At 59.7% G+C, this 48,142-nt stretch carries 46 protein-coding genes and 3 pseudogenes (1 of these 49 only partly in view); 21 read left to right on the plus strand and 28 right to left on the minus strand.

Annotation, left to right across the window (positions count from 1 at the left end):
* The 4 genes from tssC (PL597_RS14925) to tssA form a co-directional block, all read right to left on the minus strand.
* A protein-coding gene (gene tssC / locus PL597_RS14925) for a type VI secretion system contractile sheath large subunit (RefSeq protein ID WP_137411874.1) crosses the window boundary here: on the minus strand, positions 1-94 show its 5' portion. It extends 1,301 nt beyond the left edge of the window; the window shows 94 of its 1,395 coding nt (coding positions 1-94); it begins with the start codon at positions 92-94; the stop codon falls past the left edge of the window.
* Positions 95-149: 55 nt separating this feature from the next.
* Complete coding sequence (gene tssC, locus PL597_RS14930) at positions 150-1,631, minus strand: type VI secretion system contractile sheath large subunit (RefSeq protein WP_077983124.1); 1,482 nt, start codon at positions 1,629-1,631, stop codon at positions 150-152.
* A 95-nt stretch (positions 1,632-1,726) separates the two neighbouring features.
* Positions 1,727-2,236 carry a type VI secretion system contractile sheath small subunit gene (gene tssB, locus PL597_RS14935; protein ID WP_077983123.1) on the minus strand — a complete coding sequence of 170 codons (510 nt, stop codon included), beginning with the start codon at positions 2,234-2,236 and terminating at the stop codon, positions 1,727-1,729.
* A 67-nt stretch (positions 2,237-2,303) separates the two neighbouring features.
* Positions 2,304-3,365 (minus strand): type VI secretion system protein TssA, encoded by a 1,062-nt coding sequence (tssA, locus tag PL597_RS14940; RefSeq protein WP_137411875.1) that lies wholly within the window; start codon positions 3,363-3,365, stop codon positions 2,304-2,306.
* 220 nt (positions 3,366-3,585) lie between these two features.
* Here tssA and tssH point away from each other — a divergent pair, with 220 nt between their 5' ends.
* From tssH to PL597_RS14980, 8 genes are all read left to right on the plus strand, one after another.
* Positions 3,586-6,240: a type VI secretion system ATPase TssH gene (tssH, locus tag PL597_RS14945; RefSeq protein ID WP_137411876.1), complete on the plus strand. Its 2,655-nt coding sequence runs from the start codon at positions 3,586-3,588 to the stop codon at positions 6,238-6,240.
* Between the two features lie 57 nt (positions 6,241-6,297).
* Entirely contained in the window at positions 6,298-6,774 is a 477-nt protein-coding gene (locus tag PL597_RS14950; protein WP_003504561.1) for an Hcp family type VI secretion system effector, read from the plus strand.
* A gap of 119 nt (positions 6,775-6,893) precedes the next feature.
* A complete protein-coding gene (locus PL597_RS14955; protein ID WP_137411877.1) occupies positions 6,894-7,394 on the plus strand; it encodes a hypothetical protein in 501 nt (166 codons plus the stop codon).
* A 158-nt stretch (positions 7,395-7,552) separates the two neighbouring features.
* On the plus strand, positions 7,553-9,880 hold the full coding sequence (gene tssI / locus PL597_RS14960) for a type VI secretion system tip protein TssI/VgrG (protein WP_137411878.1): 2,328 nt from the start codon (positions 7,553-7,555) through the stop codon (positions 9,878-9,880).
* Between the two features lie 6 nt (positions 9,881-9,886).
* On the plus strand, positions 9,887-10,948 hold the full coding sequence (locus tag PL597_RS14965; protein ID WP_077984129.1) for a DUF2169 family type VI secretion system accessory protein: 1,062 nt from the start codon (positions 9,887-9,889) through the stop codon (positions 10,946-10,948).
* A complete protein-coding gene (locus PL597_RS14970; RefSeq protein WP_191217427.1) occupies positions 10,945-12,516 on the plus strand; it encodes a PAAR-like domain-containing protein in 1,572 nt (523 codons plus the stop codon). Before PL597_RS14965 ends, PL597_RS14970 begins: the two co-directional genes overlap by 4 nt.
* An 8-nt stretch (positions 12,517-12,524) precedes the next feature.
* Positions 12,525-12,974, plus strand: a complete 450-nt coding sequence (locus PL597_RS14975; protein WP_210239019.1) for a hypothetical protein — start codon at positions 12,525-12,527, stop codon at positions 12,972-12,974.
* Positions 12,967-13,404: a tetratricopeptide repeat protein gene (locus PL597_RS14980; RefSeq protein WP_137411880.1), complete on the plus strand. Its 438-nt coding sequence runs from the start codon at positions 12,967-12,969 to the stop codon at positions 13,402-13,404. The genes PL597_RS14975 and PL597_RS14980 overlap by 8 nt, the downstream gene beginning before the upstream one ends.
* A gap of 157 nt (positions 13,405-13,561) precedes the next feature.
* Here the strand turns inward: PL597_RS14980 and PL597_RS14985 are convergent, their stop codons facing one another.
* The gene (locus PL597_RS14985; RefSeq protein ID WP_170985647.1) at positions 13,562-15,535 is read right to left on the minus strand and encodes a putative bifunctional diguanylate cyclase/phosphodiesterase; all 1,974 of its coding nucleotides are present in this window, start codon (positions 15,533-15,535) and stop codon (positions 13,562-13,564) included.
* A gap of 341 nt (positions 15,536-15,876) precedes the next feature.
* On the opposite strand from PL597_RS14985, the gene PL597_RS14990 reads away from it, so the two are divergent.
* Together PL597_RS14990 and PL597_RS14995 are read left to right on the plus strand one after the other, a co-directional pair.
* Complete coding sequence (locus PL597_RS14990) at positions 15,877-16,716, plus strand: inositol monophosphatase family protein (RefSeq protein WP_191217471.1); 840 nt, start codon at positions 15,877-15,879, stop codon at positions 16,714-16,716.
* A gap of 155 nt (positions 16,717-16,871) precedes the next feature.
* A complete protein-coding gene (locus PL597_RS14995) occupies positions 16,872-18,557 on the plus strand; it encodes a metallophosphoesterase family protein (RefSeq protein WP_191217429.1) in 1,686 nt (561 codons plus the stop codon).
* Between the two features lie 32 nt (positions 18,558-18,589).
* Here the strand turns inward: PL597_RS14995 and PL597_RS15000 are convergent, their stop codons facing one another.
* From PL597_RS15000 to PL597_RS15035, 8 genes are all read right to left on the minus strand, one after another.
* Positions 18,590-19,576, minus strand: coding sequence for a LacI family DNA-binding transcriptional regulator (locus PL597_RS15000; protein WP_137411882.1), 987 nt, complete (start codon positions 19,574-19,576; stop codon positions 18,590-18,592).
* A 92-nt stretch (positions 19,577-19,668) separates the two neighbouring features.
* A complete protein-coding gene (locus tag PL597_RS15005; protein WP_137411883.1) occupies positions 19,669-19,890 on the minus strand; it encodes a hypothetical protein in 222 nt (73 codons plus the stop codon).
* Between the two features lie 54 nt (positions 19,891-19,944).
* Positions 19,945-21,030 (minus strand): ABC transporter ATP-binding protein, encoded by a 1,086-nt coding sequence (locus PL597_RS15010; RefSeq protein WP_137411884.1) that lies wholly within the window; start codon positions 21,028-21,030, stop codon positions 19,945-19,947.
* A complete protein-coding gene (locus tag PL597_RS15015) occupies positions 21,027-21,854 on the minus strand; it encodes a carbohydrate ABC transporter permease (protein ID WP_077984122.1) in 828 nt (275 codons plus the stop codon). Before PL597_RS15015 ends, PL597_RS15010 begins: the two co-directional genes overlap by 4 nt.
* A complete protein-coding gene (locus PL597_RS15020) occupies positions 21,851-22,753 on the minus strand; it encodes a carbohydrate ABC transporter permease (protein ID WP_137411885.1) in 903 nt (300 codons plus the stop codon). The genes PL597_RS15015 and PL597_RS15020 overlap by 4 nt, the downstream gene beginning before the upstream one ends.
* Positions 22,754-22,864: 111 nt before the next feature.
* A complete protein-coding gene (locus PL597_RS15025; RefSeq protein WP_077984120.1) occupies positions 22,865-24,097 on the minus strand; it encodes an ABC transporter substrate-binding protein in 1,233 nt (410 codons plus the stop codon).
* A 62-nt stretch (positions 24,098-24,159) separates the two neighbouring features.
* Entirely contained in the window at positions 24,160-25,062 is a 903-nt protein-coding gene (locus PL597_RS15030) for a sugar phosphate isomerase/epimerase family protein (protein ID WP_137411886.1), read from the minus strand.
* Positions 25,063-25,074: 12 nt separating this feature from the next.
* Positions 25,075-26,109: a Gfo/Idh/MocA family protein gene (locus tag PL597_RS15035; RefSeq protein WP_137411887.1), complete on the minus strand. Its 1,035-nt coding sequence runs from the start codon at positions 26,107-26,109 to the stop codon at positions 25,075-25,077.
* 140 nt (positions 26,110-26,249) lie between these two features.
* On the opposite strand from PL597_RS15035, the gene PL597_RS15040 reads away from it, so the two are divergent.
* A complete protein-coding gene (locus PL597_RS15040; RefSeq protein ID WP_077984117.1) occupies positions 26,250-27,278 on the plus strand; it encodes a LacI family DNA-binding transcriptional regulator in 1,029 nt (342 codons plus the stop codon).
* A gap of 15 nt (positions 27,279-27,293) precedes the next feature.
* Here PL597_RS15040 and PL597_RS15045 read toward each other — a convergent pair.
* Positions 27,294-27,803 (minus strand): annotated as a pseudogene (locus tag PL597_RS15045) (hypothetical protein); the annotation flags it as partial.
* A 43-nt stretch (positions 27,804-27,846) separates the two neighbouring features.
* Here PL597_RS15045 and PL597_RS15050 point away from each other — a divergent pair.
* Together PL597_RS15050 and PL597_RS15055 are read left to right on the plus strand one after the other, a co-directional pair.
* Positions 27,847-28,986 (plus strand): annotated as a pseudogene (locus PL597_RS15050) (IS3 family transposase).
* A gap of 37 nt (positions 28,987-29,023) precedes the next feature.
* A pseudogene (locus PL597_RS15055) lies at positions 29,024-29,104 on the plus strand (c-type cytochrome); the annotation flags it as partial.
* 91 nt (positions 29,105-29,195) lie between these two features.
* Here the strand turns inward: PL597_RS15055 and PL597_RS15060 are convergent.
* The 3 genes from PL597_RS15060 to nirK all read right to left on the minus strand — a co-directional run bounded on the left by PL597_RS15060 (position 29,196) and on the right by nirK (position 32,213).
* A complete protein-coding gene (locus PL597_RS15060; RefSeq protein WP_137411888.1) occupies positions 29,196-29,897 on the minus strand; it encodes a Crp/Fnr family transcriptional regulator in 702 nt (233 codons plus the stop codon).
* Between the two features lie 149 nt (positions 29,898-30,046).
* Entirely contained in the window at positions 30,047-30,964 is a 918-nt protein-coding gene (locus tag PL597_RS15065; RefSeq protein ID WP_137411889.1) for an SUMF1/EgtB/PvdO family nonheme iron enzyme, read from the minus strand.
* A 106-nt stretch (positions 30,965-31,070) separates the two neighbouring features.
* The gene (gene nirK, locus PL597_RS15070) at positions 31,071-32,213 is read right to left on the minus strand and encodes a copper-containing nitrite reductase (protein ID WP_137411890.1); all 1,143 of its coding nucleotides are present in this window, start codon (positions 32,211-32,213) and stop codon (positions 31,071-31,073) included.
* Positions 32,214-32,449: 236 nt separating this feature from the next.
* On the opposite strand from nirK, the gene PL597_RS15075 reads away from it, so the two are divergent.
* Positions 32,450-33,682, plus strand: coding sequence for an NnrS family protein (locus PL597_RS15075; RefSeq protein ID WP_149148312.1), 1,233 nt, complete (start codon positions 32,450-32,452; stop codon positions 33,680-33,682).
* 84 nt (positions 33,683-33,766) lie between these two features.
* On the opposite strand, the gene PL597_RS15080 is transcribed toward PL597_RS15075, so the two are convergent.
* The 8 genes from PL597_RS15080 to PL597_RS15115 all read right to left on the minus strand — a co-directional run bounded on the left by PL597_RS15080 (position 33,767) and on the right by PL597_RS15115 (position 40,494).
* Positions 33,767-34,300, minus strand: a complete 534-nt coding sequence (locus tag PL597_RS15080) for a DUF2249 domain-containing protein (protein WP_271365569.1) — start codon at positions 34,298-34,300, stop codon at positions 33,767-33,769.
* A gap of 78 nt (positions 34,301-34,378) precedes the next feature.
* Positions 34,379-34,684: a DUF2249 domain-containing protein gene (locus PL597_RS15085; RefSeq protein ID WP_035257647.1), complete on the minus strand. Its 306-nt coding sequence runs from the start codon at positions 34,682-34,684 to the stop codon at positions 34,379-34,381.
* Positions 34,685-34,827: 143 nt separating this feature from the next.
* Complete coding sequence (locus PL597_RS15090) at positions 34,828-36,726, minus strand: nitric oxide reductase activation protein NorD (protein ID WP_137411894.1); 1,899 nt, start codon at positions 36,724-36,726, stop codon at positions 34,828-34,830.
* 72 nt (positions 36,727-36,798) lie between these two features.
* Entirely contained in the window at positions 36,799-37,611 is an 813-nt protein-coding gene (locus PL597_RS15095) for a CbbQ/NirQ/NorQ/GpvN family protein (protein ID WP_078053324.1), read from the minus strand.
* Between the two features lie 64 nt (positions 37,612-37,675).
* Positions 37,676-39,022: a nitric-oxide reductase large subunit gene (locus PL597_RS15100; protein WP_137411895.1), complete on the minus strand. Its 1,347-nt coding sequence runs from the start codon at positions 39,020-39,022 to the stop codon at positions 37,676-37,678.
* A gap of 24 nt (positions 39,023-39,046) precedes the next feature.
* Positions 39,047-39,499: a c-type cytochrome gene (locus PL597_RS15105; protein ID WP_137411896.1), complete on the minus strand. Its 453-nt coding sequence runs from the start codon at positions 39,497-39,499 to the stop codon at positions 39,047-39,049.
* Positions 39,500-39,665: 166 nt separating this feature from the next.
* A complete protein-coding gene (locus tag PL597_RS15110) occupies positions 39,666-39,956 on the minus strand; it encodes a hypothetical protein (RefSeq protein ID WP_137411897.1) in 291 nt (96 codons plus the stop codon).
* Positions 39,957-39,960: 4 nt separating this feature from the next.
* Positions 39,961-40,494, minus strand: a complete 534-nt coding sequence (locus tag PL597_RS15115) for a cytochrome c oxidase subunit 3 (RefSeq protein WP_137411898.1) — start codon at positions 40,492-40,494, stop codon at positions 39,961-39,963.
* A gap of 137 nt (positions 40,495-40,631) precedes the next feature.
* On the opposite strand from PL597_RS15115, the gene PL597_RS15120 reads away from it, so the two are divergent.
* A complete protein-coding gene (locus PL597_RS15120; protein WP_003520964.1) occupies positions 40,632-40,787 on the plus strand; it encodes a hypothetical protein in 156 nt (51 codons plus the stop codon).
* Positions 40,788-40,799: 12 nt separating this feature from the next.
* On the plus strand, positions 40,800-41,477 hold the full coding sequence (locus PL597_RS15125; protein ID WP_137411899.1) for an NnrU family protein: 678 nt from the start codon (positions 40,800-40,802) through the stop codon (positions 41,475-41,477).
* 4 nt (positions 41,478-41,481) lie between these two features.
* On the opposite strand, the gene PL597_RS15130 is transcribed toward PL597_RS15125, so the two are convergent.
* From PL597_RS15130 to PL597_RS15140, 3 genes are read right to left on the minus strand one after another with little or no spacing between them, the layout of a single operon-like run.
* Complete coding sequence (locus tag PL597_RS15130; RefSeq protein ID WP_137411900.1) at positions 41,482-42,072, minus strand: UbiX family flavin prenyltransferase; 591 nt, start codon at positions 42,070-42,072, stop codon at positions 41,482-41,484.
* Positions 42,069-43,583: a UbiD family decarboxylase gene (locus PL597_RS15135; protein ID WP_170985648.1), complete on the minus strand. Its 1,515-nt coding sequence runs from the start codon at positions 43,581-43,583 to the stop codon at positions 42,069-42,071. Before PL597_RS15135 ends, PL597_RS15130 begins: the two co-directional genes overlap by 4 nt.
* 56 nt (positions 43,584-43,639) lie before the next feature.
* Positions 43,640-43,990, minus strand: a complete 351-nt coding sequence (locus PL597_RS15140; protein ID WP_137411901.1) for a DUF488 domain-containing protein — start codon at positions 43,988-43,990, stop codon at positions 43,640-43,642.
* A gap of 149 nt (positions 43,991-44,139) precedes the next feature.
* Between PL597_RS15140 and ubiT the strand changes: the two genes are divergently transcribed.
* From ubiT to PL597_RS15165, 5 genes are all read left to right on the plus strand, one after another.
* Positions 44,140-44,655, plus strand: coding sequence for a ubiquinone anaerobic biosynthesis accessory factor UbiT (ubiT, locus tag PL597_RS15145; protein WP_137411902.1), 516 nt, complete (start codon positions 44,140-44,142; stop codon positions 44,653-44,655).
* Positions 44,646-45,623, plus strand: coding sequence for a ubiquinone anaerobic biosynthesis protein UbiU (gene ubiU / locus PL597_RS15150; protein ID WP_271365573.1), 978 nt, complete (start codon positions 44,646-44,648; stop codon positions 45,621-45,623). Before ubiT ends, ubiU begins: the two co-directional genes overlap by 10 nt.
* A 5-nt stretch (positions 45,624-45,628) precedes the next feature.
* The gene (gene ubiV, locus PL597_RS15155; RefSeq protein WP_137411904.1) at positions 45,629-46,567 is read left to right on the plus strand and encodes a ubiquinone anaerobic biosynthesis protein UbiV; all 939 of its coding nucleotides are present in this window, start codon (positions 45,629-45,631) and stop codon (positions 46,565-46,567) included.
* Positions 46,564-46,947: a hypothetical protein gene (locus tag PL597_RS15160; protein WP_137411905.1), complete on the plus strand. Its 384-nt coding sequence runs from the start codon at positions 46,564-46,566 to the stop codon at positions 46,945-46,947. Before ubiV ends, PL597_RS15160 begins: the two co-directional genes overlap by 4 nt.
* A 147-nt stretch (positions 46,948-47,094) precedes the next feature.
* Complete coding sequence (locus tag PL597_RS15165; protein ID WP_137411906.1) at positions 47,095-48,078, plus strand: ABC transporter substrate-binding protein; 984 nt, start codon at positions 47,095-47,097, stop codon at positions 48,076-48,078.
* Positions 48,079-48,142 lie beyond the last annotated feature (64 nt).

Below are 48,142 nucleotides of genomic sequence, written 5' to 3' on the forward strand. Positions count from 1 at the left end.
GAATGGCGTTAACCTGACCGGTCAGCGCATCGTCGATGAGGGCGATGAGCTGATCGGCAAAAATGCGGGCGTCCGGAAAGGACTGATGCGCCATGAGCGGGCTCCGGGTGACGAACGGGGCCGGGGTGGCGGACCACCCCGGTCCAGGTTCAGTTCTTGGACGGAATACGCGCGACCATGCGCAGCGAGGTCGTCAGTTCTTCCATCTGCAACCAGGGCCGCATCCATGCGACCGCATTGTAGGCGCCGGGTTTGCCCGGCACTTCCTGCACGGTCACCTTGGCGTCGCGCAGCGGATATTTCGCCCGGCTTTCTTCACCCGCTTCGTCATTGGCGTTGACGTAGTTGGCGATCCAGCGGTTGAGCCAGACTTCGCAATCGGACGCTTCCATGAAGGAGCCGATCTTGTCGCGGCCCATCACTTTGAGATAATGCGCGAAGCGCGACGTGGCCATGATGTAGGGCAGGCGGGCCGAAACGGCGGCGTTGGCCGTGGCTTCCGGCTTGTCGTAAAGCTTGGGCTTGTGCGCGGTCTGGGCACCGAAGAACACTGCATAGTCTGTGTTCTTGTAGTGGCAGAGCGGCAGGAAGCCGAGCTTGCCCAGTTCGGCGTCGCGACGGTCGGTAATGCCCACTTCCGTCGGGCATTTCAGATCAAGATCGCCGTCATCGCTGGAGAAGACGTGCATGGGCAGATTTTCCACCCGGCCGCCATTTTCCGCACCGCGGATCGCCGTGCACCATCCGCTCTTTGCAAAAGCGTCGGTTAACTTCGTTCCCATGACATAGGCGGCGTTCATCCAGCAATATTCGTCATGCTGAAGGTCGCCATTCACCGCACCTTTGGTCTCGTCATAGGCGAAATCGTCGATAGGGTTGGTCTTCGGGCCATAGGGCATGCGCGCCAGCACACGCGGAAGAGCGAGCGTCACGAAGCGGGAATCGTCGCTTTCGCGGAAGCTGCGCCACTTGGCGTATTCCACCGTATCGAAAATCTTCTCCAGATCGCGCGGGCGTGCAAGATCGCGATAATCCTCGAAGCCGAACATGTGCGGGCTGGCCGCCGAGATGAACGGCGCAAAAGCCGCCGCCGCAATCGACGAGACACCCTGCAGCAACTGCACGTCGTCGAAGGAATTGTCGAATTCGTAGTCACCGATGATGGCGCCGAGCGGCTCGCCGCCGGGGGTGCCGAATTCGTCTTCATAGATCGCCTTGAAGAGGCGGGACTGGTCGAATTCAACGGCCTTTTCCAAATCGCGCGCCAGTTCCCGCTTGCCGGCGTTCATGACGCGGATCTTCAGGTTGACGCTCGTCTCGGAATTCTTGACGAGATAGTTGAGCCCGCGCCAGGTGCCTTCCAGCTTGGCGAATTCCGGCGCCTGCATGATCGCGGCGAGCTGTTCGGAAATGGTCCGGTCCAGCTCGGCAATCGCATGGTTGAGGGTGACGGTGAGGTTGCGGTCATATTTGACCGTTCCCTTCAGCGCCTGGTCTGTCAGCGTGCGCAGGAGGTTCTGCGCGCGGTCCGGTTCGGTCTGGCGGGTTGCGGCAACCACCTTGGACAGCAGTCCCTGATCTTCGGCGGTCGTTGCCTGGGCTTCGCTTTTCAGCAGGCTTTCAGCGCTCATGTTTCAGTCCTTCCACATGCGGCTTTTAAATGCCGCTTGAACAGTTGAAGCCCCGGAGCGGGGCCGTTCGGGGAGGTTTTCCTCCGCACAGGCGATTATTCGCTCGCGCCGTTCTTTTCCTTGAGTTCGGAAACCAGCGTTGCGAGGTCGGTCTTGTTCTGCAGAATATCTTCCAGCAGCCGTTCCAGATCTTCCGAGCGGTCGGCCTTGGACAACAGGTCGCGCAGTTCGTTGCGGGCGTCCAGAAGCGCCTTGAGGGCGGGAACTTGCTGCACGACGGCGCCGGGTTCGAAATCGTCCATGCTTTCGAACTTCAGGTTGACCTGCATGTCCGTGCCGTCTTTTTGCAGCGTGTTGGCAACGGCAATGTTGAGGCCAGGCGTCATGCGGCGCATCACCTCGTCGAAATTGTCGCGGTCGATCTGAACAAATTTGCGCTCGCCGAACGGCTTCAGCGGCTGGGTTGGATTGCCCGAGAAATCGCCGAGAACGCCGACAACGAAGGGCAGTTCCTTGACCACCATCGCGCCTTCGGTTTCGACTTCGTATTTGATGTGGACGCGGGGCTTGCGAACCCGTTCCAGCTTTTCGTGTACACTTGCCATTTCAACCTCCTTGATGCCCCTTGGCATGGCTGACTGTTACGGGACGGCGTCTCCGTCCCTTGCCTCGTTATTTTCCGTTGTTGTCTCCGCCGGGCTTGATCCCGGCGGCCGTCAGAACGGCATTGCGGGCCTGTGCCTCGGGCAGAAGCTCCGCCAGCAGTTCGGAAAAATCCATGCGCCCCCTGCGAACCAGCGTTTCGATGGAAAGAGAGATCGGCGAATGCGGTTCGGTCCGGCGAAAGTAACGCGCAACCGAAAGAAGAGTTTCAAACGCTTCATCGCGTGAAGATATGCCTTCCGGAGAAGTTGCGGATGTCCGCACGGCGGGCTGGCCGCTTTCATCCGCACTGGTAGCCGCAGCCGTAGCCGTAGCCCGTTCGAGCGGTGCCGTTTCCTCGTCGCGCCCACCCAGCGTGCGAATTGCCGCAGCCGCTTCGATAAGCGTGTTGCGTATATTGGAGCTCGGCGGGGCGGCCTGGCCGCAACGTTCGGAAAGAACGGCCGTGATGGCATCAAATGAGGAGAGGCAGGCGTTTACCTCGGCCAGATGGGAAGACATGGCGGCAACGCCTGCTTCTGATGCGAGCCGATACAGTTCTTCGCGCCGTTTGCTCTCGTTCGGTCGCTGCGCCAGCTGGAAATCCCAGAGGCTGTGCTCTCCAAATTTCCTACCGGGGATCAGCGGCGCAAGCCGAAGCGGCTGCACAAGCGTCCCCTCGGCGCCGATGCCGTTCAATCCCGCAAAAGGTGCAAATTTTTCCTCATCATTATCATCGCTGATGGAGCGCAATGAGTCCCAATGGTTGTAGAAAAGATCGCCACAAAGCTCATAGATTTCCCGCAGTCCAGGAAAGCCGCGCAGCCTCAGGCTTGCTTCGGCAAGCCACGCCAATATTTCTATGTCCTTGCTTTCGGAATATATAATCTGCAATCCAAGATTGCTGACGCTGTCCCAGCTACTGGAGATCTTTAAGTTATCCTGTGGGGACGTGGCGCGCTCTTCTGTGCGTGCCTGATTTCTTTCATCCTTAATTCTGTAGTATATTTCACGCGTTCTTGAATCGATCCGGATATTTTCTCCGCAATCGCCGAAAAATTCTGTATCTCTTTTAACATGCGGCGCGTTCAAGAGCAGTTTATCCCCAGAAAATAGTAATTGATTTTTTGTAGTTACTTCCCTTACGTAAGGCTATTCCTCAGACAGACTTATTCAAAATGTGTCTAAATTGTGGCGCCTACCACCTAATCTAACCCGATAAAAAATAAACTTCGGGGTGGACAACCCGGTTTCATCATCATAGTTATTCCACGTCACGTTGTGGAATGAACCCGGGCAGGAGGCTCATTGCATGTCGCATATCGATCTCAATCGCCTCGTTGAAGCGCTTGAGCCTGACCTGCGTGTCTCGCTTGAAGCTGCGGCTTCTGTTGCGGTGCGTATGGGGCACAGGTACGTGGATATCCCGCATTGGCTGCTAGCGGTTGTAGATGCCGGCATCTATGCGAAAACATTCGAAGAATTAAAAATTCCACTTCCGGTATTACAGACGGAAATCGACCGCAGCCTGGAAGAGGCTGTTATCGGCGATGGAGAGGCATTGTCGCTCTCCCAGAACATTCTGACGGTGGGCCGTGAGGCATGGGTTCTCGCGTCGCTGGAGGCCGGGCGCGACCGCGTGACGCTTTGCGATCTGCTTCTGGCGATGGACGAGGAAACCTCGCTCCGCTCTTTTGTCCGCTCGGCATTTCCGTCGCTGAAGGCGATGGATCGCGCGGCTCTCGAACGCCTTCGCAGTTCGGTTGAAGACAGCAGCGGAAGAGAGGTTTCTCCCGCGACGGCGGGCGCCGCGCCGGCCGCCGGCCAGAACGATTTTCTGCGTCTTTACACCCAGGACATGACCGCCGACGCCCGGAACGGCAAGGTCGATCCGGTGATCGGGCGCGATGATGAATTGCGCCAACTCGTTGATATCCTTACGCGCCGTCGTCAGAACAATCCCATTCTGGTGGGTGAAGCCGGGGTTGGCAAAACGGCGGTCGCCGAAGCGCTGGCGCTCGAAATCGCTTCCGGAAATGTGCCGGAAAAATTGCGCAACGTTCGCCTGCTGAACCTCGATATTTCCCTGCTGCAGGCCGGTGCCGGCGTGAAGGGTGAGTTCGAGCGCCGTCTTCATGGCGTGATCGATGCGGTAAAACGCTCGGCCGAGCCGGTCATCCTGTTCATCGACGAGGCGCACGGGCTTGTCGGCGCCGGTGGTGCGGCCGGACAGGGCGATGCGGCCAATATTCTCAAGCCTGCTCTCGCGCGCGGCGAAGTCCGCACCGTCGCGGCTACGACCTGGAGCGAATACAAGAAATATTTCGAAAAGGATGCGGCGCTGACGCGTCGTTTCCAGCCCGTGCATGTGCGCGAGCCGGATGAAACGACCGCGATCCGCATGTTGCGCGGTGTCGCCGATAGCTTCATCAGCCATCATAACGTTATCGTTCGTGACGAGGCGATTGTGGCGGCAGTGCAATTGTCGGCGCGTTACATGCCGGCGCGGCAATTGCCGGACAAGGCCGTCAGCCTTCTCGATACGGCAGCGGCGGCCGTTTCGTTGGCGCGGCAGACCCTGCCGGAACGGCTGCGCGCGATGGAAAGCGAGCGGCGTCTTCTGACCGATGAGTTCAACTGGCTCCTGCGTGAACCGCAGGATGACGAGATCCAAGGCCGTATCCAGTCGATACGCGACGAAGTCGAGAAGCTTGAGAGCGGGATCGACGATCTGCGTGGCCGTTACGATGCGGAAATGGCTGAACTCAGCGAAGAGCAGCCCGTTGAAACCGGCGCGTCGAATGTGTCGCGCCTGCGGCCTGCGGCTGAGACCAAACCGGCAAATGCCGAAAGACTAGTGCCGACGATGGTCGATCGTGAAGCGATTGCATCCGTCGTATCGCGCTGGACCGGAATTCCGCTCGGTAAACTTCTGGCCGACCAGATCGAAAGCGCGCGCACATTGGATGCGCGCATGCGCCAGCGAGTCGTGGGGCAGGATGCTGCAATCGGCCGCATCGCCGATGCCATGCGCACCGCCCGTGCCGGATTGTCCGATCCACGCCGCCCGCCTGCCGTGTTCTTCCTCGTCGGCATGTCCGGAACGGGCAAGACCGAGACGGCGCTGTCACTCGCCGATCTGCTCTATGGCGGCAACAGCCATCTGACGACGATCAACATGTCGGAGTTCAAGGAGGAGCACAAGGTTTCGCTGCTTCTCGGTTCGCCGCCCGGTTATGTCGGTTTCGGCGAAGGCGGCGTGTTGACGGAAGCGGTTCGCCGCCGGCCGTTCGGCGTTCTCCTTCTCGATGAGATCGATAAGGCTCATCCCGGCGTCCAGGATATTTTCTATCAGGTGTTCGACAAGGGCGTGCTGCGCGACGGCGAAGGTCGCGACGTCGATTTCAAGAACACCACGATCTTCATGACGGCCAATACCGGTTCGGAACTGCTGGCCGCGCTTTCCGCCGATCCGGATACGATGCCGGAAGGCGAGGCGCTGGAAGCGCTGCTGATGCCGGAGCTGACCAGACAGTTCAAGCCCGCATTCCTCGGGCGCACGATCATCCTGCCTTTCATGCCGCTCGGTGCGGAAGAACTCGCAAGGATTGTGGATATGCAGATCGGCAAGATCAGGGAACGCGTGCTCGCAATATACGGCGCCGACCTGACCCTTTCCGATGCCGCGCGCGACGCGTTGGTGGCGCGTGCCGGTGCAAGTGAAATCGGCGCACGCGCCATCGAAATCATGATCGGCAGGGATCTCCTGCCGCCTCTTTCCAGCTTTTTCCTCGAGAAGGTCATCGCGGGAGAGCGTGTCGGGACGATCATTGTCGATTTTGGTGAAAACGGGTTCGGCATTCGTGCCGAAGAGGCTGGGGAAGCAGATGAATTCGCCGTAACCGAAGAGGTTGGGGTGGATAAAGTTGCCGCGTCGGATGGGGCTACCCGACGCATGCGGCATTAAACGAAGGGTAACTCGGCCTCGGAGCAAGAGGTCATTTCAGCTACAGGAGCTTACAGCATGCCAATTTATCTGCAGATTGACGGTATCCAGGGCGACGCCACGCATGAGGAGCACCGCAAGTGGATGGATATTGAAGCCATTCACTGGAACGTGGCCCGCAACATGAACACCTCTGCTGGTTCTGCTGCAAACCGCGAAGCATCCGAGCCGACGATCTCGGAAGTCATTCTGACCAAGGTTAGCGATTCTTCTTCCACCAAGCTTTTCCAGGAAGCCTGCGCCGGCCGCACTGGCAAGCTCGCAACCATCCATCTGGTGACCACGGGCAATCCCGGCAACACCTATATCGAGTATCTGCTGACGAACACACTCATCGCCAGCTACTCGGTGGATTCCAGCGGTGACCGTCCGGTGGAAACGATCAAGCTCAACTTCACCAAGATGGAAGTGAAGTACACGCCGTTCGACGACAACAACTCGCCGCAGTCTCCGATGATCGCCTCTTACGATCTGGCGACGACGAAGGCCGCCTGATGACAAAGGTCCGGTGCCTTAGCGGGCACCGGACCATATATCCGGGCTTGCGGACCAACAGCTCGTAACGCTGACGGTGCCGCATTTTTCGTTATGTCGTCCAGAGGGAGGCGTGTTGAATGCCTAATTTTTCCGTTTCTACAGACAGTTTCACCGTCCGTCCCGTTCGGCAGGACGAAGTCCTGGCACCTCAGAGGATGGGTCGAGGACCCGATCTTTCGTATATGAGCCTTCCCGACGGCCCGAGGCAATTCAATCAGCGCGCTGCTGTCGGTGGAGCGGCGGCAGCCGTGTTCAGCCAGGCTGCCGCCGCTCTCAACGAGGGCGCAATTTCCGTCTGGTTGCGGAAGTGGCTGCGAGCAAATGAAACCAAGATTGGCCAGGCTTTGCTGCAGCACCGGCACAGTGCGTTCGCTTTGCAGGTGAATTATGCCGTCGCTAATTCGTTCGGCAATCAGATGTTCTTATCGAGAGACATATATCTTCTCGGAACCGCACCCACGGCGAAAGAGATCGGGACCGTTCTTACCCCGGATGTGATGTTTGGCCCAAAGATGGATGTGACGACCAACTATGCAACGAAACTCCAATACGCTTATCTGGTTGGGGAGCGACGCTGACGGAAGTTCGAGCATGGAGGCCCTTGGCTCTCTTTCTGGCACGAACGAATTCAGGTGATGAGTGACGGCGCCGAGCGCCCTCGCTTCACGATCAGCAATAGTTGAAGGCGATAGCCCATGCATGCCGCTTCTCATTCTGTACATTGTGGAGATAGACAATGAGCGACCAGCCCTCGCCGTCTGATTTCATTCAGGCGAGCCGCGTTCTGAAGGTCACGTCCCCGTTGGGTGAAGATCTGCTTTTGCCGGAACGCCTGAAGGTCGAGGAAGGCGTGTCGCAGCTCTTCGACATTCGCCTGACGGTGCGCGCCAAGAAGGAAGCGGTCAAGCCTGAGGAACTGATCGGACGGCTGGTCGATGTTTCAGTCGAGGTGCAACAGGGCGATGGCGAAGAGGGCAGCGGCGTGCGCCGCCCCTTCAACGGCCTGGTTACCGAGTTGCATGAGGGTCCGCCTATCACTCGGGGCCTTCGCTCCTATGCCATGACCATCCGCCCGCAAATGTGGCTTCTGTCACGCCGGTCCGATTGCCGCATCTGGATGGACAAGACGGCGGTCGAGATCGTCGAGACGCTGTTTTCCGAACACGGTATTCCCGCACCCGATACGTCAGGCATCATCTCGCCGCCGCCTGCACAGCACTACAGCGTACAGTTTAACGAGACGGACCTCGACTATCTTTTGCGCCGTTTCGAAGAGGACGGCCTGTTTTACTGGTTCAGCCACGAGGACGGTTCCCACAAGCTGCATGTGGCGGATAGCGCCAGCGGCTGGCTCGGGCCGTCACCGGCCGCGCAGGGGGAGGGGACGGTGCGTCTGGCGCAGGGTTCGTCGGACCGCAACCACATCAACGACTGGGCGCGGCGTTTTTCCTATGTCTCGGGCCAGCGGGCGGGTGCGGACTGGAATTTCGAGACGCCGGGCATGGTGCCGGGCACGATGACGCCGTCTCTGGTGCAGATGCCGGATGCGACGAAGCGCGAGCTCTACGAATACCCGGCCCGCATCAGGACAGTCGAAGAAGCGGAGCGGGCGCAGAAACTGCGTACCCAGGCGATCGAAGCCGATCATGACCGGGTGTTCGGTTCATCGACCACGCGTATTCTGGAAGCGGGCCGCCGCTTCACGCCTTACGAGGTTGCCCATCCAGAGCATGCCTATGAAGAGCATGTCATCATCAGGGCAAGCCACAGCATCGTCGATCTCTCCTATGAGACAAACAGCAACGAGCCGGAATATCGCAACCACTTCGAGGCAATTCCGGCGCGCGTTCCCTTGACGCCGCACCGATCGACAAAACGCCCGCGCATCGAAGGCACGCAGGTGGCGATTGTCGCCGGACCTGAAGGCGAGGAAATCCATCCTGACCAATATGGCCGCATCAAGCTGTGGTTCCCTTGGGATCGCAAGGCGAAGAAGGATGGCACGGATACGTGCTGGGTGCGGGTGAGCCAGGCATGGGGCGGTGGTACATGGGGTGCGCAGGTCATTCCGCGCATCGGCATGGAGGTGATGGTCGCCTTTGTCGATGGCGACCCGGACAAACCGCTGGTCATCGGCGTGGTCAACAATCCGGCCAATTCCGTGCCCTACGATCTGCCCGCCAACAAGACGCGCATGGTGCTTCGCTCCAACAGTCACAAGGGCGACGGTTTCAACGAAATCACCTTCGAGGATGAGGCCGGCAAGGAGAACCAGTTCTTCCACGCACAGAAGGACCAGACGACGCGGGTTCTGAATGACCGGACCAAGCGCATCGACCGGCATGAGGTCGCCTCAGTCGGCGGCAACCGCGCGGTGGAAGTTTCCGGCAACCAGAAACACGAGATCGGCGGCTCGGTAAACACCGTCGTCGGCGGCACGGGGCCGATGGCGATGATGGCCATGGCCGGCGTGCAGGCGCTCTCCGGGCAGACGGCGGGGTTACTTTCGCAGGCCGCCCAGATCGCCGGCGGCGGTGGCCCCGGTGTCGCGGCCTTCGCCACCACGCTCGCCTCATCCGCACTCGGCTTCCTCGGTGCCGGCGGTCTTTCCTCGCGTGAGGGGGTCGTTTCCGGCCCGAGCCCGCGTGCGGATGCGGGTACGGCGCTCGCCGGTTCCGGCTCGGGCGTCGGTTCCGATGCTTCGGGATTGTTTCCGCTGCCGGGCATCATGAACACGATCGTCAGTTCGTTTCAGTCTACATCTGTCGGGGTGGCGAAAACCGAGCAGGTTGGGGTAAGCAAGGTCACGAATGTCGGCCAGACGTCGCTGGAAAATGTTGGGAAATTCAAAAAAACAATCGTCGGCGAGGAGTTTGTCATCGAGTGCGGCGCTTCGAAATTCATCATGAGAAAAGACGGCACCGTCATTATTCTCGGCACGAACTTTAACTTTACCGCATCCGGCCCGACACAGATCAATGGCGTGGTCGTTGACTTGAACAAACCCGGTGGCGGTTTTTCAGACGCCGCGCCGACATCGGCGGACTCATCAGCAAAAGGTTGATCTGAAATGTCCGTCGATAACAGGACGCCATTTCCCGCCCTTGCTTTCCGACAATACAACTTGCTCGGGGAGCTGATGGGAGTCGTGGTTGCAAGGGGTACTTTCAAGCTGACAAATGGAGGGCCTCTCCAACTCTCGGACAAGCAATCGCCCCTCGTCATGTCAGATATCTATGACGGTGACCCGCATCAATCACCTCAGATGGCATGCACCGATCTTGCGCCATTCAAGCCCGGAACCGACGTAACATTTATAGGCGCAACATTTTCACCGGGTGGAGAGCCTTCATCCTCGTGGACTTGCGGTTTACGGGTAGGCTCTATCGAGAAGCGTCTCCGCGTTCACGGTCCACGTTTCTGGCGGGCAAAAACGCGCAAGACTTGGCGTGGTTTGATGGATCGGGCGCATGAGGATGCCCTGGATGGATGGGAACTCACAGAAGGCCAACCGGTACCTCACGTCCCGTTGGACTGGCGGCTGGCATTTGGAGGACGGCTGGGCCATGAGGCTATAGAGGCAAATCCTGTCGGCATAGGCCTCGTAGACGAGTCGCGGTTCAGGGAACGGTCCGAATGGCCCGCTCCGCAGATTGAAGACGAAAACCTGCCAATTCGCGCGGTAAGCGACAGGCCGACGCCTGCAGGTCTTGCTCCGATTTCACCCTTCTGGCTGGATCGCGCCGATCTCGCAGGAACCTATGATGACGAATGGTTGGAGAAGCGGCATCCCCTGCTTCCGACGGATTTCAATTTCTCGTTTTGGCAGGCTGCACCGAAAGACCAGGTTGCCGAGCCTTGGTTGACGGGGAACGAAGCATTTGAACTTCACAGACTCTTGCCGCAGTTTGAAACTCTGGAAGGGTTTTTACCTGACATCTCGCTGCGGGTGGAGCTCGACCAGGGACGGGGCGTTCAGTGGTCCCCTCTTGTTCTCGACGGTGTCCACTTTGACATGAGGCCCGGAATTGGCCGAGTATTTCTCACGTGGCGGATAGGATTTCCTTGGCCCGAACGGCGCGGTGTTCCGATACTGTCAATCGCCGACAGGCACGCGGAGACGATGGCATGAGCGATGATGTCACCGTTCTGGAGCCAATTACTGTTTACGGCTCAGATCCTTCGCCGAACATCGCCTTGGCGAAAGAACTGAACCTGCCGCAGACCACCCTCTTCCACGAACCCGACCGCGCCGCAGGGTACGTAGATTACAAAAGCAGCCTTGATGCGGAGGAGCAGCGCGCATATTTCAATGACCCCGAAGAGGGAGACGAATATCATCCGCCGCCAACGACCGCGAATCCGAGCCCGCCGGAATTTATTCCAGATGATGCTTCAGCGTTGGCTGTATGCCTGTCCCCAGATGTTTGCAAATCGCCGGACAAACCGGTTCCTTACATGTGCTGGGGCAAAGGAGATGACAAGAACAACTATTCGCCCGATGTGCGATCAAACGGCCTCGTCATAAAGCGCCAGAATTCGCAGTTCCGTTGCTCGTATGGCGATGAGCCCGGCGTAGGCCTTGGTGTAAAGTCAGGAACCGTCGGCAATATCGTTGAACCTGTCACTTCGTCCACTATCGTAAGGGCGAACGGAATACCTGTTCAACGGCACACAGATCGCTGCACGCTCAACAACGGAAATTGCCCAGGCGAATACGTCAACGTCAAATCGACCGAGACAAGTGCGCCGCCAGACGCGAATGATGAGCAGGATAAGGCGTGGTATGAACAAGCGTTGGACTGGACCGGCCAAAAGCTTGATGAAGCTGGAAAGGCGATCAGCGAATTCGATGAAAACAATGGGAGGATTGTTACTCGAACGGTAGGTGGTCTGCAGGCGGTTGGCGGTGCTGCGGAGGCAGTTGCCGGCGCTGCCCTTGCCGGGGTTGGAGGCGCGGCAACCGGCACGGGTGTCGGTGCAGCACCGGGTATCCCGGCCATGATCGGCGGTGGCCTTCTTGTTGCTAACGGCTATGACAATTTCCAGGCTGGCCTGCGTCAGGCGTGGACGGGTGAAGCGACTTCAACCGCCATTGCAAGCGCCTCCGGCGATGTCGCTAGGCTTGCCGGTGCATCCGAACAGACTGCACAACAGGTCGAAAACACCGTCGGAATGGTCCAAGGTGTTGCGGGTGGTACCGGAGCTGTTGCTGCAGGCATGAAAGTCGCAGGCAGAACCGCCGCAACGGCTGAGGCTGGTGCTCTGGCGAGAAGTCAGACACAGACAGCTGGCCGAACGGCGGTGGAGACAGGTGAGCAAGGTGCAAGAAGTACTCGGCGCATAAGCCTTCGCAGGCAGTATCTGGGCAATACTCCTTCCAAAACCTCACGTACCGGCAACGAGGTTCGTGAACGGATGCGTGAAGAAGGCCTGTTGCGGACGAACCGTAGGGGGCAGGATGAATTTCTTGACGAAAACAATGTCTGGAGACCGGTCGATTCACCTCAAACGCATATGGGGCACCACCCGGTTGACGCTGTCGACTATTGGAATTCTACGGGACGCTTCCATGGCGCCCGATCACAAGAAGTGCGAGATTGGATGTTGAACTCTGACAATTATCGGTTTGAATGGGGGCCATCAAACTCGAGTCGAGGGGGGCAAACTCGCTCCCGTTACCTGCCGCCTGCCAACTGAGGAAAAAAATGACTAGAAAGCCTGAAATAGAAGCAAGCCTGAAGGCACAGATTGACAAATTGCTGGATTTATCTGGTCAGAAATTTCAGGCCGGAGATTTGGCGGGATCTGTCGAACTGGGGCTCCAGGCTTGGGCGTTGATACCTGAACCTAAAGAAAAATGGGACTATTACCCGCAGAGCCTATCAGCAGGCTTTGTCCAAGACTATGTCGATCTGGGAGATAAGGACAACGCCTCCAAATGGATCGAAGTCATGGCGAAAATGTATGACGATCCAAATCATGAGGACCACCTTGTTCTTATGACGGAAGGGGAAGCAATGTACAAACTCGGCGATAGAGAGCGAGCGTACTACGTATTTGGTAGACTATTCGAAATATATGGGCAGAAAGGATTCGCAGGGGATCAAAAACAGTACCTGGATTTCTACCTCAAACGGAAAGAAGGCCGTGAATAATAACGAGCAGGAACTCCCCGACGATATCTACCGTGAAGTAATTCGCCTCTCATCCATAGGTGACGAGTTCGATGAGCGCGGTTTGCCGGTGGAAGCGATAACTTCGTGGCGGCAAGCTCTCGCTCTTTTGCCAACTCCGAAGCGGATATGGGATGCATCGGTATGGTTGAACGCTTCTATTGGTGATGCATTCCTACAGGTTGGTGACTGGGAAAACGCTTGTCGTGCCTTTCGGGAGGCGGAAAATAGTGGGAACGGCTTCTCCAATGCATTTGTCCAATTCGGACTCGGAGTTTCCTTTTTCGAGCTAGGCGATGCTTTTGCGGCGAAAGAACATCTTTTGCGCGCATACATGCTGGAAGGCTACGATCTATTTGCGGATGCGGACCCTAAATATTTATCGCTCTTGATAAAAGAGAAGCTAATATAAATCCGTGTTAATTCTCGTTTTGTTCGTATTTTTTGCCCGGGACGATCGGTTGCATGTCTTTGACTATGAACATTGTGATTTCGGTCATCTCTCATAGTCTTGACCGGAGCCATGTGGCGGTTTGGAAGAGACCGTGAAATGGCTTCGCTGGTTTGATCTAGCGGAGCCTGTTTCTGCGTTTGCCAGCGGAAGTTCCGCTTCTAGTCGCCTGGCCCGAAAGAAACGCACCGACATCCTCTTCCCGAAGCGGCGGCGCATAGATGTAGCCCTGCACCAGCGTGGCGCCGAGGCCTTCGAGTGCGGTGAGCTCGGCTGGTGTTTCCACCCCTTCCACCACGCATTCCAGTTCCATGTCGCGGCTGAGGGTGAGAAGGGATTTCACGATTTTGTAGCTGGCCGGTTTTTCGTGCAGGTCCGTGACGAAGCTGCGGTCGATCTTGATCTTGGTCAGCGGCAATGCATGCAGTCGCGTCAGGCTGGAATAGCCGGTGCCGAAATCGTCCAGCGATATGCCGCAGCCGAGGCGGCGCAGCATTTCGACCGATTGCCTCACCTGTTCGAAATCATGGGCAAAAGCCGTCTCGGTAATTTCAAGGTCCAGCCGGCATGCATCGAAGTTGCTGTTTTCGATAATGCCGAGAAGGGAAAGTACGCCCTCATGGGAATTGAGGTCCTGGGCCGAAAGGTTGAACGACAGGCGCAGGGAGGGTTCCCATGTGGCGGCGGAGGCGAGCGCCATCTTGAGAAGCGGTCGTGTCAGCGAACCGACGATGCCGGCCCGTTCCGCGATGGGGAAAAACTGGCAAGGCGGCACATGCCCGAGAACCGGGCTGTGCCAGCGCGCCAGCGCTTCAAACCCTGCCGTTCTTCCGTCGCGTATATCGACGATCGGCTGAAACACGACCGAAAGCTCGCTTTCCATATCCCGTTGCTTGAGCAGGTGCTCGACGCGGGCTTCGATATTGATCTGCTTTTCGTGCTCCGCATCGAACAGAACGGCATCGCCTCGCCGGGTTTTCTTGGCGTGGTAAAGGGCATAATCCGCCCTGTCGAATAGCTGTTCAAGCGTTGAAGCGAGGTGCGGAAACACGGCAATTCCCATGGATGCGGAAACATGCACGGTGCCCTCCGGCATATGGTAAGGCGCCCTCAACTGCTCGGAGATCGCATTGGCATTTGTGACGAGTTGCGCGTCATCGGGTATGATCGGGGCGACGATGGCGAATTCGTCCCCGCCGAGCCGAAAGGCCCTGCTGGCTTTCAGATTGGCGGTGAGGCGTTTGCTGACATTGACCAGCAGCCTGTCTCCTACGGAGTGTCCGTAAAGATCGTTGACCGGCTTGAATCCGTCCAGATCGATGACACCCAGCGCCAGCCGGGTTCCGTTGGCCCTGGCTTTTTCGAGCTCGGCTTCAAGGTGGGCGAAAAAGGCACGGCGGTTGGGCAGTTCCGTCAGGCTGTCGATATTGGCAAGCAGCAGGTTTTCGTTGCTGAGCGCTTCCGTGCGCTGTTGTGAAATGACCATGCGCTCGAAATTGCGGTAGTTGGTCAGCAGAATGGACATCATGCCGATGCAGACCAGCAGCACGTTGATGGCAATGGCAACGAATGTCGGTTGCTGCGAGGCCAGAAAGAAGGCGATGAAGGCGCCATTGACGATGAGCGTCACCGTGAAGGCGGCCGAGCGCACATACATCAGACAGAAAATGCAGGAAATGACAGTAATCGCCATATAGAAGGCGACGTGTGATTGCATATAGGCATCCCCATAGGGCACCAGAAGGAAAGACCATAGCGTAAATGCCATGGCGATGCCGGCAGCGAGGCGGTTCGTGCGCCGAAGGGCTGCATGCGCCACCCGCGGTTCGGGATCCATGCCGCGCGTCCTCCACCAGAAGGCGATCCTGAGCGTGCAGCCGAGCGTGAACAGGGTGGGAACTCCAACGGTGAGCCAAAGCGGCGCCAATTGCATATGCGTTACTGCAAGCGCCCATGTGCTTGAAAGCAGGATGAAATACATCATCGGCATCTGTCGGCTGAAAGCGCGATACTGTGCTTTCAGCAGATCAGGATTGTCGGACCGGACGGACATGAAATCATGCAGTTTTTGCGTGGTGGTCAGTATTTTCATTCATGGCTCTTCAAGTACAGAACGACATTTGTAACATAATTCCTGTTACGTCATTGGAAATACACAGGGTTAACCGACAGACAATTGTATCAACCGCAAGATGCAGGCGCTTCGCTTCGCAACATTCCACTGTTTTCAGTATTTTATGTTTCCGGGTGGGGGATTTTTGATTGGAAATAAGTCCTTTGCTTCAAACTGCCTGTTTCTGCGAAGCTGTTCATTTGGCATGGGCGGCCCGCCCACTCCCAATGTTCATCAGCACCTTTTCAACGCCCCTTGAAAAGTTTGAACGCGCGTGCAATATGAACGCGTGTTCAAACTTTGAGAAATGGTTCTTGCGCATGGATTCGATCCACTATCCCGATACATTGGCAGCGCGTGCCGAATTGTGCCGCAGCGTTATTCTTTCCGCCGGGGAGCTGGTGCTGAAAGGTTTTCAGGGCGAGGCGACGCGCAGCTTTTCGATGAAGGGGCCGCAGGATTTTCTGACAGTGACGGATGCTGCCTCCGAAGCGCATATTCGCGGCGCGATCGCGGTCGCTTTCCCGGAAGACAGTTTTTTCGGGGAAGAGGGCGGCGGCGAGATCGGTGACCGCGTCTGGGTCGTGGATCCCATCGACGGCACCGCCAATTTTGCCCGTGGCATTCCGCATTTCTGCATCTCCGTCGCCTATGTCGAAAACGGGCAGACCGAAATCGGGGCGATCTACAATCCCGCCCTTGGCGAGCTTTATTTCGCCCGCCGCGGCGAGGGAGCGACGCGCAACGGGCAACCGATCCAGACTGCGGAAACGGAGCGCTTCGATGCTGCTTCCATCGAGATGGGGTGGTCCACCCGTATCGCGAATGCGACCTATCTCGATGTCGTTGGGAATCTGCTCGATATGGGCGCCAATGTCCGCCGCGCCGGCTCCGGTGCGCTGGCGCTTGCCTATGTGGCTGATGGCCGTTCCGATGGCTATCTCGAATTGCACATGAATTCATGGGATTGTCTTGCGGGGCTGCTACTCGTCAGCGAAGCTGGCGGCGATGTGTGCCCTTTTCTGGAGATCGGCAGTCTCAGGGAAGGCGGGCCGGTGCTGGCCGCAGCCGCCGGTGTTGCCAAAGGCGTCAGCCAGGCATCGAATGTAGCGCTGGCCGCCCGGCAGCTGTCGGATCGTCCGCGGGCGGCATCGGCGTGATTTAAGGCGGAGGCCCTTTTGCAGAGCGGGCCTCGTGCTTCATGCATGTGGAGGAATGAGATGGATGGACCCGTTTATGCCCGGCCCCTGCCGTGCTTCCGACTGGATCGACAGGGTCGAGGGCAGATGGTCGAGGGCAGAAAGACCGCTCAACCATGCTGACACGCACGCTTCCCTCCGTTGCCGTCATCGCTGACGCGCATTTCCATGACACGGCAGCCGATTTCGGATTTCCCGGCATCGAAATCGATGGTCAGCGCATCACCATGCGCAGCTGGTCGGATACGCGTGAATCCACCCGGGTTTTCAATGAAAGCGCCGATGCATTGCATGCGGCGCTGGAGGAGGTGCGGCAGCGCGGCATTCGCCATGTGGTGCTGCTTGGCGACTATACCGATGATGGCCAGCGGGTGACGACTGAAACGCTGAAGAACATCCTGCAACGCCACAGCGACGCCCACGGCACGGCCTTCTACGCATTGCCCGGAAACCACGACATTTTCGGACCGCGCGGCCGGCACCACACCAAGGAGTTTCTGACGGAGAACGGCAAATGCCTTTCCGTTTCAAGCGATGCGCGGCGGGCCGGTGAGCGCGTCGTCGTAAGCGACGGGATGTATTGCGAAGGCTATCCTGCAGGCCTTGGCCCGATGGCGGCTTTCGGTTATTTCCGCCAGCCGGATTATCTGCATTGGGAAACCCCTTTCGGTGTTTCCGATGCGCCGGAGGACCGGTTGTACGTGGTGCGCTCACCTGATGGGTGCAATGTCTACCGCCTGATGGATGCCTCCTATCTGGTCGAACCGGAACCGGGCCTGTGGCTGCTGATGATCGACGCCAATATTTTCGAGCCGCTCGATGGTGCGTTCGAAGCGGGCGAGGAGGCGGCTTTTATCGACAGCACCTCCGGTGGCTGGAATGCGCTTTTGCGCTGCAAGCCCTTCCTCATCGACTGGATCGCCGATGTGCGCCGCAGGGCGGAGCTGCACGGCAAGACATTGCTCGGCTTTTCCCACTATCCGGCGCTCGATCCTTTCGATGGTGCAAGCGGTGCGGAAGGCGCCCTGTTCGGTGAAACCAATGTCGTGCGCCGCACGCCGCGCAAGGCGGTGGAGGATGCGCTGTTACAGGCCGGGTTTGCCGTCCATTTCAGCGGGCACCTGCACGTGGAAGGCGTGACCCGGCGCGGGGAAGGCGAAAACTCGCTCACCAATATCGCCGTGCCGTCGCTCGTCGCCTTTCCGCCTGCCTTCAAGGTCGTCCACCCGTCGCGGCAGGAAATCCTTGTCGAGACGGTGGAAATGGCTGCCCTGCCGGTCAATGGTCGTATTTCCGATGGTTATGCACAGGAGACAGAACTGGCGGGTGAGGCGAACGACCCGGCTTTTGCCGCCGGCAATTACGGTGAATTTCTGCTGGGCCACAAGCGGGCGCTGATCAGGCACCGTTATTTCCCCAGGGAATGGCCGTCCGAGGTCGTCACGGCAATCGCCGATAAAAGCGTTCGGGAGGTTCTCGATCTGCTGAGAGGGAAAGGCCTTTTTTCTTCTGATGCTACTGTCCTGTCCTTGGACCTGCCGATGTCCGAGCTGATTGCCGACTGGTATTGCCTGCGCCAGGGCGCAGGCCTGGCGCTGCCGCACATCGCGCCGCAACGGCTTTCCCTTTACCGAACGCTGGCGGAGCGCTTCGGCCGGGAGCCGGATCGTCACGATGGTTCGGTCGAAAGCTTTCTCGAAATCTTCTTCGGAGCCCTCGGCCTGTTTCTCGAGCGTGCCGAAGGCAGTCCGCGCGATCTGAAGCTTGGGCTTGTACCGCAGCGTGAACGCGTTGCGGTTTGATCTGAAGATTTTTGACCGGAAAGACATTTGGTCTACCGCGCGGTGATGCGCTCGACCATGGAAACGGGCACGACCTGAAGCCGGGTTTCCGGCTCATCGCTATCGAGCGCGGTCAAAACCTTCTCTGTCAATGCGTCGAAAGACTGGGCAACAGTCGTCAGCTGGTAGCTTTTCCAGCCGGCCTGCGGAATATCGTCGAAACCGACAATCGAGATATCTTCCGGCACCCGGCGGCCCATCTCCAGCCGGGCGGCGTCCATGAAACCAAGTGCCAGCAGATCAGTGACACAGAAGGCGCCATCGATGGTCCTGTCCGCGAGCAATTCTCGACCGGCCTGATAGCCACTGTCATAGCAGGTGGGACCGCCGCACCATGGAACCACCTGGATACCCTCCATGGTCATGCGCTCGGTGAAAGCGTTGACGCGGCGCAACTGTGCGGGCGTCCGGCTGCCGCTGGAGACAACCGCAACCTTTCTGCACCTGGCTGCCACAAGCCGCATGGCGGCCAGGTTGGCGCCGTGGGAATCGTCGCTCAGCACCATATTCGTATCGGTGCGGTCCAGATGCTGGTTGATGAGGATGAGACGCACGCCGTTGGCGATGCATTCGTCGATAATAGAGGCCGGAGGTTCACCGGAAAGAACGATGATAGCCTGCGCGCGGAATTCGAAGAGACGCTCGATGAGTGGTGCAATGTCCTTGCGCGCATCTGCGGCATTCAGAAGCAGGCATTGCAGGCCGCGACGCAGAAGGCCGATGCTGAGGAGATCGAGTTGCTTTGAAATGAAGGGAGAACCGAGGTTGGCGCCGACGACCCCGATGAGGTTGGAACGGTCATTGTTGAGGCCCTGCGCCAGCCGGTTGACGCGGTAGCCGAGTTCCTGTGCCGCTTTCAGTACCTTGCGCCGGACTGCCTTGGATACGCTGCCGCCGGGAGTGAAGGTGCGTGAAACGGCGGAGCGTGAGACACCCGCCTTTTTCGCCACTTCTTCGGCTGTCACGAACCCTCGCGCCATTCAATCCCCCGTTGCCAAACCACATGTCTGATAGCACAGGTCAGATTGCAGCGACTATTCCAATCGAAATATTTCAGCTTCTGTGGTCGCGGTCAGTTTTGCGGTTCCAGCGCGCTTGCCGCAGCCTCGGCACGCGCGGCTGCCTGTTTTGCTTCCCGTTCGGCGCGGGAGGCCGCTTCCGGGTTGCTCGAACCGTCATAACCTCCCATGGCGCGTTCCCCGATGGCAATGCGGACATCCTTGAGCTGGACGATGACAAGACCGGCGAGGATGGCCGCGCCGATAAGGAATGCTGTTTTCCCGTTTATGGTCATTCGACTCCACGCTTCGTGTTTGCCGGCGGAGGAAACAGCCGGCAAAACCGCCGCTCAGCGGGTCAGCAGGCCGACGCCTGTTTCCGCATCGAACAAATGCATATCGGACGGGTCGATGTCGAGGCCGATCGTTTCACCGGCCTTGACTGCGCTGCGTCCCTGCACCGCGATGACCAGTTCGGTGGAGGTTCCCGTCGTGAGGAAGGTCGCCGAACCGGTTGTTTCCACCGCGGAAACCGGCAGCGCCAATGTCGCTCCGGCTGCTGCGACCGGCCGGATATGTTCCGGCCTGATGCCGACAATCACATCTTTGCCGGGCGGCAGAGAGGCCGGATTCCCAATTGATTGCTGCGGCTCGCCTTCGCCGAAGCTGAGCTGAAGGGACGCGCCATCCGGGCTGACGGTCGCCGGAATGAAATTCATGGCCGGCGAACCGATGAAGCCCGCAACGAAACGATTGACCGGGCGGTCGTATAGTTCCAGTGGCGTACCCTGCTGCTCGATCACGCCATCGCGCATGACGACGACATGGTCGGCCATGGTCATCGCTTCGATCTGGTCATGGGTGACATAGACTGAGGTTGCATGCAGGCGATCGTGTAGCGCGCGGATTTCCTTGCGCATGTGGACGCGCAGCGCCGCATCGAGATTGGAAAGCGGCTCATCGAACAGGAAGGCCTGCGGGTTGCGGATGATCGCCCGGCTCATGGCCACGCGCTGGCGCTGGCCGCCGGAGAGTTCGCGCGGATAGCGCTTCATCAGCTTTGAAAGTCCTGTCGTGGCGGCAACTTCTTCCGCCGCCTTGCGGGCCTCGGCCTTGGCGACGCCGCGCATCCGCAGCGAATAGGTGAGGTTCTCCTCCACGGTCATATGCGGGTAGAGCGCATAGGACTGGAACACCATGGCCACATCGCGCTTGCGCGGCGGCACACCGTTCATCAGCGTGCCGGCAATGCGCATGTCGCCGGCCGATATGGTTTCCAGCCCGGCGAGCGAGCGCAGAAGTGTGGATTTGCCGCAGCCCGACGGGCCGACAAGCGCGACGAAAGTGCCCTTCTCGATGGAAAGGTTGATGTTCTTCAGCGCATGAAAGGCGCCGTAATATTTGTTGACGCCGGAAAGTTCTATCTGAAGAGTCATTTGAGCGCTCCTGAGGTCAGGCCGGATACGATGCGGCGCTGCAAGAGAATGAAAAGGGCAAGAATGGGCGTCACATACATGGTCGCATAGGCCATGATGTTGTTCCATTCGCTGGTGTTGGGGCCCATGAAGGAATTGAGGCCGACGCTCGCCGGCTGCAAATCGGCCGCCTGTATCATCGATTTCGAGTAGACGAACTCGCCGAAGGCCTGCATGAAGATGAGGATGGCGCTGACGAGAATGCCGTTTCTGGCAAGCGGCAGCACGATGTTGAAAAACGCGCCAACCCGGGAATTGCCATCCACAAGTGCCGCCTCTTCCAGCTCCTGCGGCACTGCCATGAAGGTGGCGCGCACAAGCACCACGAAGAAGGGCATGCTTTTCGCCGCAATGGCGAGGATGACCGACAAGCGCGGATAATCCAGAAGCCCAAATTGCGAGAAACCGACGAAGATCGGCGTGATCATCAAAGATGCCGGCAGAACCTGCAGCATAAGGATGAGGAACAGGCCGATATCCACCCAGACATTGCGATACCGCGCCAGGACATAGGCACAGCCGACACCGAGAATGGTGATCAGCAGCACCGCGCTGGAGGCGATCAGCACCGAATTCCACAGGTAGCGCCCCATATTGCGGCTGTTCCAGACATAGGCATAGGTCTGCCATTGCGGATCGCTGGGCCAGAAGGAGGGCGGATTGGCGAACATTTCCGAGCCGCTCTTGAGCGAGGTCAAATACATCCAGTAAAGCGGGAAGAGGTAGATGATGGCGAGTACGATGGCGATGGCCAGCATCAGGCGGTTGCGGGTCGTGATGCTCATCCGCGCACCTCATGCCGAGTGGAACGCACATAAACGATGGAAGCCAGCATGACGAACACGATCATGATGACGGAGATCGTGGCGCCCTTGCCGAAATCATATTGCCGGAAGGACAGATCCCAGGCCCAATATTGCGCCACGTTGGAGCTGTTATTCGGTCCGCCATCGGTAATGGCGGCGAAAAGATCGAATTGCTGCAGCGTGAAAATCAGCCCGAGCGAGACGATGGCGCCGATGGTGGAGCGCATCATCGGCAGGGTGATGGTGTAGAAGCGCTGCCAGGCGTTCGCGCCGTCCAGTTCCGCGGCCTCGTACAGGTCGCCGGGAATGGAGGCGAGGCCGACGGAAAGCAGGATCATGTTGAAGGAAGTGCCGAGCCAGATATTGGCGATGACGACGGCCCAGAGCGAAAAATTCGCATCGGAGCGCCAGAAGATATTGCCCGATATCAGGCCGCTTTCCCGTAGGAAGAAATTCAACACGCCGAAATCGCCCGAGAGGATCCAGTTCCAGATCGCGCCCACCACGAGGCCGGGCATGACCCAGGACACGAGAAAAAGGCCGCGCATCCAGGTTGCGCCGGGAAAATTGACCCAGAAGAACAGCGCCAGACCGAAGCCGATGGCGAATTGCCCGGCAATCGAGGCCACGACAAAGGTGACCGTGTTGAAAAGGATCGGCAATGTTTCCGGTTGCCGGAACAGGTCGATATAATTCTTGAAGCCGACGAAGGGGCGCACGAAGGTGCCCAGGCTGAACATGTCGACTTCCTGAAAGCTCATGACGATGTTGTAGATGAGCGGCAGCCCCGCCATGACGAACAGGAAGCCCAAAGGAAAGGCGACAAGGACGATATCGAAACCGCGACCGTCACTGACGCTGGAAAACAGTTTTTTCATGAAACATCCTCGCAAGCTCCAGTCGGGGCCGCCGCCGCTTGTCGCGGCAGGCAGCCCCACCGGGAGGAACCCCTTGGGTGGAGGCCGGAGAAAGCCGGCCGCCCGCCCGGATCAGCCTTCGACCAGCTTTATCTTTTCAGCGGCCTGGTCGAGCGCGGCTTTCGGCGTCATCTGACCCGAAAGCGCGCCCTGAATGGCATCCTGAATAGCCTTGGAAATCTTCGGCCATTCGGGCGAGGGGCCGCGCGGCTGCGCATATTTCAGCTGTTCCACAAAGGTCTTCAGCGCCTCATCCTTCAACGCATTGCCGGTCGGCGGAACGGGGATATCCGAGCGCGCCGGCAACTGGCCGAAGTTCTTGAACATGTCCTTGTCCTTTGAGGCGAAGAACTCGATTGCCTTGAAGGCTTCTTCCGGATGTTTCGTCTTGGAGAAGATCGCCCAGTTATAGTCGCCCATGGCCGAAGACCGCGGAGCGTCGGGCGTGGGCACCGGCAGCAAAGCGACACCCCAGTCGAACTTGGCGTCCTTCAGCATGCGGTCGATTTCCCAAGGGCCGGAAATGACCATGGCGGCGTTGCCGGCGTTGAAGGTGGCGGTGGAGTCCCACTGGCTGCGCGTCAGCGTATCGGGCGATGCCAGCTTTTCATCCAGCATCAGCTTCCACGTTTCCAGCGCTTTGACGGCGCCCTCGGTATTGATGTTCTTGTAGGTCGCGCCTGCCATCTGCGCCCAGGGCAGGAACTGGAAGGTGCCTTCCTCATTCGCCTTGGCGCTGAAGCTGATACCATAGATGTTCTTCGAGGGGTCGGTCAGCTTGCGGGCAGCATCCACCAGCTCATCCCAGGTCTGCGGCGGTTTTGCCGCGTCCAGCCCAGCGGCCTTGAACAGGTCCTTGTTGTAATAAAGCGCAATCGTGTTCGTGGCCTTGGGCACGCCGAAATATTTGCCGTCCCACATCACCGATTTCAGCGGTCCCGGAAAATAATTCTCCGTCTTGATGACATCCGACTTCGCAATCATGTCCGTCACGTCGAGAAAGGCCCCGCGTGCGGCGAACATGGCGTGGTTGGGGTTGTCGATGGCGATGATGTCGGGCGCGTTGCCGGTGGAATAGGCGCGCATGGATTCGCTCACCACATCATCGAACTGCAATTGCCGGTATTCGATCTTGATGCCGTTATTGAGCGCGTTGAACTCCTTGATGAGGTTCGGTGCCGGCTGGATATCGCGATCCAGCGACCACAGCGTCAACGTCACATCTTCTGCCTGCGCCGCAATAGCGCCGGCGGACACGCCCGCCAGCAAAAATGCGCCGGCCATCATGCATTTTGCGATACCCATAATCTCCTCCTCTTGGTTATCGTCTCTGCAATTTTCAAAAACCTTCTCCCAAAAGGCTTCCGTTATGTGGGGTCGACGACGAAATCGCCGCCGCGGCATTTTTTCAGATAATTCAGGCCATGCACCTGTCCCGTCATTTCCAGCGCGTCGCGATAGACGGGGTCATGCCAGCCTTCGATGTCGATGGAGCCGGACCAGCCGGCGAGGCGTAGTTCGGAAATAATGTCCGTCCAGTTGCTGTCGCCGAAACCCGGCGTGCGCATGAAGACGAATTTTTCCTTGCCGAAAATGCCGTGCTCGCGAATGACATCCCAGCGGATGGTCGCGTCCTTGCCGTGAACGTGGAAAATCTTGTCCGCCCATTTGCGGATCTGCGGCAGCGGATCGATGAGATAGACCATCTGGTGGCAGGGTTCCCATTCGATGCCGATATTGTCATCCGGCGTTTCGTTGAACATCATCTCCCAGGCATCGGGATTGTGCGCGATGTTCCAGTCACCGGTCTGCCAGTTGCCGTCCATGGCGCAGTTTTCAAAGGCGATCTTCACGCCCTCGTCGGCGGCGCGCTTGGCAAGCTCGCTCCAGATTTCTTTGTACCGCGGCAGGCTTTCCGGCAGCGGCCTGCCACGAAGCCTGCCGGTGAAACCTGCAACGCAGGTCGCGCCGAAATGGTGAGCATTGTCGATGCAGTCTTTCCAGCCTTGCAGTGTCTCAAGGTCAATGTCCGTCTCCTCCAGCGGATTGCCGAACATGCCGAGCGTACTGATGGTGATGTCGCGGTCGCCAATCGCGTCAAGGCAGCGCTTGCCGAGTTCGGCAAGGTCCTGACCGTTGGTGGTCTGCCAGAAGAACGGCTCGAAGCTTTCAAAGCCGAGATCGGCGATCTGGCCGATGCGTTCGGCCGCCTGTCCCTTGGTGGCGCTGACCATGGTGCCGATGCGGATGGATGTTGCCGGATTGCTCACGTCTTTCAGTCCTTATGCTGCAATGGAAACACGCTGGCCGAGGCGGGCGCTTTCAATCGCGCCGATCACCATGGCAAGGCTGTTGATGTTGTCGAAGGAGGCTGTTTCCGGCATCTCACCCGTGCGGATGGAATGAAGGAACGAGAGAATGACGCTGGCATGGCCACGCGTATCCTTCTCGGAAACGGCATCGGAAACGTTTACGGTTTTAAATCCACGCAAAAGTCCCTGCTCGTCACCGGCCACGGAGGCGGAGAAATTGTCTTCACCGTCCCAGAGGATCATGCCCTTCGAGCCGATCAGCCGCCAGCGCGCTTCCCAGCTGGTCCGCTCGCCTTCGGCGCACCAGGAACCACGATAGGTAAAGACGACATCATTTGAGAACTCGAAAATGGCATTGGCGCTCGCCCCATGGGCATACCATGAGCCGGCCGGGTTCTTTTCCACGCAAAAGACGGAGAGGGGTTTTTCATTGGCGACGAAACGGGCCGCATCGAAGGTGTGGATCGCCATGTCGAGAAGCAGGACGTTCTTCATTTCTTCACGGAAGCCGCCGAAATGGGGCCCAAGGAAAAAATCGCAATGGATGGCCGTCAGGTCACCGATGATACCGTCTTCAAGCGCGCGGCGCAGCCGGCGGATACCCGCAATAAACCGCCGGTTTTGCACCACGGCATGAATTCTGCCGGCATTTTTTGCCAGTTCCACCAGCGTGGCGGCTTCCTCCATCGAGGCGGCAAGCGGCTTTTCGCTCAGCACATGGCACCCCGCCTCGAGACCGGCTTCAACCACGGCAAAGCGTGCCTGCGGGATGACGATATCAAAAAGGATGTCGGCTTTCGTTTCAGCCAGAACGTGGCGAAGATCGGTGCCGATGACCGCATCCGTGAGGGCGAATTCTTCGGCAAGTGCGCGGGCTGTGTTCTCGTTCAGGTCGACCAGACCGGCGATCCTGATCGCGCCGGCGATTTCCGGCGTGGATTGAATGGCGCGTAACCAGCCTTTGGCCATTGCTCCGCATCCGCATAAAACGGCATTAAATGTCATCTCATCTCCCCGGGGCTCTTTTGCAAACTCCTCTTTGCGCAGAGCGTCGTAAACGTTTACGAGACTATGCCAATGGTGTTAGATATGTCAAGACCGTTAAGGGACGCGTTGACTGCGCGCCGGGCCTGGGAGGGGAATGAATGAAAGGAATTCGTCAGCTTGCCGATTATCTGGAGATATCGATAGGCACTGTTTCCCGTGCCCTGAACGGTAAGCCGGATGTGAACGAAGAAACGCGGCGGCGTGTTCTCGAAGCGGCGGAAAAGCTGGGTTATGTCGCCAACCAGTCCGGCCGCAGCCTCAGGCAGGGAACCACCAATGTCATCGGCCTCATGACCGGCAGCGACGCGCAGACCGTGGAGAACTCCGACAACTTCTTCCTGGGCGTGACGGACGGTCTGCAAAGCGTGTTTTCCGGGCATAATCTCGATCTCATCGTTCTGCCCTGCCCGGGGGAAGAGGATCCGGATGAATATCTAAAGCGCATGGTGGCGCGCCGCATGGTGGATGCGATGATCATTTCCGCGACGCGGCGGATAGACAAACGTGTGGATTTCCTGAAGCAGACCCGCCTGCCTTTCGTGGCGCTCGGTCGGACCGCTTCCAGCGACACCCACGCCTGGATCGACCTCGATTTCGAGGGCGTTGCGAAAAACGCGGTCGACCGCCTTGCCGCTGCCGGGCATCGTTCGATTGCGGTGGCGGTGCCCGACAGCGACATCAATCTCGGTTATGTTTTTCTGGAAGGATACAGGCGCGCGCTGGAAGACAATGGCATGGCTTACGATTCCTCACTGGTCATCCGCGCGAAATCCAGCGAACAGGGCGGTTATCACGCCGCCAGCGAATGGCTGCAGATGCGGCCCCGGCCAACGGCGATCGTGCTGATCTACGAACTGATGGCGGTCGGTCTTTATCGCCGGCTTGCGGAAGTGGGCCTGAAACCGGGGCGCGATCTCGCCGTCATCGGCTTCCGCGATGGCCCGCGCGGCCAGTTTCTGGAACCACGGCTGACCAGTTTCCGCATGTCCCTGCATGATCTCGGCGTGACGGTGGCTCAGACACTGTTATCGACCATGCCGGCCTACGCGCCGTTTTATCCCGATCAGGCCCGCCATTGCGTTTGGCCCATGCTTCTGGTGGCCGGCGAGAGCGATCCCGCCCCATAAGACAGCAGGGGGGCGTTAAAGTCTCAGGTCGTTAACGCTCACGACGCCGAAAGGATTGAATTTATATTCGTCTTCCTCACACTGTGTGTCGTCGGAGAGGGAGGCGCCACGGCCCTTCAAGGTGGCTTCAACGTCTTCACGCGCCATTTGCTCGGCGATATCGTCTATCAAGGCGGCTATCTTCAGCTGTTCGGCGTTGGTGGACGGCTGATCCCCATCTTTTTTGGTGAAGCGCACCTGCACATCGGGCAAGCCGATCAGGTGAAACCTAACGCTCGTCATGCCTTCGGCATCGTCTCCTATGGGGCGGCGTGCGAAAGCCAGACGACAGGTTTTGGCAAGCACCATCCCGTCATCGGCGGCCGCTTTGCCACGCGACTGCTCGTAGAGCTGCTTCCAGCGCCTTGCGCCATGGGCGACGCCCGCACTTTCACCCTTCACGGCGACAGCGCCGTGATCGAGCATGTGCTGTACGAATCTGAGGGCGTTTGCGGATGTCTCCACAGGTGTTTCGGCATCTGGACTGCCTTCATGAAGTATGGCTTATGAGCCTCAGAAGGCCATCGAAATGGTAGCGAAAAGACACAAGGTAGAAGAGATCGTCACGAAGCTTCGTCGGGTTGACGTGCTGAATACGCAGGGAAAATCGATGGCGGAGGCGATCCGGTCGATAGGGGTGACAGAAGTTACATATTACCGGTGGCGTTCCGAATACGGCGGCTTGAAGGGCGACCAGGTAAAGCGCCTGAAGGAGCTGGAAGCGGAGAATGCCCGGCTCCGGCGCGCCGTTTCCGACCTCACCTTGGACAAGATGGTTTTATTGGAGGCCGCCAAGGGAAACTTCTGAGCCCGCCCGTCACCGCGTTTGCGTGAACCATGTGATCGATGAACTGAGGTGTCCGAGAGACGGGCGTGCCGAGTCTTGGGTCAGCATCGTTCCACGCTGCGCAAGATCGCAAAGACTCCGGATGATGAAGCGGGGTTGACTACGGACATCACGGCGCTCGCCCTCCAGTATGGTCGCTATGGCTATCGCGGCATCACGGCGATGCTGCACCAGGCGGGCTGGATCGTGAACGTCGAGCGCATCTGGCGACGGGAGAGTGCGTCACAAGCAACCGAAACGCGGGCGACTGTGGTTGAACGACAGTTCGTGCATCCGGCTTCGGCCGGAATATCCCAACCATGTCTGGTCCTACGACTTCGTCGAGGATCGCACGCACAACGGCAGGAAAATCCGCATGCTCAACGTGATCGACGAGTTCACGCGAAAATGTATCGCCATCAGGGTCGAGAGAAAGCTGAAGGCCATCGATGTCATCGACGTGCTTTCCGATCTCTTCATCCTACACGGCGTTCCCACCCATATTCGTTCCGACAACGCCCGGAGTTCATCGCCAAGGGGCGCTACGGGAGTGGATCGCGCGGTGGGTGCCAAGACCGCCTACATCATGCCAGGTAGCCCGTGGGAAAACGGCTACTGTGAGAGCTTAACTCGAAGCTCCGTGATGAACTGCTCAACGGCGAGATCTTCTACACGCTCAAGGAGGCGAAAATCATCATCGGAAACTGGAGACAGCATTATAATACCGTGAGGCTACAATCATCGCTGGGCTATAAGCCACCGGAACCCGAAGCAACGGTCTGGTCTCGCCAAAATGGACCGGCGTCAACACCAACAGTGGCTAGCAGGCTGAGCATGCACTAACATTCCAAACGGATCACCTCGTGGGGGCAGGCCATTTCCCAAAAAGAAAATACCCGGCAACAAGATGGCGCTGGCTGGTACCAGCAAGCCGGAAGATCTGGACAATCTCATCGCCTAAGTCGAAAGCGTCGCTTCGAAGCCGGCTGAGTGAAAACAGTGCGGCTACGTGGTGGAAGCAAAGCTCCTGGCGAAGGTCAGGCGCCTGCGCGCTACACTTGCCTCACTTCGCCTTCCGCCAACTGGGCGAGGCCCGGCAGATTGCAGACCAGAAGCTTCTGCCGCCCGCCCTGCACCAGCCCCTTACTCTCCCAACTGCTGAGGATGCGGGAAACGGTGTGCAGTGTGGTGCCGGTCATCTCGGCGATATCCTGCCGCGAGATCGGGAAGTCGATACGGATGCCGTCTTCCTCCTTGCGGCCTGCCTGCTGCGAAAGGCGCAGCACGGCATGGGCCACCCGGCGCTCCACTTCCTGCGTCGACATTTCGCGGATGCGCGTATGGGCTTCCTCGAGCCGCTGGCCGATTGTCTGCATGGTGGAGACGGCAAGATGTGGGTTCTGTTCGACGAATTGCGGCCAGAGGTCCGTCTGCCATGACAGGATGACGCTTTCGGCAGCCGTCGTGGCGGTGCCGGGATAATCGGACCGTTGCAGTGCTCTTGCGAAACCGAAGAGATCACCGGGATGCACCACGCGCACGATGATCTGCTGGCCGTCATGCGTCACCTGCGTCACCTTCAGGCGGCCGTGTATGAGCAGGAAGAAATGCGTTGCCGACTGGCCCTGCTCGAAAATGGCTTCACCCGGCGGCACCAGCCGGGACGTGGCGTGGGTCAGCAGGCCGTCCAGCTCATCGTCGGCCATCTTGGCAAACAAGGCCAGCGACCGGATGACGCTTCGGTCAATCTTCACTTGCACCCTCTCCGGTGATCGGACGATCCCGCAGGTGAATGCATTGGCAATCGGGGACCGGCCTTTTCTGTATTGTCAGCATACAGCACTATCACCGGCGGCAGAAGATCAAATGATATGAATCAAGCACTTGTTTTAATTGATGATTGTCAAGAAAACAGGGCAGTGGCACGAAGCTTTTCGAGAAGCGGCGCGTACCAGCGTGTGTCTCTTACGAGCCTGAACCCGAGATTATCAGGCGGTACGCCAACGGCGCAGCCGCCGCTTTTCGGGTTTTTGACGAAGGCGCTCATCGCCGCCCGGTGTTTTCCCGAAGCGACCGGAATGCCGCAGGAAGCGACGCTATCGATCGCCTCACCATCCTTGCCGAGCGTCACGCGGTGGCTGCAACTCGAGGTCCATTCCCAGACATTGCCGCCGAAATCGGCAAGGCCATATTCGTTTTCGCCGAAGCTGCCATAGGATTGCGGAACGGGGTTGCCCGAGGCCTTGCGGCTGGTCTGTCGCTCGTAATCCGCCAGCCAGCGCAAAGCGGGGTTTTCACTGTCCGCAGCCACGCCGAGCGTCTCATCTGGGAAAAGCGACCCGGCGGCGAAGGCCAGTTCAGCGTCACTCGGCAGGCGCCAGACCTCGCCTGTCCGCTCGCTCAGCCACTTTGCATAGGCGCGGGCGTCGTCCTGGCTGATGCCGGTTGCCGGTATCGCGCCGCCGACCGGAGCGGCAAAGCCGGGTTCCGGCTGTTGACAGCCGCCGTCTGCGACGCAGCGCGCATAATCCGCGCTCGATACCTGATATTTCATGATCGTCAGATTTTGCCGCATCGTTACGTCAACCATCGGCCCATCGACAGCATAACCATTGCGGAAATATTCGCCCTCCGCCCGGTAGGTGAAATGTCCGGCGGGCACTGTAACGACCTGTGGCGCCGTCATGGCGGCGCGGTCATCAGCGCCGCTGCGGATGATCCCGGACTGGAAACCGATGGCCGTTGCCAGCAGTGTGGCAAGCGAGAGCGGGAGAAGAAGCGAGACGGCATTTGGGAAATGGCTGTTGCCGGGAATGCCCATGGGAACCTGCCTGCGTCGAGAAGACGCCAGAGTTCGGGCCTGCTTTCAGGCCGCATAGCAGAAGGGGGAGCGCGCCGCACCTGCTGGCGGCGCGCTCCGGTTTGCGTCAGATGCTCGATGGGGCAAGCACCGCCTGCATCAGGTTGTTGTTCCACTCACCCGTCACCTTGAAGTGGGCGGCCGCGCCCAGTTCGAAGGCTTCGATAAGGTTGTGGTTGACATAGGCGTAGATGCCGGGCTGCTCAAAGGTATAGAAGGCCGCGCCCGCTGTGCCGCCGGGGATGAACCAGGTTTCCTGGTCAAGATCCGGTGGGTTGCGGAACTTGCCCGTCGCCCAGACATAATCGCCGTGGCCACCAATGAGGTGCGGGCGGCTATCACGGTTCGCCTGCGAATGGACGATCAGCACCTTCTCGCCAACGGCGGCCTGAAGGGCGTGTTCCCCGGTCAGGGCGCCGACTGCGCCGTTGAAGACGATGTGGCTCGGCGTCAGCTTGCGCATCACCTCCAGCGTGTCGGCCATGGCGTCGCCGGCGCTTTCATATTTCTTGAAATTGCCGTTCTCGTCGCGCGGGATGTAGAAGTCCTGCTCGCCGACATAATAGACCTTGTCATAAACAAGTTTCTTGCCGTGGCCGTCCGTCAGGCCCTCTCGCGGCAATACCATGATCGCGCCATTCATGCCCGAGGTGACGTGCCAGGGCACCATGCCGGGAGGTGCGCAGTGATAGACAAAGACGCCAGCCTTGGTGGCCTTGAAGCGCAGGATCGCCTTTTCACCGGGGTTGACGATGGTGAGCCCGCCGCCGCCGAGCGCGCCGGTGGCCGAGTGGAAGTCGATATTGTGCTGCAGCTCATTGGTATCAGGGTTGATGAGGGTCAGTTCGACATAGTCGTCCTGATGCACCACCATCAGAGGCCCGGGAACCGAACCGTTGAAGGTCATGGCGTGGACCTCGGTGCCCTTGTCGTCGAGGATCATCTTCTGCTCTTTGATCGTGAGCGTGAACTCGACGATCTTCGGTCCATCTTCGGCTTTCTGCGTGTGGGCGTGCACGAAGGGCGGTTTGACGAGATCAACTTTTACGCGAGGCAGCGCTGCAATCTCCGCGCTCGTCAATGGCTTGGCTGTGGCCTTCTTTTCCTCTGCCGCGCTCGCTGCCGAGGGCATGATGACGGGAGCTATAGCCCCTGCAAATGCTGCGCCTGCGAGAATATTACGCCGTGTGATGTGGAAGGTTTCCGTCATCATTCTTCTCCTATCCCTCTTGGGGCAGAGCATGTTTCGCTCTGTCACAGCATTTGTAGCGGAGGGGCGGAAATACAATTTGAGATGGAGCAAACTTCGCTTTCGGCGCCCTGCGACATTTTGGCAGGCGGCTGAAGGCCGGCGTGGAAGCGTCGCGCCGCCTCTTTGCCTGTTCGCAAAGAAGCCGGACGGGCTTGGGTCTAGACATATGTCAAGACCAAGCAAGGAGTATTATAATGAGTGGCAGCGAAACCGTTCTCACCCAAGGGCGCAGCCGGCCAAAGGGCGGCATTCCAAGAGGGCTGGCGCGCACCGGCCCGGTTATCTTTTCTTACGGCTTCCGGCCGTTTTTCCTCGGTGGCGCCCTCTGGGCCATCGTGGCGATGGTGTTGTGGATCGCAGCCCTTTCCGGCTTCATCGACCTTGGCGGGGATTACGGCGCACCGAACTGGCATGCCCATGAGATGCTGTTCGGTTTCGCTTCGGCGGTGCTGGCCGGTTTTCTTTTGACGGCGGTGCCGAACTGGACGGGACGACTGCCGGTGTCGGGCAAACCTTTGGTGTGGCTGTTTGCGCTCTGGTGTGCCGGCCGGCTTTTCCTGCTTGTGTCGGAGACGGTGGGCGTGGTCACCGCCGCAGCCGTGGACGGGCTTTTCCTGCCGGCGCTTCTGGCGATCTGCGCGCGCGAGGTCATTGCCGGGCGCAAATGGAAAGATCTGAAGGTGCTGGGCGGGCTGCTGGCGCTTTCCGTCGCCAACATCGTGTTCCATGTGGCGGCGATCGAAGGCGACCTGAGCCAGATCGCGACCCGCCTTGCGGTCTCTGCCTATACCGTGCTCGTCATCATCGTCGGCGGCCGCATCGTGCCGAGTTTTACCCGCAACTGGCTGAACCGTTTCGGCCGCACGGATTTCCCCGTGCCCTATAACGGTTTCGACACCGCAGCCATCCTCACCGGAATCGCGGCGCTGGCCGTCTGGACAATAGAGCCCGAGAGCATCGTGGCCGTGCCAACGGCGCTTCTGGCGGCTTTCATGCACGCCGCGCGTCTTATCCGCTGGCGCGGCTGGACGACCTGGCCGGAGCAGGTGCTGGTGGTGCTGCATGTCGCCTATGCCTTCATTCCCGCCGGTTTCATCACCATAGCGCTGGCGGCGCTTGACGTGATGGATACGCGCTCGGTCCTGCACATACTCACCGTAGGCGTTATCGGCTGCATGATGCTTGCTGTCATGACGAGAGCGAGCCTTGGCCATACCGGGCGCAAGCTCGCGGCCAGCAGGGTCACCATCGCCGCTTACGTGGCGCTGATCGCCTGCGCACTGCTGAGACCGGCAGCCGAGTTCTTCCCCGGCGCGATGATGCATCTCTATGCTTGCTCGGCGCTCTTCTGGATCGTGGGTTTCGGTCTCTTCTGCGTTGAATATGGGCCGATCCTGACGCGTGAGCGCAAACCGCTGAAAGCGTAGTCGAGTCGTTGCTAAACCGCCAAAACGAACCGCCCCGGAAGCAATTTCCGGGGCGTTTCGTTATCGAGGGATTTTGTATCCGGCTTAATGCGCGCCGGCGCCAGCGCGGATGAAGATGCGAAAAGCCGTGCGCGCCTCGTCGAAATTGCCGGCCCATTGATGGCCCCGGGCCAGAAGGTCCGGGTAAAGGAAAGTCGGCTCCTGCGGTATCAGCACGAAGATCACGGCGCCAGGTGGAAGACGGTCAAGTGCGGCAAGCGTGCGGTTTGCCTGACCTTCGGCCGTTTCGTCGCTGAGATCGAGATAGATGACCGGGTCTGGCCATATCTGCGGCTCCTCGGCATTGCCCGCAGTCGCCGGTGAAACAGAAATCTGCTCCGCTTCAGTGGATTGCGGCGTAAACAGCACTTCCCAGTCACCGCCGCCGATTTCCCTCACCTGATGGTCGAAACCGCGCTCTGCCATCACCTTGAACAGCGGAACGGGCCGGAAGGTGGCGTATAATCGCAGCGCCTCACCCGGCGCAAGTCCGGCCAGGGCTTCCATGATTGCCGGAAAGGGCTCGCCGCCGCTCAGCAAAAGCGGCCGGACATCGAGTTCCCTGATTCTTTCCGTCATTGCATCACCTCATCTGTCGGCTGGCGGCGGCAAGGGCCGTCCGCCAGAGGTCTTTTCACCACATCGCCGGGGCAGGGGTCAATGTTCGGATCCGCAGCAGCATTCGCAGCCGGACATATCATCCTCGGAACCTTCGGCCTGTTCTTCAAGCCGGCCGATATCGAGGCGCCAGACTTCCGGACCCTGTTCGAGATATTCCCAGCCGAACTGGCCGGGGAAATTTGTGGCGAGCTGGTAAAGCAGCGGACGGGGATCGTGATCGCTGGTGATCTGCAGCGATTGACCCTCGGTCAACGCGCCGAGCGCACCGAAAATGCGCGGATGACGTTCGCGATGCGGAATGATGCGCACATCGATATTGGTTGCGGTTTGGGCTTCGGACATAGGCTGGTTCCACGGCCGCGGATGGAATGATGCCCGGCGGTGCGGCCGGCCGGCGGACTGGAAAAACCTATCCGCCGTGCCGTTGGGAGACATTGTCGCCGCGCAAACAAACCTGAGATTCGTCAGGTCCGTCTGCGCGACAATCAGCCGGCAAGGCTGCGATAGATTGCCGGCAGCGCCGATGGCAGCTTGGCGATCCTGTTGATGATGGCATAACCGTTCTGGCCGAACATGGCCGGAATATAGGATTGCGCCTTGCTGTCGACCGTTACGCCGAAGACGCTGACGCCCGAGCGCCGCGCCTCGGAGACCGCGCGGCGGCTGTCCTCGATGGCGAAGCGGCCCTCATAGTGGTCGACATCGTTCGGTTTCCCGTCCGTCAGCATCAGAAGCAGCTTGCGGCGCTCCGGCCTGTCATGCAGCTTGGCGCTGGCATGGCGGATGGCGGGGCCGATGCGGGTATAAAAACCGGGTTTCAGCGCCGCAATGCGACGTTCGACAGCGTGGCCCATTGGCTCCTCGAAATCCTTCACCGTTTCCACCTGCACCCAGGAACGGCGGCGGGAGGTGAAGGTCAGGATGGAGTGACTGTCACCACAGGCGGAAAGCCCGTGCGCAAGCACCAGCAGCGCTTCCTTCTCCACATCGAGAACCCGGCGATTGTCGAACCAGGCATCGGTCGACAAGGACACATCGACGAGGATCGTTACGGCGAGATCATGCGCCTGCGGGCGGCTGGCCATATGGATGCGGTCGCTGCCCTGTCCGCCGGCGGCGATATCACTTCTGGCGCGCACCACGGCGTCAAGATCGAGATCGTTGCCGTCAAGCTGGGCGCGCAGCATCTCGTGGCGCGGTCTCAGCACCTCGAATTGCCGCCAGACCCGGCGGATGAGGCTTTTAGTGTCCGGGTCGGGTTCCGGTGCCGTCTCCGCGTCTTTCGCCGGACCGGCGATGACCCGGCAATGATCGGCGAGATAGCTGCTGCTGCGATAATCCCATTCGGGATAGGTCAGTTCCGCCGTTAGCGCGGTATGGTTCAGTGCTTCGGGCGGCAGGTCCAGATCGAAGCGGAAGCGGGCGGAGGGCCGTCCCTTTCTTTCACCCAGCGTCATGTCATCCAGCTCGTCGGCTGCGCTGCCGTCGGCATCGTCGCTGTCGTCGCCGGGACGATCGACATTGACCATCTCCGCCATGGCGAGGATTTTTTCGAAACGGTTCAGGATGAAGGGGCTGCGTTCCGTCTGCCGGTTCTCCGCCTTTTCACGCACGGCGATATGACGGGCCGCTTCCGCCCCCTGTGGTGCTGCGCTCGCCGCCGGCTGGTCTTCGCCCTGCCGCGCCTCGGAAGTTTCGCGCAGCAGCGTGTCCGGCCATAGCGGCACCGGCAGCATCGGCAGGTAGCGCGGCGGCGCCTTGGCCGGAAAGCCGGCGGGTGGCGCATGGCCCTCGATCCCTGCCGCATCGGCGAGCATGGAAAGCACCCGTTGTTCCACCTGCTGTTCCGCCTGCGGCAGCGGCCGCTTCTGCCGCACCGCGAGCATGGCGGCGCAAAGCCGGCGATAACGGGCCTTCATTCCGGGGAAGGCATGGATGACGGCTTTTGCCAGTTCTGCGGCGCGGTCGAGCCGGGCGAGATCGTTGCGCAGCGGATCGGCAGCCATGACTGGTTCAAGCGGCATCATCGCCATGGTGGCGGCGAGCCAGAGATAAAGATCGCGGTTGAGGCGCCGGTCGGGAAACAGATCGAGCACCGGGGGCAGCATCAGCGTGGCATGATCGCGTCCGGGCTGGGCAAGCTTTTCTTCGCCGAGACCCATGCGCTGGCGAAGCCTCAGCCGGTGTGTGGAGGTGCGGGCGCGGGCCGGGGCGATCTGCACCGCATGTTCACCGCCAAAACCGCGGAAACATATGGCCAGCACGGCCTGCATATCCTCCAGCTTCACGGCATGATCCGGGAAGCGCAGCCATGTGCCGGTTTCGCCAATCAGCCTGTGCCAGGCGCGGCCGACGGTTTCTTCCAGTTCCAGAAAGTCCAGCATGGTTTATCCTCATGGCATCGAGCCGGAATGCGCGGGTAATACCGCGCATTCAGATATGGATATAAATGTGCCTTATCGGATGACCGCATCCGCGACTTCATGCAGCGCGGCCTTCACATCCGGCTCGTCGGTCAGCGGTTCGATCATCGCCGCGCGCACGGCCTGACGGGCGGGAAGGCCGGTATCGATGAGGCTGGCGCAATAAACGAGCAGGCGGGTGGAGACGCCCTCTTCCAGATCGTGGCCTTTCAGGCCGCGCAGCCGGTGGGCGAGATCGACGAGCGGCTCGACATCGCGGGCATCCAGCCCGCTTTCATGCGAAACGACGGCAATCTCCTGCTCCTTCGGCAGAAAATCGAATTCAATGGCGACGAAGCGCTGGCGGGTGCTGGGTTTCAGGCTCTTTAAAAGGTTCTGATAGCCGGGATTATAGGACACGACGAGCATGAAGCCGGAGGGCGCTTCCAGAACCTCGCCGGTGCGCTCCAGCGGCAGGATACGGCGGTCGTCGGTGAGCGGATGCAGCACGACAGCCACATCCTTGCGCGCCTCGACGATCTCGTCGAGGTAACATATGCCGCCCTGGCGCACGGATCGCGTCAGCGGGCCGTCCATCCACACGGTTTCGCCGCCTTTCAGCAGGTAACGGCCGGTCAGATCGGCGGCAGCTAGATCGTCGTGGCATGAAACGGTGGAAAGCGGCAGGCCGAGTTTCGCTGCCATATGGCTGACGAAACGGGTCTTGCCGCAACCTGTCGGACCTTTCAGCAGCAGCGGCAATTGCCGCACCCAGGCGCTTTCGAACAGCGTGCATTCATTGCCAAGCGGGGTGTAGAACGGCGCGTCCGGCAAAGGCTGCGGCGCGGGGCGGAAAATCGTATTCATGGTCATCTCCATGGTTGATGGTAAGCACCGGCTCTCCGGGGGAAAAGGAGAGCCGGTCCGTTTCTCATTCGGCGGGCTGCACGAGGCGGGCGACGTCGCCCTGTTTCTGCTTGCCCGGCACCAGAACTGCCCAGATGAACATGATTGCCGAAATGAGAACTGCGAAACCGGAGCCGAGGCGGATCCAGTAGAAGATCGCCAGCTGGTCCTGCACATCCATGAAGCTTTCGCCCATGACACGCTGAAGCTGGATCTGCACCACGCCGGCAAAGGTCAGCGCGAAGGTCATGACCGACATGGCCGTGCACATCACCCAGAAGCTCGTCATCGAAAGCCACTGATTATACGGCGCGCGTTTCTTCATTTCCGGTATGGCATAGGCCATCATGGCAAGGTTCAGCATCACATAGGCGCCGAAGAAGGCGAGGTGGCCGTGGGCGGCGGTGAGCTGCGTGCCGTGGCTGTAATAGTTCACCGAAGACAGCGTGTGCAGGAAACCCCAGACGCCGGCGCCGAAGAAGGCCATGACCGAGCAGCCGATCGACCACAGAAGCGCTGCGCGGTTCTCATGCTTGCGGCCGGCCTTCCAGGTCATGACGAAGGTGAAGATGACCATGGTGAAGAAGGGGGCCACTTCCAGCGTCGAGAACAGCGAACCGATCCACTGCCAGTAACCCGGCGCGCCGATCCAGTAATAATGGTGGCCGGTGCCGAGAATGCCCGAGAAGAGGGCAAGGCCGACGATGACATAGAGCCATTTTTCCACCACTTCGCGGTCGATGCCATTGAGCTTGATCATCAGGAAGGCGAGGATCGAGGCCATGATCAGTTCCCACACGCCTTCCACCCACAGATGGATGACGTACCACCAGTACATCTTGTCGAGCGCCAGGTTCATGGGGTTGTAGAAGGCGAAGAGGAAGAAGATCGCCAGACCCCAGAGACCGAAGAGCAGGATATTGATGACGGTGGTCTTGCGGCCCTTCAGCGCCGTCATGGTGATGTTGAACAGGAACATCAAAACGACAAGCACGATGCCGACCTTGATCGCAAAGGGCTGTTCGAGGAATTCGCGGCCTTCGTGGATGCGGAACATATAACCGACCACGGCAACGGCGGCGGCCACCAGGAAGATCCAGAACTGCGCGATGGCGAGTTTCGGGCTGTAAAGCTCCGTTTCCGTTTCTTCCGGCAGAAGATAGAAGGTCGAGCCCATGAAGCCCATCAACAGCCACACGACCAGTGCATTGGTATGGATCATGCGCACGATGTTGAAGGGCAGAAGCTCGGAAAGCGTATTGGGCAGAACGTAGATCGTGGCGGCGACGACGCCGAACAGGATCTGCGCCACGAACAGCCCGATTGCGCCGTAAAAATACAGCATGGCGACTTTTTGCGTCTGGTATTTCATCTCGTCATCTCCTTGCCGTCAGCCTCAACCCGCATCGTTCGGCGGCCAGTTCTGCGTCTTGATCCGGCTCGTCCATTCGAGGAAATCGACGAGATCATCGAGTTCCTGTTCGGTGAGATTGAACTGCGGCATCTGGCGGCGGCCTTCGATGCCGGTGGGCTGGGCGGCCATCCACGCTTTGATGGAATCGCGCGCCGCTTCCTTATCTTCCACGCCGCCATAGCGTTTCCAGACATTGCCGAGTTCGGGCGCGAAATAGGCGCCTTCGCCGAGCAGCGTGTGACAGTTGATGCAGGAATTTTCCTCCCACACATGCTTGCCGCGCGCGACGCTTTCCGTCAGCGTGCTTTCATCCGTCGAGGTGGTGCGCATGTAATAATGGCTATGGGCCGTCAGCCCGACGAATATGGCGAAGAAGAAGATGGAGCCGCCGTAAAAGACGTTTCGCGCTCCTGTTTTGGTCAGGCGTTCTGCCATGCCAATGGTCCTTTCCATCCGGAAGACCGCTTATGCGGACTGGCTTGATCGAACCCTCTTGCCGGAATTTGCCGGCAGGCTTCGGGTCTCGCCCCTTTCTAGCCGCTGGCCGCCGGCGTTCTTTGCCATTTGGCAAACAAGTGGAGAGGTGGTGTGGTCCGCCTTTTCAGAGCGACAAAATGCCCTGCAGGAACGCCCGCAACAGGGCTGCGGCGGCAAAGATGGCCGGCCATGCCAGAAGTGCTGTGCGCAGCAGGCCACGCTCTTCGCGAAAGCCCAGAAAATCGTCGATGACGCGTCTGGATTTCAGGAGCGCGAAAAGCAGCATCAGGCAGGCGGCGGCGACCGGCGGCAGAAGCGCCGCTTTCCACGATGTCACGACGGCCGTACCGGCAAGAACAAGAATGGCGAGCATGGCGAAGCTTCTTGCAAGCTGGCGGGAGGTGCGGTGGATCATGATGTCAAACCAGATAAATAACGGGAAAAATGACGATCCAGACGAGATCGATCACATGCCACAGCGTCGTCACCAGCGTGACGTTCTCGTTTTTGGGGAAGACTGCGACGAGAAACAGCAGCACGGCCACGAAGACGACATGCAGCAGGTGGAAGCCGGTGAGCAGAAAATAGAGCTCGAAGAAAGCGCCATAGGCGGGATCGGAGGCGAAGGCGATTTCGGTGGAATATTCATAGAGTTTTACACCGACGAAAGCGAAGCCCAGCAGGCCGGCAAGCACAAGTGCCCGTCTTTTGCCCGCCAGCGCGGTGTAGCGGCTTGCCGCGACGGCCGCCTGCCAGCCGCTTGCCAGTAAAATTAGTGTGTTGAGGCCGGCAAGTTGTGGCTGCAGATGTAGGCGCGCGGCGGCGAAGGCCTCGGGATTGAGGGTGAAGGCAATGATGAAGGCGCCGGTCAGCGCGCCGAAAGCGGCAAGTTCGCTCCAGACCAGAATCCACAAAAGCAGGTTTCTGCTTTCCTCTTCCGTATTGATCGCCATTGCCTTGTCCGTAATTGTAAAACAGCAAGCCACGCTTAGGCGCCCTCAAACCCCGCTTCTTTGCGGTCGGTCAAAGAAGGGAGCGTGCAAAGTCCTATTGTCATGACAAAGCGCAACTCTGGAAAATGGAGCTTCCCATGAACGACGCGCAGGTCGGGCTGATTGTCGCAACCCCTATTATCATTGGCTTTGCGGTGCTGTTGTACCGTATGGGTGTGTTGCAGCGCATGGGTGCGGTTTCCGCCGTGCTTGCCTCCGTGGCCATTGCTTCGGTGCTGTTCCTGAACCAGTGAGAAGGCAGTCGCATGCTTGAACTTGTCGCCGCTCTTTCGCTTTTCGTGGCGCTGCATTCCATTCCCTCCGTCCCTGCCGTGCGCGGCCGGCTGATCGCGGCCATCGGCAGGCCCGCCTATTTCGGGAGTTATTCCGTCGTCTCGCTTCTGACGCTGGGCTGGGTATTTTATGCCGCGCTGTCGGTCGAGTATATTCCGCTCTGGGACGTCGCGCCCTGGCAGGCGCATGTCACCTTTCTGGCAGCGCCGATTGGCCTGTTTTTCGTGCTGGCCGGCCTCCTCAGCGTCAATCCGCTTTCCATTTCCGTGCGGCAGGGAGATATACCGGGGGCAATCGTGCGCATCACGCGGCACCCGGTACTCGTCGGCCTTCTGTTCTGGTCGTTGGGGCATGTCGTGCCGAATGGCGACCTGCGTTCCGTCATCCTGTTCGGCGGCTTTGCGCTGTTTTCGCTTGGCGGGATGGCGATGACCGAAAAACGCGCGCGGAAAAGACTGGGTAATACATGGAGCGCGGCGGCTGCTAAAAATGCAATGATCCCTTTCGCAGCAATGCTTTCCGGCAAAACGCGCCTCGCCGTGGACGGGCCGATGCTGTTAGCCGCAGCGCTGACAGGGTTGACGGTGTGGTGGCTGCTGGCCGGCGGCCATGCCGCGCTCTTTGGCGCTGACCCGATGGCCTATCTTTGATGGCTCACGACGTATTCACCATATGCGGCTGCCATATCGGCGCCTGCGGCGCGGAAGCGATGCCTAGCTGGTCGATGGCGCGGGCGGCGAGCTGGTCGACAATATCGTCGACGCTTTGCGGCTTGTTATAAAAGGCCGGCACCGGCGGCATGACTATCGCACCTGCCTCCGTCACCGCGCACATATTGCGCAGATGGATGAGATGCAGCGGCGTCTCGCGCGTCATTAGCACAAGTTTCCGACGTTCTTTCAAATGCACATCGGCGGCGCGGGTAAGGAGATTGTCCGAAAGCCCGGTTGCAATGGCCGCAAGTGTGCGCATGGAGCAGGGGGCGACGATCATGCCTGTTGTCGGGAAGGAGCCGCTGGCAATCGCTGCGCCGATATCATCGACAGCATGATTGACGCTGGCGAGCGACAACATGCGCCCCATGGCTTCAGCACCTTCCTCATGCAGCACGGTGCGTCTGGCGGATTGCGACAGGACGAGATGGATTTCGACGCTTTTCATCCCGGCAAGGCGCTCGATAATACGCAACGCGATGCCGGCACCCGAGGCGCCGGTAACGCCGACCACGACGCGGCACGGGGTCAAGGCCGTTCTCCTAGGCCGAGATCGCGCCACATCAGGTCGACTTTCGCTATCACGTCAGGTGTCATGGAGAGCACGCGGCCCCATTCGCGCTCCGTTTCCGGCGGCAGCTTGCGGGTGGCGTCCAGACCCATCTTGCCACCAAGGCCGGCTTTCGGCGAGGCGAAGTCGAGATAATCGATGGGCGTATCGTTGATGATCGTTGCATCGCGCGAGGCGTCGAAGCGGGTCGAAAGCGCCCAGATGACATCCGCCCAGTTGCGCACATTGATGTCGGGATCGACCAGAATGATGAGCTTCACATAGCTGAACTGCGGCAGCATCGACCAGAGCCCCATCATCACCCGCTTTGCCTGACCGGGATAACGCTTGTCGATGGAGGCGACCATGATGCGGTAGGAACAGGCCTCCGGCGGCATCCACAGATCGACGATTTCCGTAAACTGCTTTTTCACGAGCGGCAGGAAAATCTCGAGCATGGCTTCGCCGAGAACAGAAGGCTCATCCGGCGGCCGGCCGGTATAGGTGGAAAGATAGATCGGATCGCGGCGCATGGTGATTGCCGAGAGTGTCATGACCGGAAAGGATTCGACCGAATTATAGTAGCCGGTATGGTCGCCATAGGGGCCTTCGAGTGCCGTTTCCGTTGCCGAAACGGTGCCTTCCAGCCCGATTTCGGCATTGGCCGGCACCGGCATCGGCACGGTCAAGGCGCTGGCAATGCGGCTTTTCGAGCCGCGCAGCAGGCCGGAGAAGCCAAGCTCGCTGATATGGTCGGGAAGCGGCATCACGGCGGAAAGAATGGTGGCGGGATCGGCACCGATGGCGACGGTAACGGGCATATCCAGCCCGCGCGCCTGCCACAGGCGGTGGTGATGCGCGCCGCCGCGATGCGCCAGCCAGCGCATGATCACCCTGTCCGGTCCCAACACCTGCATGCGATAGATGCCGACATTGATATCGTCGGGATCGTCAGGCGAACGGGTGATGACCAGCGGCCAGGTGATGAGCGGGGCCGGCTCGCCCGGCCAGCACCATTGCACCGGCAGGCGGGCAAGATCGACCGCATCACCCGTCAGCACCTTCTCCTGCACCGGCGCACGGGGAACGCTGCGTGTCCGCATGGAAAGTGCGGCTTTCAGCAAAGGCAGCTTACCCCACGCTTCGGCCATGGATTTCGGCGGCCTTGGCTCGCGCAATTCGGCGAGCGTTTGGCCAAGTGCGGGCAGGCCGCCGGTCTCAAGCCCCAGCCCCCATTCGATGCGCCGTCGCGTGCCGAACAGATTGGCAAGCAGCGGTATCGCCCGCACCTTGCCCTCATGGTCGACGGGTTGCTCGAACAGCAGCGCCGGCCCGCCACCGGCAAGCACGCGGCGGTGGATTTCGGTGATTTCGTGCACCAGCGATACCGGCTGGCGAATTCGTCGCAGCTGCCCATGTTCTTCCAGCAGCCGGATGAAACCGCGCAGATCGGCGGTGCGGATGGGTCTCGTTTCTGTTTCTTCGTCTCTCATGCCGCCTGTTTGAAGGCGGCAATGCGGCATGTCCTTGCGCTGCCGCAAATGCGGCTTCAGTGCGAACGAAGATAGTCGGCAAGAACCAGGGCGTGGTTGTGTTCGATATCGTGGGCGGCATAAAGCAGCGTGACCCGGCCCTTCGCCATCAGCTCCGTCATGTGCGCCACGGCATCGGGATTGGCGGCCAGCTCCTCATGATAATGCCGGGTGAATTCCTCAAAGCGGGACGGCATATGGGAGAAGTTCTTGCGCAATTCGTTGCTGGGCGCGATGTCCTTCATCCACAGGGAGAGCTTTGCATTTTCCTTGCTCATGCCGCGCGGCCACAGCCGGTCCACCAGAATGCGCGCGCCGTCATCGTCGCTGGTGGGTTCGTAAATCCGTTTGACCCTTAAATCGGACACGGGTGGCCTCCTTGGCTTGGCAAGTGAATGATTTATAGCGGCTTTTGTGAAGGCGCACCCGAAAATTTCCCTGTCTTTGCGTTCGCTCAAACCGCCACCCGCGCGCTGCGGTTAGGTTGCCGCCCGCAACTGAGCCGACAGGACCTTTCATGAGACCTTTTCCCACCGCCATCGCCCGCCCCATGAATTTCCTGCCCATTGCCGTGGTGCAGCGAGCGACGGCGGCGATGCTGGCGCAGATCATGAAGCGGCATCCGGATATGTTCGTCCGGCTCGGTGAACATCGTGGCAAGCGCTACGCCTTTCTGCCCGTCGATCTCCCCTTCGCCTTCATGGTCGAGCCGGCAGGTCCCGCCATCACCGCCAGCCGCAAGGCTCGCCTGCCCAAGACGGACGCGTCGGTGGAAGGGCCGCTTTTCATGCTGCTTGCGCTGATGGAGGGGCGGCAGGATGCCGATGCGCTGTTCTTCTCGCGCGATCTCAGCGTCACCGGCGATATGGAGGCGATGCTGGCGCTGCGCAATGCGCTCGATGACAGCGGCATCGATCTGCCGCGCGATCTCGGCGCATTTGCTGGGCCTTTCGCGCCAATGGTAACGGGCCTTGCGAACCGCCTGCGCGGCCATGTTCTATCCGAAACACGGGGAGGTGAGGCATGGAACTGATCTGTCCTGCAGGAACGCCCGCCGCCTTCCGCGAGGCCGTGGATGCCGGGGCGGATGCGGTCTATTGCGGGTTTCGCGATGAAACCAATGCCCGCAATTTCCCCGGCCTTAATTTTTCCCGCGAGGAACTTGCCGAGGCCATCGTTTACGCGAAAAAGCGCCGTGTCCAGACCTTCGTGGCGCTCAACACCTTCATGCGTGCTGGCAATGAGGATATCTGGTATCGCGGCGCGGCCGATGCGGTTAAGGCGGGGGCGGATGCGCTTATCCTTGCCGATTTCGGTCTGATGGCGCATGTGGCGGAACATCATCCGCAGCAGCGTATCCACGTCTCCGTGCAGGCCTCCGCCTCCAATGCAGATGCGGTGAATTTCCTCGTCGATGCCTTCGGCGCGAAACGTGTGGTGCTGCCGCGCACCCTGACTATCCCCGACATCGCCCGGCTGGCGCGGCAAATCCGCTGTGAGATCGAAATCTTCGTGTTCGGCGGTCTCTGCGTCATGGCGGAGGGACGCTGCTCGCTCTCGTCTTACGCCACAGGCAAGTCACCCAACATGAACGGCGTCTGTTCGCCGGCAAGCCACGTCCGCTACCGGCAGGACGGGCAGGCGCTGGTGTCGGAACTTGGCGATTACACCATCAACCGTTTTCCGGCCGGCGAGGCGGCGGGTTACCCTACGCTGTGCAAGGGCCGTTTCGAGATCGCCGATGACAGGTCCTATGCCTTTGAGGATCCGGTGTCGCTTGATGTGATGGACCAGATCGATGCCTTGCGCGAGGCGGGCGTCAGCGCACTGAAGATCGAGGGCCGCCAGCGCGGCAAGGCCTATGTGTTGGAAGTGGTTTCCACCCTGCACCGGGCACTTTCTGCCGGTGCTGAGGAGCGCGGCAGGTTGCTTTCCCGCCTACGGCTCTTGAGCGAAGGCCAGCGCACCACCGTCGGCGCTTATGAGAAACGCTGGAGATGACGGCGATGGCAAAACCCACAAAAACCACATTGGCGCTCGGCCCGGTCCTCTATCTTTGGCAGGGCGAGAAATGGCGTGATTTCTATTTCCGCATCGCCGATGAAGCGCCCGTCAGCCATGTTTATCTCGGTGAAACCGTCTGCTCCAAACGGTTTCATTTCACCGAGCCGCATCTGGCAGAGGTCATCGAGCGGCTGGAGAGTGCCGGAAAACAGGTGATCCTCTCGACGCTTTCGCTGGTGACACTGGAGCGGGAAAGCCGCCACCTGCGCGGCCTGATCGCCGACAGTCCCTATCCGGTCGAGGCGAACGATCTTTCCGCGCTCGGCATGCTGCACGGCACCCCGCATGTCGTCGGGCCAATGGTGAATGTCTATAATGCCGCGACCGCGCGGTTGCTGTCGTCTCGCGGCGCGAGCGCCATATGCCTGCCGCCGGAACTGCCGATGACTTCGGTGGAGCGCATCGTGGCGCAGACGCCCGATGTGGACTTCGAAATCTTCGCCTTCGGCCGCCTGCCCCTCGCCATTTCGGCGCGCTGCGCCCATGCCCGCGCCAAGGGCAATATCAAGGATAATTGCCAGTTCCTCTGCGGGGACGATCCGGATGGATTACCGGTACGCACGCTCGACCGGCAGTCGTTTCTGGCGCTGAATGGCGTGCAGACGGTGTCGCATACCTGCCAGTCGCTGCTTGGCGAATTGCGGGATCTGGCCTCTGCCGGCATCACCCGCTTCCGGCTGTCGCCGCAGGACTGCGACATGGTCGCGGTGGCGCAAATCCATGACGATGTTCTGGCCGGCAGGCGGGAGGCGGAGGACGGTCTTGCACGTCTCGGGCAAATCTATCCGGACGTGCCCTTTTCCAACGGTTTTCACCACGGGCAGGAAGGTGCGGCCTGGATCGCCCGTGCCCGCAACACGGCGCATGGGGTGAATGCATGACGACGAACGGGCAAAGTGAGCAAACGCTGTCCGCAGCGGCACCGGGCGGAGCGGATATCGCGGCGGCAATCCATCTGGTGCGCGACATTGTCTTGCAGAGCGCGCTTGATTGCAGCTGCCGCGACAGGGTGCACGAGGCGCTGCGCGAACTCGAGGATTTCGAGCGCCAGCGCAATATCGTCAAGCTTCTGGCCGCCGCCCGCGAGGAGCGGCGCAAGATCGCGCTCCTGACCGAGATGCTCTGCGATTTCGCCGAAGACGACACGGTGGATGAAGGTGTGGTTGAAACCGCAAGCCTCATGTTTCTCGATATCGCCGCCGCCGCTCAGGAGGGCTCGCGGCTCCTGCGTGACGCGCTCTCACTCAAGAAGGGTGAATAATCCCTGTTTTCGGCTCTGTTTGATCCTGCGCAAAGAGCGGGCGCTTGCAAAATGTCATTTCCGGGGTGGTGACGCGCCGGGACCGGAAAACGGTCTGAGCGGGCGTCACGCGCATCAGGGCGCTTCCGGCGCGAAAGGATCAGGACCATGGCCCATCTCACCCGCCGTCAGGCTCTTTCCGCCTTTTCCGGGCTCGCGGTCGCGACACTTGCCGCACCGCATGTTGCGAAGGCGGAAGCGCCGCTCACCTTTTATGGCCCTCCGGCCGCGCCCTCCGCCGTGCTGGCCCATGCGGTAAAGGGCGGGTTCCTGAAGGATGCCGCACCCGGAGCAGTCTTCAAAGCCTGGAAAACGCCGGATGAAATGCGCGCCGCCGTCGCCTCCGGCTCCATGGGAGCGGTGGTGATGCCGAGCTATGGCATCGCCAATCTCCATAATCGCGGTCTCGGCCTAGGGCTGTTGAACGTGCTGACCACGGGCCTGCTCTATATCGTTTCGAAAGACGTGACGCTGAACTCCCTGCAAAGCCTTTCCGGCAAGACCCTCGCTTTGCCGTTCAAGAACGACATGCCCGATTTCGTGCTGCGCCGCCTTGTTGCCGAAAACGGCCTGAAGCCCGGTGACATCAGGCTGGAATATGCCGCCTCGCCGCCGGAAGCCGTGCAATTGCTGCTGACGGGAAGGGTGGATGCCGCCCTGCTGAGCGAGCCGGCCGCGACCGCCGTGCTCATCAAGGCGAAGTCTTTTTTCATGACTGTCCATCGCACCATCGATATTCAGCGGGAATGGGCGAAGGTGGCCGGCAAGGCTGAAATTCCGCAGGCTGGCCTCGCCTTGACATCGCTGGTCCAGCAAAAACTCGGCAGGGCCGGCATCGCGGCTTTGCAGGACGCCATGGAGGCGGCGCTTGCCAGCGCCATGGCCAATCCGAAGGCGGCGGCCGCTGCGGCCGCCGATGCCTTGGGTTTCCCGCCGGAAATCATCGCCGCCTCCTTCCCGACAAGTCATCTATGCGCCCTTAAGGCGAGCGCTGCGCGCGCCGATCTCGAGGCGTTTTACGATGAGCTTGCCAGGGCCGACCCGGCAATCATCGGCGGCCGGCGGCCGAATGACGGGTTTTATCTGGTGTAGCAGGCATGAACCGCATTCTCGAAAGTCTTGGCTGGATGGGCCGCTATCTGTGGGCGGGCTGGGC

This window comes from Agrobacterium sp. ST15.13.013 (assembly GCF_027956525.1).
GTDB classification, from domain to species: domain Bacteria; phylum Pseudomonadota; class Alphaproteobacteria; order Rhizobiales; family Rhizobiaceae; genus Agrobacterium; species Agrobacterium salinitolerans.

Bases quoted from the DNA above. Each gene is read 5' to 3' on its own strand.
- PL597_RS15010 (WP_137411884.1), bottom strand. From the start codon at position 21,030: ATGACTCTTCAGATAGAACTTTCCGGCGTCAACAAATATTACGGCGCC.
- PL597_RS15005 (WP_137411883.1), bottom strand. From the start codon at position 19,890: ATGACCATAAACGGGAAAACAGCATTCCTTATCGGCGCGGCCATCCTC.
- tssC (WP_077983124.1), bottom strand. From the start codon at position 1,631: ATGAGCGCTGAAAGCCTGCTGAAAAGCGAAGCCCAGGCAACGACCGCC.
- PL597_RS14995 (WP_191217429.1), top strand. From the start codon at position 16,872: ATGCTGACACGCACGCTTCCCTCCGTTGCCGTCATCGCTGACGCGCAT.
- PL597_RS15095 (WP_078053324.1), bottom strand. From the start codon at position 37,611: ATGAATACGATTTTCCGCCCCGCGCCGCAGCCTTTGCCGGACGCGCCG.
- PL597_RS15015 (WP_077984122.1), bottom strand. From the start codon at position 21,854: ATGAGCATCACGACCCGCAACCGCCTGATGCTGGCCATCGCCATCGTA.
- ubiT (WP_137411902.1), top strand. From the start codon at position 44,140: ATGAGACCTTTTCCCACCGCCATCGCCCGCCCCATGAATTTCCTGCCC.
- PL597_RS15040 (WP_077984117.1), top strand. From the start codon at position 26,250: ATGAAAGGAATTCGTCAGCTTGCCGATTATCTGGAGATATCGATAGGC.
- PL597_RS14990 (WP_191217471.1), top strand. From the start codon at position 15,877: ATGGATTCGATCCACTATCCCGATACATTGGCAGCGCGTGCCGAATTG.
- PL597_RS14955 (WP_137411877.1), top strand. From the start codon at position 6,894: ATGCCTAATTTTTCCGTTTCTACAGACAGTTTCACCGTCCGTCCCGTT.
- PL597_RS14985 (WP_170985647.1), bottom strand. From the start codon at position 15,535: ATGAAAATACTGACCACCACGCAAAAACTGCATGATTTCATGTCCGTC.
- PL597_RS15065 (WP_137411889.1), bottom strand. From the start codon at position 30,964: ATGGGCATTCCCGGCAACAGCCATTTCCCAAATGCCGTCTCGCTTCTT.
- PL597_RS14970 (WP_191217427.1), top strand. From the start codon at position 10,945: ATGAGCGATGATGTCACCGTTCTGGAGCCAATTACTGTTTACGGCTCA.
- PL597_RS15160 (WP_137411905.1), top strand. From the start codon at position 46,564: ATGACGACGAACGGGCAAAGTGAGCAAACGCTGTCCGCAGCGGCACCG.
- PL597_RS14975 (WP_210239019.1), top strand. From the start codon at position 12,525: ATGACTAGAAAGCCTGAAATAGAAGCAAGCCTGAAGGCACAGATTGAC.
- PL597_RS15110 (WP_137411897.1), bottom strand. From the start codon at position 39,956: ATGATCCACCGCACCTCCCGCCAGCTTGCAAGAAGCTTCGCCATGCTC.
- PL597_RS15090 (WP_137411894.1), bottom strand. From the start codon at position 36,726: ATGCTGGACTTTCTGGAACTGGAAGAAACCGTCGGCCGCGCCTGGCAC.
- PL597_RS15035 (WP_137411887.1), bottom strand. From the start codon at position 26,109: ATGACATTTAATGCCGTTTTATGCGGATGCGGAGCAATGGCCAAAGGC.
- tssI (WP_137411878.1), top strand. From the start codon at position 7,553: ATGAGCGACCAGCCCTCGCCGTCTGATTTCATTCAGGCGAGCCGCGTT.
- PL597_RS15105 (WP_137411896.1), bottom strand. From the start codon at position 39,499: ATGGCAGAACGCCTGACCAAAACAGGAGCGCGAAACGTCTTTTACGGC.
- PL597_RS15085 (WP_035257647.1), bottom strand. From the start codon at position 34,684: ATGTCCGAAGCCCAAACCGCAACCAATATCGATGTGCGCATCATTCCG.
- tssB (WP_077983123.1), bottom strand. From the start codon at position 2,236: ATGGCAAGTGTACACGAAAAGCTGGAACGGGTTCGCAAGCCCCGCGTC.
- PL597_RS15025 (WP_077984120.1), bottom strand. From the start codon at position 24,097: ATGGGTATCGCAAAATGCATGATGGCCGGCGCATTTTTGCTGGCGGGC.
- PL597_RS15100 (WP_137411895.1), bottom strand. From the start codon at position 39,022: ATGAAATACCAGACGCAAAAAGTCGCCATGCTGTATTTTTACGGCGCA.
- ubiU (WP_271365573.1), top strand. From the start codon at position 44,646: ATGGAACTGATCTGTCCTGCAGGAACGCCCGCCGCCTTCCGCGAGGCC.
- tssH (WP_137411876.1), top strand. From the start codon at position 3,586: ATGTCGCATATCGATCTCAATCGCCTCGTTGAAGCGCTTGAGCCTGAC.
- nirK (WP_137411890.1), bottom strand. From the start codon at position 32,213: ATGACGGAAACCTTCCACATCACACGGCGTAATATTCTCGCAGGCGCA.
- PL597_RS15000 (WP_137411882.1), bottom strand. From the start codon at position 19,576: ATGGCGCGAGGGTTCGTGACAGCCGAAGAAGTGGCGAAAAAGGCGGGT.
- PL597_RS15135 (WP_170985648.1), bottom strand. From the start codon at position 43,583: ATGAGAGACGAAGAAACAGAAACGAGACCCATCCGCACCGCCGATCTG.
- PL597_RS15115 (WP_137411898.1), bottom strand. From the start codon at position 40,494: ATGGCGATCAATACGGAAGAGGAAAGCAGAAACCTGCTTTTGTGGATT.
- PL597_RS15020 (WP_137411885.1), bottom strand. From the start codon at position 22,753: ATGAAAAAACTGTTTTCCAGCGTCAGTGACGGTCGCGGTTTCGATATC.
- PL597_RS15165 (WP_137411906.1), top strand. From the start codon at position 47,095: ATGGCCCATCTCACCCGCCGTCAGGCTCTTTCCGCCTTTTCCGGGCTC.
- PL597_RS15125 (WP_137411899.1), top strand. From the start codon at position 40,800: ATGCTTGAACTTGTCGCCGCTCTTTCGCTTTTCGTGGCGCTGCATTCC.
- PL597_RS15120 (WP_003520964.1), top strand. From the start codon at position 40,632: ATGAACGACGCGCAGGTCGGGCTGATTGTCGCAACCCCTATTATCATT.
- PL597_RS15075 (WP_149148312.1), top strand. From the start codon at position 32,450: ATGAGTGGCAGCGAAACCGTTCTCACCCAAGGGCGCAGCCGGCCAAAG.
- PL597_RS15080 (WP_271365569.1), bottom strand. From the start codon at position 34,300: ATGACGGAAAGAATCAGGGAACTCGATGTCCGGCCGCTTTTGCTGAGC.
- PL597_RS14950 (WP_003504561.1), top strand. From the start codon at position 6,298: ATGCCAATTTATCTGCAGATTGACGGTATCCAGGGCGACGCCACGCAT.
- ubiV (WP_137411904.1), top strand. From the start codon at position 45,629: ATGGCAAAACCCACAAAAACCACATTGGCGCTCGGCCCGGTCCTCTAT.
- PL597_RS14965 (WP_077984129.1), top strand. From the start codon at position 9,887: ATGTCCGTCGATAACAGGACGCCATTTCCCGCCCTTGCTTTCCGACAA.